Source organism: Streptomyces sp. NPDC006655, from assembly GCF_040703965.1.
GTDB lineage: Bacteria > Actinomycetota > Actinomycetes > Streptomycetales > Streptomycetaceae > Streptomyces.
Genome location: NZ_JBEYJU010000001.1, coordinates 55,515 through 111,109 on the forward strand (window position 1 = coordinate 55,515; position 55,595 = coordinate 111,109).

Genomic DNA, 55,595 nt, shown 5'->3' on the forward strand with positions numbered 1-55,595 from the left:
GGGGCGAGTAGCCGCGCGGCCCTTGCAGGAACTGGGTGAGCAGGAAGACCGAACCGAACATGCCGGCGAACATCAGCAGCCCGGCGGCGTTCATCGCGCTGAAGGTCCGGTGGCGGAACAGCTTCATCGGGAACATGGGGAGCGCGGTGCGCAGCTCCCAGAGGACGAAGCCGGTCAGGACGACCGCTCCGCCGGCCAGCGACAGCAGGACCCGGGCGCTGGTCCAGTGGTCCGCGTGGCCGTTGATGATGCCGAAGACGATGCCGAAGAGCCCGGCGCTGGCCAGGGCCGTCCCCACCAGGTCCAGCCGGGGGCTGGGGCCGTGGCTCTCGGTGAGCTTCCACCGGGCCACGGGCAGGACCACGGCACCGATCGGCACGTTGATCCAGAAGATCCACTGCCAGCTCAGGTGCTCCACCACCGCTCCGCCCAGCAGCGGGCCCATGGCGATGGCGACGCCCTCCACGGCACTCATCGCGCCCAGCAGGGCGCCCCGCCGCCGCGCGGGCGCCACCTCCGTGAGGATCGTCAGGTTCAGCGGCATCAACAGCGCGGCACCCAGACCCTGTACGGCGCGTGCCGCGATCAGGGCGCCGATGCCGGGGGCCAGCGCGGCGGCGGCCGACGCGACGACGAAGACCCCCATCCCGGAACCGAACATCCGTCGCCGCCCGAACCGGTCCCCGAGGGCCGCGCCGGTCAGCATGAGCACCGCGTAGGTGAGGGTGTAGGCGTTGACGGTCCACTCGAGTTGCCGGATGCTCCCGCCCAGATCCTCCCGGATCGAGGGCAGGGCCGTGATGACGACGAGGTTGTCGAGCGACACCATGGCCACACCCAGGCCACAGCAGAAGAAGGTCCACAGCACGTTCCGTTGCCGCACACTCATGTCCACCTCCGTGATCGGAATGCCTCAGCGTCGGGGGGCTCGGGACGCGTCGTGTTCCACCCCCGCCGTCGGTGGCCGGTCCGCGCCCGACTGCCGTACCAGCCGCAGGAGGTGCGGCAGCAGCAGCGCCAGCTCGACCGGCCGGCGCGCCCGGTCGCGCCACTGTTCGGTGCGCGGCCTGGTGGCCTGGTGCACGTCGAGACGGACTTCGGGCCGTACCCGCCGCCCGGCCAGCAGCCGCACCACCATGTGTGAACTGATCACCCCGAACGCCGTCGCGGTGTAGGCGACCTGGGGGAAGCTGTAGTCCGGCCGGGTGTGGTTGGCCCGGATCTCGGCCAGCATGTCGGTCGGCACGTGCCGCAACGGCACCGCCCGGCGCAGCAGTTCCCACATGTCGAGACGGTCCGCGTCGTGCGGGTCGACGGCTCCGGCGAAGGGGGCGCGGACGCGGCGGTAGTCGTAGCAGCGGACGTACTGGGTGCCCGCCATGTCCCAGCCGGTGATCAGGGGCAGCCGTCGCCGGACGGCGTGCCGGTGCAGCAGCAGCTTGGCCCGCCACCCGTCGGTGGTCGTGACGTCCACGCCGTCGATGATCACCTGGCAGGAGGCGGTCAGCTTCCCGACGGTCTGTTCGGTGACGCCGTCGGTGAAGACCTCGACGGAGGCGTAGGGGTTGATCGCGCGGACCCGCTGCCCGGCCAGCTCGGCCTTGTTCCGGTCGAGGTCGGCGGCGGTCGCCGACTGCCGGTTGAGGTTGTTCAGTTCGTAGGTCCCCGGGTCGGCGAGGACGAACCTCTGCAGACCGAGCCGGGCCAGCGGTTCGACGGCGGCGCCCCCGATCGATCCGCAGCCGGCCACCAGGACGGTGGCCGTGCGCAGGGCCCGCTGGTCGGCCGCGGCCACCACGCCCGCGTTGCGGGCGGTCAGCTCGGCGTAGAAGCCTGCCTTCGCCGCGGGCGTCGGTCGCGGCTCGGCCACCGGTTCCATGTCACCGTTCGTCACCTGCGGACCCCTTCCTGTGCTGGGCCGGAACGGCGTTCCGGGTGCCTGCTGTGCGCCGCCAGCTTGCTGATCACGGCCTGCCACGAACCCAGGTCGCGCGTCCCGTCCAGATGGGAGCGGACCACGTCCTGGTACCAGACGGCGTCCGCGGGCACCGGGGCGACGAACGGCTTGGCCATGACCCTCTGCCGGTAGATGGGAGCCATCGGGTCCGACTCGTCGAGACGGGGCGACGTGCCCTCGACGACGTGCAGGTCGAAGCCGACGAGACGCAGATGGCGCAGTGCGACGTGCTCCTTGGCGTCGCCCAGCACGATGCGCACGGCGCCGTCCAGGGCGAGCACCGCCTCGCCCATGCCGAGGATGAGATGCCAGGGGACGCGGACGTACTGCTCGCCCCGCGCCATCGTCTGGTCCCGCAGGAAGCGCTTGAACTCGTAGGCCTGATGGGTCCCCAGCCCCGGCCGGGCGTACCTGCCGAGCAGGTCGACGCCGTGGGCCGCCTCCGTCGGGAACGGGACCCGGCCCGCGGAGTCCAGGGGCAGGCTCTCCGGGTCCGCCGAGCAGGCCAGTCCGACGTAACCGCGGATCTTCCCGGAGCGGGTGCACAGGGTGACGGTGTGGATGTTCTGCACGGCGCGCGGGTGCGGCAGCGGTTCGTGGAAGACGGCGCTGCGGTGAACGGCGTCGGCGGAGATCCAGTTCAGCCGGAGGTACTGGGCGAGACGGAATCCCAGCAGCCCCCTGAGGTAGCGCGAGGGGAACTGACTGTCCCGGCCCGTGACGGTGACCAGTGCGGCGCCCGGGTCCTCGACGAGGGAGAGCGGGTCGCCCTCCATCTCCATGGGCAGCCGCCGGTAGCTGAGCCGCTCGTGGAGCCGGACGATGTCCCGGGCGTAGCGCCGGGCCCGGCCTGCGGCGCTCACCACTCGTCCTGCTCGGCGTAGAGGCTTTCCGTGACGGCCAGGGCCAGGACTTCGGGTGTGCCCTCGTAGATCCGGGTGCCGAGCGCGTCCCGCATCATCTTCTCCACGCCGTACGAGCGCAGGTAGCCGCGGGCGCCGAGCAGCGACAGGGCGGTCTCGGCCACGTCGATGGCGGTCCGGTCCGCGAAGAGTTTGGCCGCGGCCGGTTCGTAGGCCGGCGGCGGCAGTTCGTTGTCGACCTTGTCCGCCGCCCGCAGGTACAGCATGCGGGCGGCATCGACCTTGGCCGCCATCCCGGCCAGTTTCGCCGCCGTGAACTGCTGGTCCTTGAGGTGCCGGCCGCCCTGGACGCGCTCACCGCACCAGGCGACCGCCCGTTCCAGGGCGCTGCGGGCCACCCCGGTGGAGATGCCGGCCACCGCGGCGCGGGCCATGTTGCTCTGCGCCATGTTGATGGCCATGCCCTCGCCCTCTGAGCCGATCATGTACTCGGCGGGCACCCGGACGTCGTGGAACTCCAGTTCGCTGCCCAGGCACGCGCGGTACCCCATCTTGTCCGCCACCGGTCCCCGGACCACGCCGGGCAGATCGAGGGGGACGATGAAGGAGGTGAGCCCGGTCGCGCCGGGGCTGCCCGCCATGTTGGCGAACACCGAGGCGAACGCGGCGACCTTCGCGTTGGTGATGAACCGCTTGCGGCCGGTCAGCACGTAGTGGTCGCCGTCCCGGCGCGCGGTGGTGACGTTGCGGGCGTGCTCGGCGAGGGACGGCACGATCAGGTCGCAGCCGGCGTCCTCCTCGGTGACCGCGTTGCAGGCGAGGACCGGCTCGTCACCCGAGAACAGGGGCAGGAAGCGGGCCTGCAGCCGGGGATCGCCGGACAGCAGGATCGGCGCCTGGCCGAGCAGGGTGGCCCCGAAGACGAGTGCCGTCCCCGGGCAGACCGCGGCCACCTCTTCGAGCGCGGTGGCGACGCCGAGCATCCCCACCCCCAGGCCGCCGTACTCCTTCGGGACGGCCGCGCGGGTGAGGCCGATCCGGTGGCCGTGGCCGACGGTCTCCCAGTCGAAGTGCGCTGCCGGTGCCTGGTCCAATTCCTGGACACGGGGCCCGACGACGTTCCGGGCGAAGTTCCTCGCGGCGTCCCTGAACTGCTCGACGTCGTGCGGGAGCACGTCGAAGTTCAGCGCCGCCTCGGAAACGGATTCGGACAGAGCGGTGTTCACGGGAATGTCACTCCTCAAGCGATGGTTCCGTGGTCGGGACGATGCGCCACGGCAGATCACCCGCCGATGCCGGAGGCGGCGGCGATGTCCGGGTACCGGTCGAAGGCGGGCCGCAGCATCGGCACCAGTTCCAGCACCTTGGCGACCTTGCCGCGGATGCGGAGCCGGCCGGTGGCGATGGCGACGGGCACCAGCAGCCGCCCCATCCACAGCGCGTGGGCCGTGTCGCAGGACATCTTGAGGGTGATCGCCGCCGGTCGCTGCGGTTGCCCGCCGGCGAAGACGCCCTGGGGTGCGACGAAGATCTCGCAGTCGGGCCTGGTGTGCACGAGCCGGACGGACAGGTCCTCCTGCCGGGCCCTCGCCACGAATTCCTCGTCCTCGAGCAATACTCCGAACAAACCGCTGAAGACCTTTACGGCCATTTCACCGGACGGAAAAACAGGCATGTTCCCCCCTTCGGTCACTTTCGCGGAAAAGCGCCTGCGAAATGAACGGTAGAGGCCGGGCGCACCTGGCTTCCACCGCGCCAACACAAGCCCGAAGGGAAGCGAACAGGACGCGGAAAGAAGGAACGGGAATCGGCGGCCGGGAAACAGATGCCGGAAAGGAAATTCGCCCCGGGTCGCTAGGGCTGCGGTCGTCTGATCCAGCCCAGCGACCGCTCGACGGCGCGCTGCCAGTTGTCGTACTCCGCCTCCCGGTGACCGGGGTCCATCGCGGGCAGCCAGCGGGCGGCCGGGTGCCAGTTGCGGCGCAGCACCTCCAGGTCCGGCCAGTAGCCGGCGGCGAGCCCGGCGGCGTAGGCGGCTCCCAGGGAAACCGTCTCGGAGACCATGGGCCGTACCACCGGCACGTCGAGCACGTCGGCGACGAACTGCATGAGCAGGTTGTCCGCCGTCATTCCCCCGTCCACCTTCAGCTCCTTCAGCCGCACCGAGGAGTCGGCGTTCATGGCGTCGACGACCTCCCGCGTCTGCCAGCCGGTGGCCTCGAGGACCGCCCGGGCCAGGTGCCCGCTGGTGATGTAGGAGGTGAGGCCGACGATCACCCCGCGCGCGTCACTGCGCCAGCGCGGTGCGAACAGGCCCGAGAACGCGGGGACGATGTAGCAGCCGCCGTTGTCCTCGACGGTGCGGGCCAGCGTTTCGATCTCCGGGGCGCTGTTGATGAGTCCCAGCCGGTCACGGAACCACTGGACCAGGGAGCCGGTGACGGCGATGGACCCTTCCAGCGCGTAGACGGGCGGCCGGTCGCCGATCCGGTAGGCGACCGTGGTGAGCAGTCCGTGCCGGGACCGTACGACGTCGGTCCCGGTGTTGAGCAGCAGAAAGCTCCCCGTTCCGTAGGTGCACTTGGCTTCGCCCGGGGAGAAGCAGGTCTGGCCGAACAGGGCAGCCTGCTGGTCGCCGAGCGCGGCCGCGATGGGCACCCCGGCGAGCGGTGGGCCGGTCTCGCCGTAGATCTCCGCGGAGGGCCTGATCTCGGGGAGCATCGCGCGGGGGACGCCGAAGAAGGCCAGGAGTTCCTCGTCCCAGGTCAGCGTGTGGATGTTCATCAGCATGGTGCGGCTGGCGTTGGTGACGTCGGTGATGTGCAGGCCACCGTCCGCGCCGCCGGTCAGGTTCCAGATCAGCCAGCTCTCCACCGTGCCGAACAGCACCTCGCCGTCCTCGGCACGCTGGTGCAGGCCCTTGACGTTGTCGAACAGCCAGCGCAGCCGCAGCGCCGAGAAGTAGGTGGAGGGCGGCAGACCGCACCGGTCGAGGAAGAACTCCTCTCCGGGATGCTGCCTCAGGTCCTCGACCAGGGGCGCGGTGCGGGTGTCCTGCCAGACGATCGCCCGGCCCACCGGGGTGCCCGTGCGCCGGTCCCAGAGCACCGTCGTCTCCCGCTGGTTGGCCAGGCCGACGGCGGCGATCTGTCCGGTGTCGACGGCCGCCCCCGCCCCGGACAGCGCCTCGGACATCACACGGCGCAGGTTGTGCCAGATCTCGACGGCGTCGTGCTCGACCCAGCCGGGCTTCGGGAAGTGCTGCTGGTGCTCTCTCTGCGCGACGGACACCAGGCGCCCACCCCGGTCGAAGAGGATGCATCGGGTGGAGTTGGTGCCCTGATCGATGGACATCACATACCGTTCCACCATGATCGGGACCTCCTTCCGATGGTCGCAGGGGGTGCGCTGGGAGCGCTGGGGCCGGAGGTGTTCACCAGCGGGCGGCGCCCAGGTCTCGGGAGATCGCCCGTGCGGCCTCGCGGATCAGTGTGATCAGGTGCGGCCGCGGCCGGGCCTGACTGTCACAGACCCTCTCGACGGGCCCGGAGAGCCCGATGGCGCCGACGACGAGACCGCCGTGGCCGCGGATCGGCACGGCCAGTCCGGCCTCGCCCATGCTCATCTCCTGGGTCTCGGCGGCCCAGCCCACCTCCCTGACCTCGGCGAGGGCCCGGGTGAGCTGCTCCTGGGTGACCAGGGTGTGCCGGGTGTACGGCTCCAGGCCCGATTCCAGGGCGGCGTCGAGGGGCGCGGTCCCGTAGGCCAGCAGGACCTTGCCGAGCGAGGAGGCGTGCAGGGGGAGCAGCGCGCCCACGTCCAGGGTCTGCAGCGTGTCGTCCGGCCGGAACACGTGGTGGACGACGAGGACCCTGCCCTCCAGGGGGGTGCCCAGGCGTACCGCCTCCCCGCTGCGGGCGGCCAGGGCATCGGCCCAGTTGATGGAACGCGACCGCAGTTCGTTGACGTCGAGGTAACTCGTGCCGAGGTGCAGCAAGGCAGCTCCGAGCTGGTACTTTCCGGTCGCCGCGTCCTGCTCGACGAAGTCCACGTGCTGGAGTGTGCGCAGGATGCCGTGGGCGGTTCCCTTGGCCAGCCCTAGGGAGGCCGCCACCTCGCCGAGCCCGAGCCGCCGAGGCCCGGCGGCGAGCAGGCGCAGAATCGCGGCCGCCCGTTCGATCGACTGGACCGGACCGGCCATGAAGCGAGCTTATTACCGCCACGGCGGGTCTGCCGTGCGGGCGACGACCGGGCCACCGCGGCATCGTTCGGTAATGCCGACCGACGTTCATTGACCGACGCGGGATGGCTCCTTAGCGTGCTACGAGGTCCGGCACATGCGCCGAGGTGTGTGACGCGGGACCCGATGACCTCACCTCTGGAGACACAACATGGCGGTACAGCTCAATACCCTGGTGCGGGAGGCAAGCGAACACGTTTTCCCGACGCCTCCCGTTCCCGGTGCCGTCTCCGACGTGCGCCGACGGGCGGGTGCGGTCCTGACCGCCTGGAAGGTGTCCCCGGACGTCATCGAGGACGCGCTGCTGGTGGTGTCGGAACTGCTCACCAACGCGATCGTCCACGCCCTGCCCCCGGCGGTGCTGCGGCTCTCCTGGATCCGGGACGCCGGACTGGGCACCCTGCACATCGAAGTGACCGACGCGGGCCCCTCCCGGGCGGCGGGACAGGCGCCCGCGGGGATCGACCCGGACGAGCACGGGCGGGGCGAGGAGATAGTCCACGCGCTGGCCACCCGGTACGGCATGCGCACCTGCCGGCGCGGAGTGACCCGGTGGGCCGAACTGGTCGCGGTGTGAGGACGCGGGACGGCCGGCGGCGCGTCCGCCCGGTCCCGCCCGCCTGAAACGTCTCCTGGTCGCGGCTCGGTCCGGGCCCGCCCCGGACCCGCCTGTCAGCAGCCGAGGTGCGACGGCGAGGCGCAGCCCGTCCGCTCGGCCGGCCGGGGACCGCCGCCCGGCGTCCCCACCGACACCGACCCGGCGCACCGGGAGCGGTCCGCGGCCTGCATACGGAGCAGGAGCAGCGCCGCGTCGTCGTGCAGCCGGCCGCCCACGTGTGCCAGCAGTTCGTCGTGGACCGCGGTCAGGACGTGTTCCGGTTCGTCGGACACATGGCGTGCCACCCCTTCGGCCAGCGGGTAGAACGCACGCGCACGGTCGCGGGCCTCGGTGACGCCGTCGGTGTAGAGCAGCAGTTGGTCCCTCTCGGAGAAGGGCAGGATCTCCAGGCAGGGGGGCTCGTCGACGAGGGCGCGCAGGCCCAGGGGCGGGGCCGGCCGGGTGGACTCGGCCGCGACGACCTCCCCCGAGGCGGATATCAGCAGGGGAGGCGCGTGCCCGCAGTTCACCATCTCCAGCCGCCCCTGTCCCGGGTGCCCGACGACCACCGCGGTGACGAAGTCGTCGGGGCCCAGGTTGCGCGCCAGGCTCCGCTCGATCCTGCCGACGACGGCCAGGAGATCCGGCTCGTCGTAGGCGGCCTCGCGAAAGACCCCCAGCACCAGAGCGGCGGTGCCCACCGCGGGCAGTCCCTTGCCGCGCACGTCGCCCACGATCAGCCTGACCCCGTGCGGGGTGGACACCAGGGCGTAGAAGTCGCCGCCGATCCGGGCCTCCGCCGCCGCGGCGCTGTAGCGGACCGCCACCCGGAACGGGCCCACGCTCTGCGGAACGGGCTGGAGCACCGCGTGCTGCGCGGCCTCCGCGACCGAGCGGACGGCGTCGAGCACCCGCTCCCGACGGCCCCGCACCGCACTGGCCAGGGCGCTCGCCAGCGTGACGGCCAGCAGGGCCGACAGGACGACGGCCAGCTCACGCGCCGGCACCCCGTCCCGGGCGCCGAGCGTCCCGCCCAGCGCCGCGGCGAGGAAACCGACCCACAGCACGCCCCGGAAGCCGTTGGTGCTGGCCGCCAGCGCCGGACCGGCCGCGAGCAGCGGCAGCCAGAACAACCCCGAACCGCCGAGGACGTCCACGAACACGACCCCGCAGACGATCAGTACGGGCAGCACCGGGATTCCGGCGGCCAGCTGCGGGCCGGAGTCACGGGAGGCCGCCGCCCCCGGACGCGCCCCCCGCTTCCTGAACGGCCACCACGGCCCCGTGTGGTCGCCATGTACTCGCGCCTGCCTCATGTTCCGTCCGCAATCCTCACTGCACGCAGTGCACTACCGACTTGTCCGTTTCATCCAGGAAAGAGGTTCGGTCGGCACGCCACAAGGAGCGGATTTTCAGATAGTGAACGAGAGGCTTCTGGTCACCCGGTCGGCCGCCGGAAGCAGTCTGGCCCGCAGCTCGGGGAGCCGGGCGAGCCGCTCCGCCGGAAGGGAGACGCCGAGCGAGCCGAGCACGTCGCCGCGGTAGATCGGCACGGCGACGCACACCGTGCCGAGCGCGTACTCCTCCAGGTCCGTGACGGCCGGGGCGAGGGGCGAGGTGTCGAGCTTGCGGAGCAGTTCCGGGAGACTGGTGATGGTGCGGGGGGTCAGGTCGGCGAGATGGTGCCGGGAGAGGTAGTCGCGGCGCGCGTCGTCGTCCAGTTCACGCAGGACGGCCTTGCCCAGCGCGGTGGCGTGTCCGGCGTCCTCGAATCCCACCCAGAGGTCGGTCCGGGGCGCGCGGGGGCCGTCCACGATCTCGGCGACGCTGATCTCGCCCTCCTCGTAGAAGGTCAGGTAGGTGGCGGTGGCCAGCTCGTCGCGGAGGGCGGCCAGGGTCGGGCGTACGCGGCTGAGCAGCGTCTGCCCGTGGCTCGCGGTGTGCAGCGTCAGCAGTTTGTCACCGAGGATGAAGCCTCCGTCGTCCAGCTTGCGGAGGTATCCGTCGTGGACCAGGGTCCGCAGCAGGTGGTACGTGGTCGCCAGGGGCAGCCCCGTCTCACGCGCCAGTTGCTTCGCGGGCGCGCCGTTCTCGTGCGCGCTCACCGCCTCCAGCAGACGGAAGGCGCGCTGCACGGACATGATGAGCGTGGGGCTCTCGTGGACGCTCATGCCACCAGCGTGCGCCTGGCACCCGCCGCTAGCAAGGGGCGACCGTCCCGCGCGGAACCGGCCCGCCCCGTCAGCCGGGCGTCGCGGCGTCGAACCAGGTGGGCGCGTCCGACAGTGCCTGCTTGATCCGGAAGGTGCCGAACTCGTTCAGTTCGGGCAGGGCGTCCACGTCGAACCAGGCCACCTCCAGCGACTCGTCGTCGTTGACCCGGGCCTCGCCGCCGACGGCCCGGCAGCGGAAGGTGATGTCCATGTACTGGCAGACGTCGCCGTTGGGGTAGGTGACCGGGTCCAGCGCCTGGACGAGGACCACCCGCTCGGCGACGCAGCGCACCGCGGTCTCCTCGAAGACCTCCCGCACGGCGCAGACCGCCGGCTGCTCCCCCGGTTCCGGAATGCCGCCGATGACCGACCACTTGCCGGTGTCGGTACGGCGGCCCAGCAGCACTCTGCCGTCGTCGTCGAAGACGATGGCGGTGATCCCGGGCAGCCAGAGCAGCTGGTGGCCCGCGGAGGCCCGGACGGCGCGGATGAACTCAGGAGTAGCCATGGGCCGACCCTAGCCGCCCGATGAGCGCGGGCCGGCCGGGACCACGGGGCGTACAGCGGGTGTACGGCTACGCGTCACCGGCGCGACGACGGCGCAGACCGGACCCGATCGCCCAGCCCACACCGCCCGCGGCCGCCAGCACCAGGGCGATCTCGGGCAGGATGCCCAGCTCGGTCGCGGGCGTCCGGGAGGTGCGCAGCGGCACCTTCTGGACCAGGTAGGCGGGCACGAACATGCCGGTCCTCTGGGTGATCCTCCCGTCCGGCATGATGATCGCGCTGACCCCGCTGGTCACCGGTACGGTCACGGTCCGGCTGTGCTCGACCGCGCGGATGCGGGACATGGCGAGCTGCTGGTAGGTCATCTCGCTGCGGTCGAAGGTGGCGTTGTTGCTGGGCACGGAGATCATCTCCGCACCGCGCGTGACCGTGTCGCGCACGTCCCAGTCGAAGGCGGCCTCGTAGCAGGTGGCGAGGCCCACCTTGGTGCCGTCGATGTCGAACACGCCGGGCTTGGTGCCGCGGCTGAAGTCCTGGCGGACCATGCTGGTCCAGTTCTTGTTGACGGCGCCGACCAGACCGCGCAGCGGCAGGTACTCGCCGAAGGGCTGGATCTGCCGCTTGTCGTAGGTCGCCGTCGGGCCCTTGACCGGGTCCCACAGGATCTGCTCGTTGAGCAGCTTGCCGTCGCGTTCGACGACCCCGCCGACCGAGATGGGCACGCCCACCGCCTTCGAGGCCTCGTCGATCACGGCCGCCGCGTCGGCGTCGGCGTAGGGGTCGACGTCGGAGGAGTTCTCCGGCCACAGCACGAAGGCCGGCTTGGCGACCTTGCCCGCCTTGATGTCGGCGGCGAGCTTGAGGGTCTCCTTCACGTGGTAATCAAGCACGGCCTGCCGCTGGGAGGCGAAGTCGAGGCCGGCCCGTGGCACGTTGCCCTGGATGAGCGCGACGGTCACCGAGCCGTTCTCCGCCTCGTCGCTCACCAGGGTCCGCGCCGCGACCGCGCCCACCACGGGGACCGCCACGCTCAGCAGGGCCGCCGCCGCGGCACCGCGCCGGATCTCACGCGTGCGCCGCCCCTCGACGGCGAGCCGCCCCACCTCGTAGAGCCCGAACCCGCACAGCACAACGGCGAAGCCGAGCACCGGGGTGCCGCCCACCGCGGCGAGCGGCAGGAAGACGCCGTCCGCCTGGCCGAAGGCGATCTTGCCCCAGGGGAAGCCGCGGAAGGGCACGCGCGCGCGTGCCGCCTCGCCCGCGATCCAGAGGGCGGCCGCCCACACCGGCCACGCCGGCAGCGTGGAGACCGCGGCGACGCCCACCCCGACCAGGGCGACGAAGATCGCCTCGATCGCCACCAGCGCCAGCCACGGACCGGGGCCGACCTCGACGCCGGTCCACACCAGCAGGGGCAGCAGGAAGCCGAGGCCGAAGAGATAGCCGAGTCCGAGGGCCGCCTTCCAGGTGCGGCCGCGCAGGACCCAGCCGAATCCGGCGAAGGCGGGCAGGGCCAGCCACCACAGGGTGCGGGGCGGGAAGCTGACGTACAGCAGCACTCCGCTCAGGGCGGAGACTGCGGCCGGAACCAGTCGGCGGAGCAGCGCGAGCCCGCGCGCACCGGGTGCGGGGCGCGGCGTGAGCTGGTCCGATCGGTCCACGGAAGTTGCGGTGACGGTCACTCGGGGAGTGTACGGCCGGGACCGTACGGCCGACAGCGCGGTCTCGGGATGCAGGAATCGCACTCTTCCTGCCCAAGTCGTCCACAAAGCGGGCATCTGCGGTTACGGTGTGCGACGCGGCCTGCGCTGCTTGCCGCCGGGTTCGCGGCGAACGTCCTGCGCAGGTGCGGAACCGCACCGCCGCGGCCTGCTTCAGCGAGCGGTACCCGGGGTGATGGTCCGCAGGCGTTCCCTGATCACATGCACCGCGGACTCGGCGTTGTCCACGGTGATCGTGAAGGTGTGGCCGTCCCACAGGCGCAGGACGATGCCCTCGCCACGGCGCACGACGACGGCCGTGCCCTTCTCCGGGCGCCAGCGGTAACCCCAGCCGCCCCACTGGCGCGGGGTGATCTGCGGGGAGAAGTCGGCGCCGGCCACATGGGAGAGCGGGATGCGCCGGCGCGGTACCCCGATGTGACCGCAGCGGACTTCGAGGCACTCCCGGTCGAGTTTCAGGTCGACGTGCACGAAGGCGAGGGTGCCGAAGAGGACCAGCAGTCCGGCGGCGATGCAGCCGACGACGGACATCACCAGCGGTGCGCCCGAGGTCCACGCGGAGTCCACGGCCAGTTCGATGCCGAGCGCCATGCAGGCCGCGCCGGCCAGCGCCAGCAGCCACTGCACGCGGTTCGTGGCGCGGCCGGTCCAGATGTCGGGTCGCGGGCCGTCCTCGTGCGCGAGGTGGCCGTGGGGGTGGTCCCTCATGCCTACGAGACTACTCAGGTTTCGCTGCGCGGGCACCGCGTCGCGGAGGGTGACCGCTCACGGCGCCGGTGCCCGCGGCCCGCGCGGGGTCACCGGGACACCGCGGGGCCCGCCGGTGCGACCGTCTGAAGGAGGCGGCCCTCGGCGTAGCTCAGCGCGGCCGCGGGCAGTTCTCCCTCACGGCCGTTGAGCAGCACCGTGACCGTACCGGTGGCCGGTGCGTCGGGGGCCGGCCGGGCACCGATCCGGCGCAGCGCCTGGGCGGCCACGGCACCGGCGGAGCCGTGCAGGGCGAGCGGCGCGGCGCCGGGGCGCTGCACGGCCGTGCGGATGCGGTCCGCGACGAGTTCGTAGTGGGTGCAGCCCAGGACGACGGTGGTCACGTCGTCGGGGGTGAGCTCGGCCGCGGCGCGCACGGCGGTGTCGACGGCCGTCCGGTCGGCGTGCTCCACGGCCTCCGCCAGACCCCAGCAGGGCACCTCGGTGACCGGCACGCCGTCGGCGAAGTCCGCGATGAGACCACGCTGGTAGGCGCTGCCCGTGGTCGCGGGGGTCGCCCAGATCGCGACCGGGCCGCCGCCCGCCGCGGCCGGCTTGATCGCCGGGACGGTGCCCACGACGGGGATGCCGGGCTCCAGGCGGGCGCGCAGCGCGGTCAGGGAGTTCACGGTCGCCGTGTTGCAGCCGACGATCAGCACGTCCGGCCGACGTGCCGCCGCGGCCTCGGCGACGGCCAGCGCGCGTGCGGTGACGTCCTCGGGGGTGCGCGGCCCCCAGGGCATGCCCTCGGGGTCGAAGGAGAGTACGAGATCGGCGTCGGGGCGCAGCCGCCGTACCGCTGCGGTGGCCGCCAGCAGGCCGATTCCGGAGTCCATGAGCGCGATCTTCACCCGGTCACGATAGACGATGGGCCGTCGCGGACCGGTCCGGTGGGGCAGACTGCGCGCGTGAGCGCCATCGTGTGGACCGCCGCCGTATCCCTCGCCGCCTGGCTGTGGCTGCTGCTCTGCCAGGGCTTCTTCTGGCGCACCGACGTCCGGCTGCCGCCCCGGCGCGATCCCCGGGAATGGCCGGATGTGTGCGTGGTCGTCCCGGCCCGGGACGAGGCCGCCGTGCTGCCCCTGAGTCTGCCGTCCCTGCTCGGTCAGGACTATCCGGGCCGGGCCGAGGTGTTCCTGGTCGACGACGGCAGTACGGACGGCACCGGGAAGCTGGCCCGGGAACTGGCCGCGCGCCACGGCGGCCTGCCGCTCACCGTGGGCTCGCCCGGCGAGCCGCCCGCGGGCTGGACGGGCAAGCTGTGGGCGGTGCGGCACGGGATCGGCCTGGCGCGCGCGCGTGGCCCCGAGTACCTGCTGCTGACGGACGCGGACATCGCCCATGAACCGGACAGCCTGCGGCTGCTGGTCGCGGCGGCCCGTACCGGGGGCTTCGACGTGGTGTCGCAGATGGCCCGGCTCCGGGTGGAGAGCCGGTGGGAACGGCTGGTCGTCCCCGCCTTCGTCTACTTCTTCGCGCAGCTCTATCCGTTCCGCCGGATCGGCCGCGCGGGCTCGCGCACGGCGGCGGCGGCGGGCGGTTGCGTGCTGCTGCGCGCCGACGCGGCGGAGCGGGCGCGGATCCCGGACGCGATCCGGCACGCCGTGATCGACGACGTGGCGCTCGCCCGCGCGGTGAAGGGCACCGGCGGACACATCTGGCTGGGGCTCGCCGACCGGGTGGACAGTGTGCGCCCCTATCCGGGACTGCGCGACCTGTGGCGGATGGTCTCCCGCAGCGCGTACGCGCAACTGCGGCACAACCCGCTGCTGCTGCTCGGCACGGTCGCCGGTCTCGTCCTCGTGTACCTCGTCCCGCCGGCGGCGGTGCTGGCCGGTGCGGTCACCGGCAGCGCCACGGCGGCGCTGACGGGCGGTGCCGCCTGGCTGCTGATGACGGTGACCTACCTGCCGATGCTCCGCTACTACCGGCAGCCTCCCGGGCTCGCTCCCCTGCTGCCGTTCACCGCGTTCCTCTACCTCCTGATGACGGTGGACTCGGCGGTGCAGCACTGTCGGGGACGCGGGGCGGCCTGGAAGGGCCGCACCTACGCGCGCCCCGACGCGGTCGCCGACGAGGGCTGATCCGCGCCGGTCACTTGCGGCCGGGCGTCCAGTTCATCCCCCAGCCGTAGGCGCGGTCCACGGTGCGCTGCGGACTCACGCCGCGCTCCGGGACCAGGTAGCGCGCCTCGCGCTGGACGACGAGATCCCCTCCGGTGTTGCTGATCAGAGCGAGCGCGCAGACCGTCGAGGGAACCGTGCACTCGTCGAGGGAGAAGTCGATCGGGGCGCCGTACTGGGGCTGGAGGGTGACGGTGGCGTGCAGGTCGGCGAAGGACGTGGCGCCCTGGTAGATCGTCACGAAGACCAGGACGCGCCGGAAGTCCTGTCTGTGATCGAGGTTGAGGGTGAGGTTCTCCCCGCTCGACACGGCCCCCGTCCGGTCGTCGCCGTCGAGGTGGATGTACGGGGGCCGGTTCAGCGAGCCGAAGGCGTTGCCCAGCGCCTGTACGACCCCTTTGCGGCCGTCGGCGAGTTCGTAGAGGGCGCAGAGGTCGAGGTCCAGGTCCCCGCCCCGCCGGCCGCCCCAGCCGGAAGGTTCCTTGCGGACCTGCCAGTTGAGGTTGACGCGCAGGGCGCCCGCCGTGCCGCCCTGCTTGGCCAGCGACACGGCGGGCGCGGCCTTGGTGAGCGTCACCTTGGACAGGCGCACGGGCGCGGCCGAGGGGGGCGGCGGGGCCGGCAGGCCGGCGGAGGTGGGCGCGGGGTGCTGCGGCAAGGGCGGCCCGCTCGGTGATGGCGGGGACGCCGGGGCGGGGCTCGGAGGGACCGGGGGCGGGGGGAACGGGGTCGGGGGGAACGGGGTCGGGGCGGGTGCAGCGACGTGGGGAACGGGCGGTTGCGGCGCGTGCTGCGGCTCGTCCACCGTGATCCCGAAGTCGGTCGCGAGGCCTTCGAGTCCGCTGTCGTATCCCTGCCCCACCGCACGGAACTTCCAGCCGCCCTGACGGCGGTACAACTCGCCGAGCACAAAAGCGGTTTCCGTCGTGGCGCCGGTGCTGTCGAACCGTGCGGCCACATTCCCGTCCGCCGCGTCGCGGACCTCGATGTAGAGACCGGGGACCCGACCGAAGGTGCCGCCGTCGGCGGAGGCCGCGAGGACGATCTGCTCGATCGGGGCCTCCACGCGCGCGAGGTCGACGAAAAGCGTGTCGGTGACCAGGTCGCCGGAGCGCCGCTTGCCCTCGTGCCGGACCGCGCCGGAGGCGTGCAAGGGCTGGTTGTAGAAGACGAAGTCCTCGTCGGAGCGCACTTTCCCGGCGACCAGCAGCAGCGCGGAGGCGTCCGCGTCGGGCACGCCCGGACCGGAGCGCCAGCCCAATTCGACGCGCAGCGCCGCGGTCGGCACCGGCGTATTCGATCCTTTCGACATTGACATGTCCGCCCCCATCGCGTGTCGGCATGCCGGGCGCACCCCGGCGGTCCCAGGTCATCCCTACCCGCACAACCTATTCCCGGGGACAGGGAACGCCCACGAACGGCACAGCAAGATCCCTCGCCAACCGCCGGTAACCGCCCTGGAACTCGGCCTTTACACGATCACAACGCTGATTGCCGTCCTTTTTTGCCGAGTTCGCTCGGATTGGGGATCCAGCGTCACTGCCGACACGGAAAACAACCCTCTTATCGGTCTCCCCAACCAGCACATCGTGGGCTTACCTTATGTGCCATGACCTCCCCCCGCTCCACCTATGGCGGCGGCTACTACTCCGCCTCCTTCCCGGACACCCCGATCTACGACTCGCTCGTGGCCGAACGGGGCACCCCGCAGATCGCCCCGATCCGGGTCCCTCCCGCCTACGACACGGGCAGCAGCCTGAACCTGCCCGCCCTGCCGTCGGCACTCCCCGCCCTGCCGGCCGCTCCCTCCCAGCCGGCCCCGGGCTACGGCTACCCGCAGCAGATGCAGCAGCCCGCACCACTGCAGCAGGCGCCCACCGCGTACATCCCGCAGCAGGCGACGGCACCGCGCGGCTACCCCGGACAGCAGCCGCAGCAGCCGCGTCCGATGATGGGCGGCACCGGTTACGAGGCGATGCGCCCGGCGGCTCCGCGCCCCGCGCAGCCCGCCCCGTACCAGGACCCGTACAACAACCAGCAACAGCAGCAGTACCGCGGCTACTGATCCCTCAGTCGGTCCGCGTTCATCCGGTCGAGGCACTCCGGGGCCGCCCGCCCCGGCAGGCCGTCATGGGGCCCAGGGGGCTGACCGGCGCCGGCTTCTGATCGACGACGGGGGAAAGGTCGTCACCGGCGCCCCTCCCATGCCCTCACGCCCACCGCCACCGAGCTACTGCCCGGCGGCGGCGCGTCCATGCCCACGGCCCGGGGGCGTCCTCCCAACACGGCGGTGAGCACGGCCGAAGAGGCCCACTCCCAGCCCCTCTGCCGACCCAGGCCGGACCTGCGGAACCTGGCGTCCCGCTCGTCCGAAGCAACGTGTCCCCGCAACGAGGCGTGATAGGCGGCGCGACCGTCCCGCCCCCTCGCCCTCCTCGCCCCTCTCGGCCGACCGCCGGTCGTCGCACGACCGGGCCTCCCACCCGGCCGGTGCGAAACCCGCGCCGACAGCACGTCCCATGCCGAACCACCCGCTCCCGCGGATCCGCGCCCCGCGCGCCTACCCCAATCCGCCCGCACCCCCCATCTGTCCCAGTCCCTCCGCACCCCGCACATCCGCACCGAGTCCGCCTGCTCCCCTCGCACCAGCCCCAGCACACGTCTGCCCCAGACCGGGTGCCTCAATCCATCCGCACCCCGCGCATCTGCATCCCGACCGTTCCACCCGGTTCAACTCGGTGCGCCTGCCTCGTCCCCCCGCCGTCCCGCCCCCGCCTCCGGGTGCCGTGGCTGTGATCGCTCGGTTCCCGGTCCCGGGCGGGGTGATCTCCGGTCCGGCGGGAACCCGAGTGCGTGCTCCGGTCGTTGGCGTCGTGAGAAGTCGATGAAAGTGCCGGCCGGGGTGATTTCGCTCTCTCTTCGGCCGGAGCCTGCGGGTGAACGGTGCGGGTGGGGTTATCACGGAGCGGGAAGGGGGTGGTGCCCGGTGCGAGCGATCCGTGGTTTGTGGCGCTGGCGGCGCAATCCGCTGCGGCGCGCGACCGACCTGGTCGAGGCCTGGGTGGCCCTGGTGACGCTGGTGCTGATCGCGGTGGCCGCGCCCGTCCTCGGCTCGGTCGTCGGCGCGGCCGCCCAGGGCGCCCTCCAGCGGTCCGTCCGGCAGCAGCATCACGACCGGCACCTCGTCACGGCCACGGTGGTGCGCAGGCTGGGCGGCGGCACCCCGGTGGAGACCGACCCCGACGTCGCCGGCGTCCGTGACAGCCGCAGCCGCGTCCTCGCCGACTGGACGGCACCGGACGGCAGCCACCGGCACGGCCCGGTCCTGACGACCCTCAAGTCCCCGCACAGGGGCGACCACTTCGACGTCTGGACGGATCAGCACGGCCTCATGACGGCCCGCCCGCTGGACTCCGCGACGGCGTCGACCCACGCCGTACTGGCCGGGTTCGGCGCCGCGCTGCTCGCCGCCGGTCTGGTCGAGGGCGCGAGACGGATGATCGTCTGGCGTATGGTCCGCCGCAGGTACGCGCGGTGGGACCAGGCGTGGGAACGGGCGGGGCCGGACTGGGGCAAGGCCGGTACGGGCAGCTGAGGCCTTTCCCTCTCTGGTCAACCCACCGCCTCGGCGCACGCTACGGTGGAGCCGCCGAAGCGCATTCGGCATCGACCCGCGCGCGAGCGAACCACAGGGGCAGGGCACCGTCCGCGATGCCGCCCCGAGGCCGGTCAGCGATCTGTACGACGAGGTGGGGGCACGGCAACGCCATGGCACAGGGCACGGTCCAGGTGACGCACACCGGCACATCGCGGTGGCGACGCCGCACGGGTGAGTACGCTTCGCTCGCCGCCGCCCTGGAGGCCGCCGCCGACGGCGACGTCCTCACGGTCGCGCCCGGCACCTACCGGGAGAACCTCGTGGTGCAGCGCGCCGTGACCCTGCGCGGTCCGGAGGGGTCGCCCGGCTCCGTGCGGATCGCGCCCGTGGACGGGGTGCCGCTGACCGTGCGCGCCTCGGCGGTCGTACAGGACCTGCACGTCGAGGGGCAGGACGCGGCGGCGCCCGCGCTGCTGGTCGAGGAGGGCACGCCCGAACTGCTGGACGTACGGATCGTCACCCGGTCCGCGGCCGGGATCGAGGTGCGCGGCGGAGCCCGGCCCACCGTGCGGCGCTGCACCGTGGACAACCCGGCCGGCATCGGCATCGCCGTACTCGACGGCGGTGGTGGGGTGTTCGAGGAGTGCGAGGTCGTGGCGGCCGGCCAGGCGGGGGTGGCGGTGCGCGGCGGCGGCCACCCGCGGCTGGACCGCTGCCGGATCCACCACGCGTCGGGCACCGGGGTGACGGTGACCGGGGAGGGCTCCGCGCTGGAGTCGGTGGGGTGCGAGATCTACGAGGTGCGCGGCTCCGGGGTGCAGGTCACCGCGCGCGCCACGGCCCACTTCACCGACTGCGACGTGCACCGCACCACCGCCGACGGCGTCACGCTCGACACCGACGCGGTGCTCACTCTCGCCGACTGCCGGATCCACGACATCCCGGAGAACGCGGTCGATCTGCGTTCGCGCTCGGTGCTCACGCTGACCCGGACGACGGTGCGTCAGTTCGGGCGCAACGGACTGTCGGTGTGGGACCCCGGGACCCGGGTGGACGCCAACCAGTGCGAGATCTTCGACAGCACCGGCGACTACCCGGCGGTCTGGGTGAGCGACGGCGCCACCGCCGTGCTGGACTCCTGCCGGGTGCACGACGTGCCGGACGCGCTGTTCGTCCTGGACCGCGGCTCCCGTGCGGACGTCGTGGACAGCGACCTCTCCCAGGTGCGCAACACGGCGGTGTCCGTGAGCGACGGGGCGACCGCGCAGCTGGACGACTGCCGGATCCGGGACGCGGCCACCGGCGCCTGGTTCCGCGACCACGGCAGCGGCGGGACCCTGAACAACTGCACGGTGGACGGCACCCAGACCGGAGTGATCGTCACCAAGGGCGCCGATCCCACCATCGAGCGGTGCACGGTGGACGCCCCGGCGGAGGCGGGCTTCTACGTGTCGGCGGGCGGCCGGGGCTCCTTCCTGAACTGCCGGGTCACGGGCAGCGGCGGCTACGGCTTCCATGTGATCGACGGCTGCCGTACGACCCTGCGCAAGTGCCGCACGGAGCGGTGCGCGCGCGGTGGTTACGAGTTCGCGGAGGGCGGCCCGGACGCGGACCCGGGCACCGGCCCGGTGGTGGAGGACTGCACCAGCGACGAGAGCGGCAGCCTGCGCCGGCCGACGGAGCGCGAGACGGCCGTGCAGACGTCGTACCAGTCCCCTGGGCTGTTGGGTGCCATTCCCGGGCAGCGCAGCACCGAGCAGGAGCCCCTGCTTCCGCCGGCCGCGCCCGAGGAGCCGGCCCGCACCTCCCAGGCCGTGCTCGGTGAACTCGACGCGCTGGTGGGCCTGGACAGCGTCAAGCGCGAGGTGCGGGCGCTGACCGACATGATCGAGGTCGGCCGGCGCCGTCAGCAGGCCGGGCTGAAGGCCGCGTCGGTCAAGCGGCACCTGGTGTTCACGGGCTCCCCCGGCACCGGCAAGACCACGGTCGCCCGACTGTACGGCGAGATCCTGGCCTCCCTCGGGGTGCTGGAGAAGGGCCACTTGGTCGAGGTGTCCCGGGTCGACCTGGTCGGCGAGCACATCGGCTCCACGGCGATCCGCACCCAGGAGGCCTTCCAGCGGGCGCACGGCGGTGTGCTGTTCATCGACGAGGCGTACGCGCTGTCGCCGGAGGACGCCGGACGGGACTTCGGCAAGGAGGCCATCGACACGCTGGTGAAGCTGATGGAGGACCAGCGGGACGCCGTGGTGGTGATCGTCGCGGGCTACACCGAGGAGATGGAGCGCTTCCTTTCGGTCAACCCCGGTGTGGCGTCGCGTTTCTCCCGGACCATCACCTTCGGGGACTACGGCCCGCAGGAGCTGCTGCGGATCGTGGAGCAGCAGGCCGACGAGCACGAGTACCGGCTGGCACCGGGGGCGTCCGAGGGACTGCTGAAGTACTTCACGGAGATCCCGAAGGGCCCGGCGTTCGGCAACGGCCGTACCGCGCGGCAGACCTTCGAGGCGATGGTGGAGCGGCACGCGAGCCGGGTGGCCCAGGTGGCCGATCCGACCACCGACGACCTCACCCTGCTCTACGCCGAGGATCTGCCGGAACTCCCCTGATCAGTCGGTTCGTTGCGGGGCCCTGCGGGCGGGTCCTGACGCAGCCGCGTCAGCAGCCGTGCCCGTTCCGCGGCGAAGGCCGGGTCCGCCTGGTAGTCGGAGTGGCCCAGGACGGGGCCGGGCAGCGGGTGGTCCGGCGTGCGTCCGTAGGCGAGGGAGTCCTTCAGGGGCGGGTGGTCGACCTGCGGACCGTCGCCGTCGGCGATCCGGACGGGGCCGCCGATGGGGTCGGTGAGCCGGTAGAGATTGCGCCAGCAGGCGACCTCGCGGTGCAGGGAGCCGAGTTCGGCCGGGCCGAAGTGGGCCGGGAACCAGCGGCCGTACAGGCGTTCCAACGGCGAGCCGTACGTCAGCAGGGCGACCCGGCTGCGGACCGACGGGGTCAGCTGCCAGGCGGCCGCGGCCGCGAGGACGCTGCCCTGGGAGTGGCCGGAGAGGACCAGGCGGCCGCCGGTGCGGCGGGTCCAGGTGACCATCCGCCAGGTCAGGTCGGGCACCGCGCGCTCGGCGTAGCAGGGCGGGGCGAACGGGTGGGCGGCGCGCGGCCAGAAGGTGCCGACGTCCCAGAGGATGCCGACGGTGCGCCGGGCGGAGGCGTCCTTGTAGGCCCGCCGGCCCCAGGTGACGAAGAGGACGAAGCCGAGCCCCACCAGCCAGGAGCCGACGGCCTGCGAGGCCTCGGCCGCGCCGTGCAGGGCAGCGGGCGTCCGGCCGGCGGCCCCGTCCGGTGTCTTCCCCGTGGCCAGAGCTCCCACGAGGGCCCCGGCGCCCAGCGCCAGCGTGGTCGCGCACAGCACGGTGAGCACGAACGGCGTCCGGTCGGTGAGGGCGGCCATGGCACGGACCCGGGCGATCTCGCGGGTCCGGGCGACGTCCTCCGGCTCGCCGGGATGGTCCCGGTCCACGGCGCCGCGATCGGCGCGGCTGAGCCGTGCGGTGCGCCAGGAGAGCCGCGCGACGGCGGCCAGGAGCACCGCGAGCACGGGCGGGACCGTCGAGGCCTGCCAGGTCAGCAGCACCGGGGGGCCGGGGATGGAGGTGCCCGTGCCGTCCAGCCAGTCGGAGACCCGCTGGGTGACTCCGCCCGACATCACCCCGCCCAGCGCGCAGGCCAGCAGGGCTACCGCGGGCCCGCTCAGGCCGCGCATCGCGGCGCGCGGATCGGGGAGCCCGCGGCGCAGGTCGAGGGCGACGAGCCCGAGGACGATCACCAGCACGCCCTGTGCCAGGGCCAGGCCGCCGAAGGTGGTGTCCCCGGCGAGCCGCCCGGTCGACCGCCATCCGGGCCGGGACCAGCCCGCGTACAGGACGACGAGCGCCAGCAGGGCGAGCGCGACCAGGGGCAGGCGCCGTACGAGACACCGGTCCAGTTCCTGGTCGAGGTGGTTCTCGGTACGGCCCCGGCGGCACACCACCCACACCACGGCCACCGCGCCGGCGACGAGCGCGCCGGTCAGCAGCCGGCCGAGGACGTCCAGCAGGGCGGCTCCGCCCGGCCGGCGGTCGAAGGCGGCCGCCGGTGCGAGGACGGCGGCGGCGACGGTGAGCAGGCCCGCGGCGGTGTGGGCGGTGCGCAGCCGGGCGACGAGCCGGCGCCCGTACCAGAAGCCTGGGCCGGCCAGCGAGGTGTGGCCGGGCTCGGGGTCGACGGACAGGGGCCGGGTGGACTCGTACGCGCTCCAGGTGCGGTGCGAGAGGTACCAGAGCAGGGCGGTCAGCGCGGTGGGCACCAGGGCGGCCAGGGCGAGCCGGCGGCCCGGACCGCTCCACCAGCCGCCGTGTGCGCCGGCCGGGGAGAGGAAACCGAGCCAGGAGTGCCGGCGGGCGCAGGCCGTGACGCCCGCGCACTGCCAGGCGGTGAGGTCGAGGGCGACCTCGCAGGCGGCGGCGACGAACAGCACCGTGAGGGTGAGCCCGGCGAGGCGGACCAGCAGCCCGTAGAAGCGCACGGTGCGCGGCCGGTTCCGGGCGGCGGGGCGCATCCAGTGGGCGAGGTTGACCACCATGAAGGGCAGGAGCAGGAGCCACAGGGCGCGGGAGGCGTTGCCGGAGGTCAGGTTGCACCAGACGTACGCCTCCGGCACCGGGCGGTCGCGGTGGTCGGCGGGCCGGGACTCGGCGTCCACGTCGTCGGCGCGGCGGAAGAGGGCAGCGGTGTCGTCGCCGGTGATCCGGACTGTGTGCGGGTCGTCGAGCATCTTCTCGGGGGTGGCACCGCCGACACCGTGCACCAGCAGTTCCAGGTCGATCTCCGTCGGCCGTTCGGTCGGGTCGTCGCCGGTTCGTTCCTGCGCGCGTTCCACTGTGATCGCACTTCCCCCGTGCCACGCCGATGGTCCTGTCCGTGCGGGTCCCAGGATCTCCGATCGTGGTGTGACGTACACCACTTCTCACGGAATCTCCCCGTTATGTGTGACGCCTGGTGCAACAACAGGTGACCGAATGACATGTGCGCAGCGACACAGGCAGTGGCGCAACCGGTGCGGTCCCGTGAAAGGATGGGGCGCCCGCGCACCCGAACCGAACGGAATGTCCTGGTCGGAGCCGGTACGCGGGGCGTGTCGGACAGCTTGAGGCGAGAGGACCGGAGCGTACGTGAGTGAGAACCAGAACCTCCTCGCGGAGCAGCGCCGCGCCCTGATCCTGGACGAGGTCCGACGCCGGGGCGGCGTACGGGTCAACGAGCTGACCCGCAAGCTCGGCGTGTCGGACATGACCGTCCGCCGGGACCTGGACGCGCTGGCCAGGCAGGGCGTCCTGGAGAAGGTGCACGGCGGCGCGGTGCCGGTGGTGGAGGCGAGCACGCACGAGCCGGGGTTCGAGGCCAAGTCGGGCCTGGAGCTGACGGCCAAGGAGGACATCGCCCGGGCCGCCGCCGAGCTGGTCGTGCCGGGGGCGGCGATCGCGCTGTCCGGCGGTACGACGACGTACGCGCTGGCCCATCAGCTCCTGGAGGTTCCCGACCTGACCGTGGTGACGAACTCGGTGCGGGTCGCGGACGTCTTCCACGCGGCGCAGCGCGTCTCCGGGCAGCGGCAGGGCGCCGCGACCGTGGTCCTGACCGGCGGGGTGCGCACCCCGTCCGACTCGCTCGTGGGGCCGGTGGCCGACCAGGCGATCGCGGCGCTCCACTTCGACCTGCTGTTCCTCGGGGTGCACGGCATATCGGTGGAGGCCGGCCTCTCCACGCCGAACCTCGCGGAGGCGGAGACCAACCGCCGTCTGGTGCAGTCGGCCCGTCGGGTCGTGGTGGTCGCCGACCACACCAAGTGGGCCACGGTGGGCCTGAGTTCGTTCGCGAAGCTGGAGCAGGTCGACACCCTGGTCACGGACGCCGGGCTGCCGGCACAGGCGCGCGCGGAGATCTCCGAACACCTGCGGCGTCTGGTGGTGGCGGGCGAGACGGAGGACTGACCGCGGGGCGGGCGGGGCAGACACCTGATGGCATGTCAGCTATCGTGACGGGTCCGGCCAACGGCCCGGTCGGCCAAGGGGGTTCTCGCTCATGCCGCGTCAGCTGCGCCCCGTGGGGCTCGACTTCGTAGAGTCCGCACCCGTACGCCTGGTGTTCGCGCGGGAGATGGCCGCGCCGCCCGACCGGGTCTTCCACGCGCTCAACGACGACGTGCCCGGCTGGGCGCAGTGGTTCGCCGCGGTGACGCACGCCGAGTCCGTCGACGACGGCGCCGGGCGCGCCATCCGCCTCAAGGGCGGCGGGCGCTTCCGCGAGACGGTCATCGCGGCTCGGGAGGCGGAGGTCTACGCCTACCGGGTGGACCTGACCAACGCGCCGGGCGCCCGCGCCATCGCCGAGGAGTGGCGGCTCGTCCCGTCCGGCGCCGGGACCCTCGTGCGGTGGACCTTCGCCGTGGACGGCACGGCGCCCTTCCGGTTCGTGGTCCGGCTGGCCCGCGCCGGCCTGGGCCGGGCCTTCCGGGACGCGGTCGGCGCGCTGGACCGGCGTCTCGCGAGCCGCAGCTCAGTCGGGCCAGACGCCGGTGGCCAGCAGTGACTCGATCGCCGTTGTGTACGGCGTGAGGTCGAGCCCCTGCGCCGCCACCCACGAGTCCGAGTAGTACTTGTCCAGGTAGCGGTCCCCCGGGTCGCACAGCAGCGTCACGACGCTTCCCGTGCGCCCCTGCGCCACCATCTCGGAGACGATCTTCAGCGCGCTCCACAGACCGGTGCCGGTCGAACCGCCCGCCTTCCGCCCGATAGCCCGCTCCAGCGCCCGTACCGCCGCCACGCTCGCCGCGTCCGGCACCTTCATCATCCGGTCGACGGCGCCCGGTACGAAGCTCGGCTCCATGCGCGGCCGGCCGATGCCCTCGATGCGGGAGCCGCAGTCGCAGGTGACGTCCGGGTCGCCGGTGGTCCAGCCCTCGAAGAAACAGGAGTTCTCCGGGTCGGCGACACAGATCCGGGTGTCGCGCTGGGTGTAGTGGACGTAGCGCGCGAGCGTCGCCGACGTGCCGCCGGTGCCCGCCGTGGCGACGATCCACGCCGGTTCCGGGAACCGCTCCAACTCCAACTGACGGAAGATGGATTCGGCGATGTTGTTGTTGCCGCGCCAGTCCGTGGCCCGTTCGGCGTAGGTGAACTGGTCCATGTAGTGGCCGCCGGACTCCACCGCGAGACGTGCGGACTCCTCGTACATTCTGCGGGAGTCGTCCACGAAGTGGCATTGTCCGCCGTGGAATTCGATGAGCCGGCACTTCTCGGCGCTGGTGGTGCGCGGCATGACCGCGATGAAGGGCACGCCGATGAGTTTGGCGAAGTACGCCTCGGAGACGGCCGTCGAGCCGCTGGACGCCTCGATCACGGGGCGTCCGGGCCGGATCCAGCCGTTGCACAGGCCGTAGAGGAAGAGGGACCGGGCCAGCCGGTGCTTGAGACTGCCCGTGGGGTGGGTCGACTCGTCCTTGAGGTAGAGGTCGATGCCCCATGCCTCCGGCAAGGGGAAGCGCAGCAGGTGCGTGTCCGCCGAGCGGTTCGCGTCGGCCTGGACCTTGCGCACGGCCTCTTTGAGCCAGTCGCGGTAGGCGGTGTCGCTGCGGTCGACGTCGAGGGTGGCGCCGGTCCGGATCTGCGGGGTGGTGCTCACGACGGGGCTCCTTCACTTCGCGCCGACGGCGTCCGAACGCGGCCGACGCCTCGATCATAGGCATCTTCCGCACGCTTCTCACCTGCATAAACGTAACTTTGGGCGCCTCAAAGGCACCCCTGGGGAACAGCGAGGGAAGCAGCCGCGGGCAGTGGCGCGATCCCGTCGGGCGCACTGCGGCGAGTGCTCCGAGCGCCCCCGGTCCGGCCGTCCTGGCGCACTGGTGCTCCCCGCCGGAGGGGGGCAGACTGCCATCCGACGGGACGAACGTCCCGAACGGGGGCGCACACTGGATCACGACATGAACCGGAGCACGCCGGCCGGGACCACCACCTTCCGGGCCGGCGACCGAGGCAGTCGAAGGGGCGGGGCACGATGACGGAGCCGGAGTTCACGGCGACGGGCGTACGGATCGACAAGCGGCTGCGTTCGCTCACCCGGGCCGGGCAGGTCCGGATAAGGGACGGCAGGGTGCAGCTGCTGACGAGTTACGGCAGCGAGATCGACAGCGCGCCCGTACAGGCGGTACGGGCCTCCAAGCCGTGGTTCGCGTCGGACGACCGGGCCCTGGCCGACCTCAACGGCCAGCGCTACTCACTCACCCTGGGCGACCATGACCCGGCGCCCGGCGAGCCCGGTCCACCCGCCGCCCGCCGCTTCATCGAGGCGGTACGACGAGCCGCGGGGCGGGACGGCTGACCACCGCGAGTTGCGCGACCGTAGGCGCTGGGTCACGCTTGTCACACGTCACTCTGGGTTTACCGGCGATAACGCTGCGAACCAGCCCGCCGGCCACGACAGCAGGCGGCCCCATGGACGGCGGCGCCCTGCTGGATCCGTTCTCCCGTGTTCTTCCGGACCTCACGTCGGGGAGTCGCAGCCGTGATCAAACACCCAAGCAGACACTGCTCGGTGGAGCTTCAAGCCTTGCCCTCGCGGATCGGTCAGGTCCGCAGAATCGTATCTGCCCAGTTGCGCTACTGGCGTCTGGACCCGCTCATCGACCGGGCCGCACTCGGCGTGACCGAGTTGCTCACCAACGTCCACCGGCATGCCCAGCCGGACAAGAACTGCACCGTGGAGATCGAGCTCCAGCTCGACCGCCTCACGGTGTCGGTCCGCGACCACGATCCGCGCCTTCCCGTGGTCGAGGAAGGGACGACCGCCACTCCCATGGCCACCTGCGGCCGCGGCCTCGCGATGGTGGCCGCGGTCAGCGAGAGCTGGGGGGTGCGACCGCACGACGACGGCAAGGTCGTGTGGTTCACGCTGCCCGCGCCGACGGCCGCACCGCAACCGACCCGGCCGCCCCGCGGCACCGCCGAGCCGGCCCGCCGACTCACGGAACCGCAACCAGCGCCGGCAGCCATGCCGACGCCGTCCCACGCAGGCGCCGAGGCACCGATGCCCGCACACGCGGGCACCGGACCACCCGTGCCGGCACACGCGACCACCGGGACCCCCATGCCCGCCCACGCAACTGCCGGGACGCCCGCGCCCGCACACGCAAGTGCCGGGACACCCTTGCCCGCCCATGCGACCGCAGGATCACCCGCGCTCGCACACGCGACCGCGGCAACCACCACCCCCGCACACGCGACCGCGGCAACCACCACCCCCGCACACGCGAGCGCCGGGTCACCCGCCCCCGCACATGCGAGCGCCGGCGGTGTCACCCCCGCGCATGTGACCGCGGGAGCCGTCACGCCCGCGCACGCGGCCGGCGGTGGGGCCGTCGGCACGCACGCTCCCGCCCGCTCGGCTGTCGCCAGTTGAGCGGGCGGTGAGGCTTCCCGCCGGGCCGCCGCGGGGGGCGCGCGCACGATCGTGCAGCCGGTCCGGCTCGCGCCATCGCCGAGCAGGCCGGGCATCTCGACGCCGGAGCGGAAGCCGGGGCGAGCCGGTCGGCGAAGCCGCAGGCTGATCAGGGCGGCCGAGTACGCGCCCGCAATGCACGGCCACCGGGTGGTCTACCGGAGGGCTGCCAGGGGGTCGTCCAGCACCGGCTGCCAGGCCAACTCCGCGGCCCCGACGAGGCTGTTGTGGCTGAGCGTGCACGGCAGGATCGGCACGCCGCCGCTCTGCCCCCACAGGCTGCGGTCGGCGACCACCGCGCGCAGCCGCTCCGGGTCGGCGTCCAGCAGGGTGCGGTGCAGACCGCCGAGGATGATGCGGTCGGGGTTGAGGATGTTGACCAGCCCCGCCAGGCCGAGACCGAGCCGGTCGATCAGCGCCTCGGCGGCCCCGCGGACTGTCGGGTCGGCGTAGTGGTCGCGGACCAGGTCCTCGGCCTGCCGGAGCAGCGACACCTCGGGCCCGGGCTCGCGGCCGGCCTCGATGAGCAGGGCGAGGGGATCCGCCTCGACGTCCAGGCAGCCCCGGCTGCCGCAGTGGCAGGAGCGGCCCTCCGGGTTGACGGTGAGGTGGCCGACCTCCAGGGCCAGACCCGAACTGCCGGTGTGCAGGCGGCCGTCCAGGACCAGCGCACCGCCGACGCCGCGGTGACCGGTGGCCACGCACAGCAGGTCCCGGGCGCCGCGTCCCGCGCCGTGCCGGTGCTCGGCGAGCGCGGCGAGGTTCACGTCGTTGCCGGCGAACGCCGGCCCGGTGATGCCGGCCGCGCGCACGCACTCCGCGAAGATCCGGCGCACCGGGGCGCCCACCGGCCAGGCCAGGTGCAGGGGATTGAGGGCGAGGCCCTCCGGTTCGGCGACGGCGGACGGCACGGCGAGTCCGGCGCCGACACAGCGCAGGCCCGTGGCGCGGAGCAGGTCGGCGCCCGCCTCGACGACCGAGCCGAGCACCTTCGCCGGGTCGGCGTCGACCGTCTCGCAGCCGGGGGCCGTGGCGACGATACGGCCGCCGAGGCCGACGAGTGCGGCGCGGTAACCGTCGGCGTGCACCTGGGCGGCGAGTGCGACGGGGCCGTACTCGGCGACCTCCAGCCGGTGCGAGGGGCGGCCCTGCGAACCGGCGGCGGCACCGGGGTGCGCGTCGACCCTGATCAGGCCGAGCGACTCCAGTTCGGCGGCGACGGCGCCTGCGGTGGCGCGGGTGACACCGAGTTCCGCGGTGAGGACGGCGCGGGTGGGGGCGCGGCCGGTGTGCACGAGTTCCAGGGCGGGACCGAGTGCGCCACGTCCTCTGTCCAACCGGGGTTTCGGGGTTCCGTTCCCCGTCGGGTCGGGGGCGACCTTTCCGCTCATGAGAGGGAGTCTGCCATGATCCGCAGAAGCGGCCGTAGCGACGGTGCGGCGCCGTGGGGGCCGGTCCGCGGTTCAGAAGCCGCTCACTCTCAGCGTGAGGTTGAGACGGCCGGTCAGGCCCAGCTCCGCCGGCGCCGTGCCCGGACAGACCTTCGGCACCCCGTGATACGCGAGCCGCGACTCTCCTCCGAACACGAACAGGTCCCCCGATCTCAGTTCCACGTCCGTGTACGGCTTGCCCCGGCTCTCCGTGTTCCCGAAGCGGAACACGCACGTGTCCCCGAGGCTCAGCGACACCACCGGCGCGTCCGACCTCTCGTCGGCGTCGCGGTGCATGCCCATGCGTGCGTCGGCGTCATAGAAATTGATCAACGCGATGTCGTACGACAATCCGCCGACCGCTGCCGGCCCCAGCGCGTCGGTCACCGCGCGGCGGCCCAGTTCGTCGAGCCAGGCCGGGAAGGGCTTGACGGGACTGCCGTCGCCGTCGACGATCCTGCGGGCGTAGGCGTACGGGTACCAGTGCCAGCCCAGGCAGACCTGGCGGGCGGTCATGGTGCCGCCTCCGGGAGTGCGGACCGTGCGCAGTCCGGCGGGCGGCCGCGCCCACTCCCGGCAGGCCCTCAGCAGCTCGCGCTGCCGCTCCGCGCTCAGCCAGTCCGGGACGTGCACGGCGCCCGGCGCGACCTGGGCGCACGCCCTCGGGAACAGCTCGTCCTCCATGCCCCCATCCTGCCCGACGGGGTCTGAGCTGGGGCTCGGCTAGCCTGGACGCACGATGAGCGACCGTATGACGACTCCGTGGGGCGAGGTCGAACTGTCCCGCTTCCCCGACGACCCGCGCGACCGGCTGCGTGCCTGGGACGCCTCCGACGCGTATCTGCTCCGGTATCTGGACCGGGAGCGGATCGGGCCGGCCGGCCGGGTCGTGGTGCTCGGCGACCGCTGGGGCGCGCTGGTCACGGCGCTGGCCGAGCACCGGCCGGTGCAGATCACCGACTCGTACCTGAGCCAGGAGGCGACCCGCCTGAACCTGGCGCGGGCGGGTGTCGAACCGGGTGCCGTGCAGCTGCTCACCACGCAGGACCCGCCGCCGGACCGGGTGGACGTGCTGCTGGTGCGGGTGCCGAAGAGCCTGGCGCTGCTGGAGGACCAACTGCTGAGGCTGGCGCCCGCCGTGCACGCGGAGACGGTGGTCGTCGGCACCGGCATGGTGAAGGAGATCCGCACCTCGACCCTCCGGCTCTTCGAGCGGATCCTCGGGCCGACCCGGACCTCGCTCGCCGAGCAGAAGGCCCGGCTGATCCACTGCACCCCGGACCCGTCACTGGAACGCCCGGAGAACCCGTGGCCGTACGGCTACGCGCTCCCGGACGGCATCGGCGCGGTCTCCGGGCGTACGGTCGTCAACCACGCCGGTGTGTTCTGCGCCGACCGGCTCGACATCGGTACCCGGTTCTTCCTGGGGCATCTGCCGCGGGGCGGGCGGCGCGTCGTGGACCTGGGGTGCGGCAACGGGGTGATCGGTACGGCGGTGGCGCTGGCCGATCCGACGGCCGAGGTGCTGTTCGTCGACGAGTCGTTCCAGGCGGTGGCCTCGGCGGAGGCCACCTACAAGGCCAACGGGGTACCCGGACATGCCGAGTTCCGGGTGGGCGACGGGCTCGCCGGGGTCGCGGCCGGCAGTGTGGACGTGGTGCTGAACAACCCGCCGTTCCACTCCCACCAGGCGACCAGCGACGCGACGGCGTGGCGGATGTTCACGGGGGCCGAGCGGGCGCTGCGGCCGGGCGGTGAGCTGTGGGTGGTCGGCAACCGGCACCTGGGTTACCACGTGAAGCTGCGCCGGCTGTTCGGCAATTGTGAACTGGTGGCCGGCGACCCGAAGTTCGTGGTGCTGAAGGCGGTCAAGCGGGGCTCCCGTCCGTCAGCACCCCGATGATCCGGGTGACCTCCCGGGCCATCGCCTCCCTGCCGGCGCTCAGGTACGTGCGGGAGTCGACCGCCTCGGGGTGGTCCCCGAGGAAGCGGCGGATCGAGCCGGTCATCGCCATGTTGAGCGCCGTACCGACGTTGACCTTGGCGATGCCGCCGGCGACCGCGGCGACCAGGGCGTCGTCCGGGACTCCGGAGGAGCCGTGCAGGACGAGCGGCACGGACACGGCGGCCGACAGCCGTGCGAGCAGGCCGTGGTCGAGGTCGGCGGTGCGGGTGGTCATGGCGTGCGCGCTGCCGATCGCCACGGCCAGCGCGTCGATCCCGGTGCCGGTGACGAAGGCCCGGGCCTCGTCGGGGTCGGTGCGCGCACCGGGTGCGTGCGCGTCCAGCGGCGGTCGGCCGTCCTTGCCGCCGACCTGCCCCAACTCCGCCTCGATCCAGAGGCCTCGGGCGTGCGCCCAGGTGACGGCCGCCGCGGTGGCGGCGAGGTTGCCGGCGTACGGCAGCCGGGACGCGTCGTACATCACGGAGCTGAAGCCTGCGGTGGGCGCCTGCCGGAGCAGGTCGTCGCTCTGGACGTGGTCGAGGTGCAACGCGACGGGAACCGTGGCGCGTTCGGCGGCCGCGGCGGCCGCTCGGGCCAGCGGGAGCAGCCGACCGTGGCGGAACCGCACGGCGTTCTCGCTGACCTGGAGGACCACGGGCGAACCGGCCGCCTCGGCGCCGGTGACGACGGCCTCCACGTGTTCCAGGGTGATGACGTTGAACGCGGCGACGGCCGTCCGGGCCCGGGCGGCCCTGGTCATCAGTTCGCCGGTGGCTGCGAGGGGCACCGTCATTCCTCCCCGGCCGGGGCGAGGATCACCGAGCGGGTGAGGTGGCGCGGCCGGTCGGGGTCGAGGCCCCGGGCGGCGGCGACCGCGACCGCGAGGCGCTGGGCGCGGACCAGTTCGGCGAGCGGGTCGAGGGTGCCCTCGATCCAGGAGCCGCCGGTGGCACCGACCTGTTCGGCGAGTCCGGCCGGGGCCGGGCCGAACATCCAGGTCGCCGTGGACCGGGTGGTGACGCTGATCGGGCCGTGCCGGTACTCCATCGCCGGGTAGGCCTCGGTCCAGGACAGCGAGGCCTCGCGCATCTTGAGCGCGGCCTCGCTCGCCAGCCCGACGGTCCAGCCCCGCCCGAGGAACGTGAACTGCGTGCACTCGACCAGCCCTGGCGGCAGGGGGGTCGACAGCGCCGTGCGGGCGTCGGTGACCACGGCGTCAGTGTGCAGGCCGAGGTGGGCGCGGACGAGGGTGAGCGCGCTGGTCGCGAACCGTGTCTGCACGACGGAGCGTTCGTCCGCGAAGTCCAGGGCCACGATGTCGTCGGCGGCCTCCGCCACGGGGGTGTCCGGGTCGGCGGTGACCGCGACCGTGCGGATCCGCCCCCTCACCTCGCCGAGCAGGTCCAGCACTTCGGTGGTGGTGCCGGACCGGGTGAGCGCGAGCACCCGGTCGTACCGGCGCCCGTACGGGAACTCGGAGGCGGCGAAGGCGTCCGTCTCGCCGTGTCCGGCCGACTCGCGCAGTACGGCCGCGGCCTGCGCCATGAAGTACGAGGTGCCGCAGCCGACGATCGCGACCCGCTCGCCCGCCGGCGGCAGTGCCGCCCGGTGCGGTCCGGCCGCCCGGGCCGCGCGCGTCCAGCACTCGGGCTGGCTGTTCAGTTCCTCGGTGACATGTGACATATCACTGCCTCTCCCCTGCCTGCCGTCTCTCGTGATTGTTATTGCAAGATAGAAGCAGTTTTCGAGCACAATCAAGCATTTCCAGGAAAGCCGGATGCGCTAGGGTCACCCGGAACCCGAGGAACGGAGGGGCGGATGTCGCGCGACGCCCGCTGGAAGGCGCTGCTCGAGCTGCTGGTCGAGCGCGGGCGCCTGGAGGTCGAGGAGGCGGCGGCCGAACTGGCGGTCTCGGCGGCCACGATCCGCCGGGACCTCGACCAGCTGGCCGAACAGCAGATGCTGGTGCGCACCCGGGGCGGCGCGGTGGTGCACGGGGTGTCGTACGAACTGCCGTTGCGCTACAAGACGGCGCGGCGGGCCCCCGAGAAGCAGCGGATCGCCAAGGCGGTGGCGGAACTGGTCGCGCCCGGCGAGGCGGTGGGGCTGACCGGCGGCACGACCACCACGGAGGTGGCCCGCGCCCTGGCCGTGCGCGGCGATCTCACCACGGGGACACCGGCGCTGACGATCGTCACGAACGCGCTCAACATCGCCAACGAGCTCGCGGTACGGCCCCAGTTCAAGATCGTACTGACCGGAGGGGTGGCCCGCCCCCAGTCGTACGAACTCGTCGGCCCGCTCGCGGACGGGGTGTTGGGCCAGATCTCCCTGGACGTGACGGTGCTCGGAGTGGTCGCCTTCGACGCCGTCCACGGGGCCGCGGCCCATGACGAGGCGGAGGCCGCGATCAACCGGTTGCTGTGCGAGCGTGCGACGCGCGTGGTCGTCGCCGCCGACTCCAGCAAGCTGGGCGGGCGGGCGTTCGCCCATATTTGTGCGGCGGAACTGGTGGACACGCTGGTGACGGACAGGGCGGCGGCCCCGGAGGCGGTGGGCCGGTTCGAGGAGGCCGGGATCCGGGTCGTCACCGTGTGAGCCGGCCGCGCACCCCGGTCACATGCCGCTGGTGTCCGCGCTGACGAACCCCGCGCCCCGCTGATCGTTGCAGCCGAACACGGGCCGGTCGGCCGGGTCGGGCCAGCTCTGCTGGGCCTGGAGGGCGACGCTCACCAGGGTCAGCAGCAGGTCGACGTCGCTCGCGGCGTCGAGCCGTATCGTCACCCACTGCGAGCCGGGGACGATCCGGATCGCCCCCGTGTTCTTGAGGTTCTTGGCGAAATGCCGGATGGCACAGGCGGTCAGACGCAGGTCCACGTCGCGGTCGGAGTGGAAGTGCGCGATCTCGCCCTGCGCCGAACTCACCGCCTGGCCAAGGCCGCAGCTCGGTAGGGCCTGGCTCAGGTCGGGCCAGGCCGCCAGTTGCGCGAGAGCGCGCGAGGCCAACGTCATGGGGTCATCATGACCCGCTCACTCTCCGGTAACCAACCAGCGAGCCGTTATTAACCGAGCTGTTGCCGGACTCTGTCCGAACACAGGCTCAGGGGGCGAGTGGGCGTCCGCAGGATTTCATCGGTTCGAGGGACAGTTCGAGGGACAGAAGGTACTACGCCCGCCTGGCGGCCGCAGCCGCGAACGCGTCGGCGGCCGCGAGGTCGAAGTCGCCGTGGTCACTGCCGAGGCCCTGGGCGACCAACGCGGCCACCGCGTTGCCGAGTACGGCCGCCTCGAGCGGGGTGCGGCCCAGGCCGATGCCGTAGACGAACCCGGCCGAGAAGGCGTCACCGCAGCCGGTGGTGTCGACGACGTCGATCTCGAACGCGGGGACCGTCTCGGTGCCGTCGGCGGTGACCAGCAGGGCCCCGTCCGCGCCACGGGTGACGGCGACCAGCCCGGCCCCGGCGCCGACCAGTTTCTTCGCGCCCGCCACCAGGTCGTCCTCCTCGGAGAAGCCCAGCACCTGGTCGTCGTTGGGGAGCAGGTGGTCGATGTGGGGCAGGGCCGGCGCGAGCTGCTCGAAGCTGCCGAACACGCCGGGCGCGAGCAGGTCGACGGAGGTGGTCACGCCGTGCTCCTTGGCGAAGTGCAGGATTCTGGCGGCGACCTCGACACCGATCAACTCCGGTCCGCCGAGGTGCAGATGGCTGGCCTCGGCGAGGGCTTCCCAGGGCACGTCGTCGAGGCCGTAGGTGACGTTGGCGCCGAGCAGATGAAGGGAGGGGCGGCTCCCGTCGGACCGGATGGGCAGCACGCTGGCCGATGTGCCGGTGTCGACCCGGCGGACCAGGAACTCGGTGTCGATCCCGGCCCCGCGCAGCAGTCGCACCAGCATGTCACCGGTGGCGTCGGCGCCGATCGCCCCGGTGGTCCGCACCGTGGCGCCGAGCTTGGCGAGGCTGAGGGCGGTGCCGGCGGCCGTCCCGGCGGCGGTCATCCTGATGTCCTCGACCAGGGTCGCGCCCTGCCCCTCGGGTATCGCGTCCACCGGCCGCACCAGCACGTCCAGCACGTGCACGCCCATCGTGACGACTCTCATGACTTGCCCTCCTGCAAGGATTGAGTGGTGCCGTAGTTCCGTGCGATCGCGGCCTCGATCACCGCGAGTTGCTGCTGCTCGTCCAGGACCCGCGGCGTGCCGAGCGCCGCCGCGTACTGGTAGACCCCACAGGCCCATTCGAGCAACAGGGCGTTCTCGACGGCCTTGTCGAGGGTCGGACCGACGGTGACCGAGCCGTGGTTCGCCATCAGGGCGGCGCTGCGGCCGGCCAGCGCGGTCAGCACCGACTCGGCCAGGTCCGGGGTACCGAAGGTGGCGTACGGCGCCACCCGCACGGCGCCACCGAGGGCAAGCAACTGGTAGTGGATGCACGGCAGTTCGTCGAGGACGCAAGAGAGGGCGGTGGCCATCGGGGCGTGGGTGTGGACCACCGCGCCCGCGCCGTAACGCCGGTAGACCCCTAGGTGCAGGTCGAGTTCGGAGGTCGGCTGGAGCGTCCCGGCGACGACCTTCCCCGACAGGTCGACCACCGTCACCTGGCCCGCGGTGAGATGGGCGAGCACCGCACCGGTCGCGGTGACCGCGACCCGGTCCCCCACCCGCACGCTGACGTTTCCCGCCGTTCCGACGAGCAGTCCCGCGGCTCCCAGACGGCGGCATACGTCCGCCACCGCGGCCCGCTCCTGCACCAGTGCGGAGCTTGAGTCCGTCATGGCCGCGACGCTAACGTAAACCTGAAACAAAGTCACGTTCAGATTCAGGAGCCGTCCGTGTCCGAGCCGACCACCGACGAGACCGGGGTCGTGCTGCGCCGCACTCCCCAACAGGCGCGCAGCAAAGCCCGGTTGGCGCGAGTGCTGGAGGCGGCGGAGCAGGTGCTGGTCGCCGAGGGCGTCCAGGCGCTCACCACGACCAGGGTCGCCGCGGCGGCCGGGGTGTCGGTCGGCTCGCTGTACCAGTACCTGCCGGACCGGGACGCCATCGTCGACGCGCTGGCGGCCGGTTACTTCGCGCAACTGGAGGCCGTCATGGACGACTTCGTCCGCGCGGCGGCCGTCGAGCGGTGGCCCGACCCGGTCGGCGTGCTCATCGACACGTACGCCGCGCTCTACCGCAGCGAACACGGCTTCCGGGCCCTGTGGTTCGGCAGCGGGCTGACCGACCGGACCAGGGAGGCGGACCGCGAGCACAAGCGCCGGATGGCCGAAGGGGTCCGCCGGGTACTCCTCGCCCTCGGCGTCGCCGACGACACTCAGACGCTCGGCCGGGCCTGCCACGCCGCCGTCCTCACCGCCGACGCCCTCGCCCAGGAGGCCTTCCGCCGCGACGCCGAGGGCGACACGGCCCTCCTCGACGAGGCCAAGGTGATGCTGCGCGGCTATCTCACGGCCATCGCCCGGCGCCGGGAGCACGGGCCGGCCTGAGGGTCCCCGAGCGGCACCTGGAGCAACCCGGCACCGCGCCGCGCATGCGAGACTCGGCGCGCACGGCGGCCCTGCGGCAGGCGGCCACACCCGGCGCCCCGCCTCGCGACGGGGCAGGTGGACGCCATCGGCGGTGAGCGGGGTTCGCCCGGACTCGTCCGATGGCGCGGTGCGCCCATCGCGTGCCGCGGTGGGTTCCCGCGGCACCGGCGTCACCGTGCGCGACACGAGCGACGCGGGCGACGGCGCCGGGCGGGGGCCGTACGCCCGTGGTCGGGAGGTGGGGTGGGTTTGGCGGGGCGGCGGGCCGGATACCTTCGGCACCGCCAGGACCGTTCCCCTCGCGGCAGCGGCCCGCGGTAAGCGGGGGACCGACGCAGTCGCCGTGGTGGACGCAGGCCACGGCTCGCAGCCGTTCGAGGAGGCACGTCACCGATGGCCCGTCCGACCCGCCCCGCACCCCTTCGTCGCACGTCCGCGAACGCGCTGCTCCCCCTCGTCACCCTGGCGGCGGCCCACATCGGTCCCGCCGCCACCTGGCTCCCCGGGCTGCGGCACCGGTGCTTCCCGGGCCTCGCCGGGCAGGGGCGCCCCGACCACATCGCCCTGACCTTCGACGACGGCCCCGATCCCGGATCCACCCCGTACTTCCTCGAAGCCCTGGACGATCTGGGCGTCCGGGCGACCTTCTTCCTGCTGGGCGAGAGCGCGGTGCGGTATCCGGCGCTCGTCCGCGAGATGGCCGAGCGCGGCCACGAGCTCGCGGTCCACGGCTGGACGCACGACCGGCCCTGGCTGCCCGCGCCCGCCCGCGACCGGTCGGAGGTCCTGCGCTCCGTGGCGGCGCTGACCGATCTCGCGGGCCGGCGTCCGCGCTGGTACCGGCCCCCCTACGGGATTCTGACGTCCGGACGATGGGCGGCCGCGCACCGGGCGGGACTGCGAACGGTGCTGTGGACCGCATGGGGCGAGGACTGGACGGCCGACGCCACGGCCGTCTCGGTGCGGGCGCGGATCGGAGCCGACCTGCGGCCCGGCGGTACGGTCCTCCTGCACGACTCCGACCGGGTGGCGGCGGCGGGCTGCTGGCGCTCCGCTTTGGGAGCCCTGCCGGAGATCGTGCGGGGGTGCCGCACGGCCGGGATGTCGGTCGGGCCGCTCGCCGAGCACCGCCCGGTGCGGCACCGCGGCCGCCGCCACGCCGGGACGCCGGCCGGTGGTCAGGACGGCGAAGGTCCCTGACCCGGCCGGGCGAGCACGCGCGCCAGCAGGTCGTCCCGGAACAGCGCACGTCCCGCCGCGACGCGCCGGTCCCGCCGCGGCCCCGGTCCGGTCAGCCGGTCGAGCGAGTCGACCAGGCCGGTCGCGTCGGCCGCGAGGTCGCACAGTCCGAGGGCGGCCATCCGCCGGACCCCCTGCTCACCGTGGCCGGGCAGCGGCCGGTAGGCGACGACGGGCACGCCGGCGGCCAGCGCCTGGACGGCGGTCTGTCCCGCCGCGTTGTCCACCATCGCGGCGCAGCCGCGCAGCAGTCGTGGCATGTCCGTCACCCAGCCGGGCGCGGCCACTCCCGGGATCCCGGCCAGCGTCCGTCGCAGCCGCTCGTTGCGTCCGCTGAGCACGACCGGGCGGAAACCGCGCTCGACGAGCAGCCCGGCCGTGGCCGACAGGTCCGAGCCCACCCCCCAGGCGCCGGCCGACACCAGCACCGCGGGACGTCCGGTCCCGGGGCGTTCCGCGCGGTCACGCGGGGCGCGCGCCCCGGTTCCCGTCCCGTCGCCGAAGAAGCGCGGATCCACCACCGGGCCGACCGCCTCCGCCGGTCCGCCGAGCCATCGGCGCACCTGACGGGCGGCGTCGTCGGAGACACACAGATGGCGGTCGTTGCCGGGGTGCAGCCACTGCCGGTGCACGGCGAAGTCGACGATCATGACGGTGCTGGGCACCCGCAGCACGCCGGTGGCCCGCAGTTCCCCGGTGAGCTGCGCCGCCAGGTGGAAGACCGGCACGACCAGGTCGCAACGGGACCGGCGCACGGACGTCATGAAGGCGCCGGCGGCCAGCCGGGCCAACGGAGCACCGTTCGGGCGGCGGCCACGTCCGGGCCGGAAGAGCAGGTGGTAGAGGGCGCCGTACGCCCGTGGCGCGCGCCGGACACAGGTCTCGTAGCACCCGCGCAGGCCCGCGCCGAGGCCGCGGGGCAGCAGTTCGAGCACGTCGACGACCTGTGCCTCCCGGCCGGCCGCCCGGGCCCGGCGGGCCAGTTCGGCGGCGACGCTGTCGTGCCCGGCGCCCATACTGGCGCTGACCAGCAGCAGCCGTCGGGTTTCCGGCGCGGGTCCCGTCTCGCGGCGAGCGGATGCGTGGGCGGCCATGGGTCCTCGGTCGTCAGCGGCGACGTCGCCACAGTGTGGCCGACACCGCGATGAGTGACCCGCGGCGGGCGGCGCCAAACGCGCTCGGGTGGTCCCCGCCGACCTCATCGACCATGGTGGACATGGTCGTGGTTGCTGTCGCGCTGGGGACGGCTCCGTCGGTTCCGCCGTTCGGCCGTTTCGAAGTCCTGCGCGGCGGTTACCCCGCAAAGCGACCAGCCCGCCCGGAGCAGGAGCGGTTCCCCTTCCCACCTGTCCACCAGCGCTGCGAGGCCGTCCATGTCCCACGCCGCCTTCCGAGCCGACACCACAGCGACGGCCGCGTCCGGACGGAGCCCGCTGCCGGGCAAGCGGGCGGGCGCCGTGCGCAGGTCCGCGGCGTTCCGGGGTTCCGCCCTCGTCACGGGTGCGTCTTCCGGTATCGGCGCGGCGGTCGCGCGCCGTCTGGCGGCGGAGGGCGGCTGGCACATGGTCCTCAACGGCCGCGACGCGACCCGGCTGGATCGGGTGGCCGCGCAGGCGTCGGCCGTGGCCTTCGCCGCGGACCTCACCCGCCCGCACACCGACCGGGAGCTGTGCGACTTCGTCCTCGACCGGGTCGGCAGGCCCGATCTGCTGGTGGCCTGCGCCGGCGTGGGCTGGGCCGGGGACTTCACGGCCATGCCGCGTTCGGCGATCGAGGAGGTCGTCGCGGTGGATCTGCTGGCCACCCTGCACGTCGTACGGCGGCTCGCCCCGCACATGGCCGAGGCGGGCTCCGGACGCATCGTGCTGATCGGCTCCGTGGCGGGCTGTGTCGGAGTGCGCGGGGAGGCCGTGTACTCCGCGGTCAAAGCGGCACTGGGCGTCTTCGCCGACGCCCTGCGGTACGAACTGCGCACCACCGGTGTGGGGGTCAGCCATGTCATCCCCGGCGTGGTGGACACCCCGTTCTTCACCCGCCGCGGAGTGCCCTACCTGCGCTCGTCACCCCGGCCCGTGGCACCCGAACGGGTGGCCGACGCCGTCTGGAGCAGTGTGCGACGCGGCCGGGACGAGGTGTTCGTGCCGGCCTGGCTCCGCCTGCCCGCCCGGGTGCGGGGCCTGTCCCCCGGGCTGTACCGCTCGCTCGCCGCCAGATTCGGATGAGGGGCCGGTGGGAGCGCTCACGGTCGTCCTCGCCCTGCTCGCGGCGTTGTGCAACGCCTCGGCGTCGGTGCTGCAACGGCGGGCCGCGGCGGAGGACGAGTCCGACAGCCGACTCGGCGCCCGGCAGGCCGTGCGCTGGCTGGGGCGTCTGCTGCGGCGGCCGTACTGGCTCGCGGGCGCCGGTCTGCTGGCCCTGGCCAGTGTGTTCCAGGGTTCGGCGCTCGCCACCGGCAGCCTGTCCGTCGTCCAGCCGCTGCTGACCAGCGAGCTGCTGTTCACCCTGGTGGTGGGCAGTGTGGTGTTCCGTCGCCGCCCGGACCGGCGGACGTGGTTCGCGTTCGTCTCCCTCGGGGCGGGGCTGGCTCTCTTCCTCGTCGCGGCCTCGCCGACGGCCGGCCGGACCGCGGCGAGCGGCGGCGCCTGGCTCGTGGTCGGCGCAGTGGTGCTCGCCGCGGTGACGGCGTTGGTGCTGGCCGGCCGGCTGGCCCGCGGCGGCCCGCGGGCCGCGCTGTACGGCCTCGCCTCGGCCATGTCGTTCGCCGTGACAGCCGCGCTGATCAAGGAGGTCGTGGGGAGGTTCGGACAGGGTCCGGCGGCGGTTCTCGGGCATTGGTCGCTGTGGGCACTGGCCGTCGCGGGGCTGATCGGTTTCACGCTGCTGCAGGCGGCGTTCCGCGCCGGATCGCTGACGGCGTCCCAGCCCGCCCTCACCCTCGGCGACGCCCTCACCAGTGTCGCCCTGGGCTGGGCGCTGTTCGGGGAACGCATCGGGCTCGGGGTGCGGCTGGTGCCCGAGATCATCGGCGTCCTGCTCATCGGGGCGGGCAGCCTGGGCCTGGCGGGCGCGCCGTCGGTCAGCGGCACGTGGGACACGGTCCCCGACGACCCGGCCGAGCCCGCCGACGGACAGCGGCGGTACGGAGAGCAGAGGCAGGGGTGGTGGGGTGAGGAGCGGCAGGACGACCCTCGCGAGTGACGGGTCGGGCCGCGTGGGACGTGGGTGACGTCCGCCGGGCGGGGCACGGACCGCTCGGCACCGACGTACCGGTTCAGCGCGGGACGCGTGCGCCCGGACGGGGAGGGCGCACACCGGGTGTACCTCCCCGATTGCGGGCCGAGTCCTCACCCCGGCCGCTCCTCTCCCCCCGGCCGCTCCTCTCCCCCCGGCCGCTCCTCGCCCCCCGTGCCCTGTCCCGGCATGGCCGGATGGCGGGCGAGCACGAAGACACCCGTGACGACGGCGGCCAGGCCCGCCACCTGCCAGGCGAGGGAGGCGCTGTCGGTGTGCAGGCGGTCGCCGAGGAACGCGATGCCGCAGGCGATGCCCACGAGGGGTTCGGCGGCCGTGAGAGCCGGCAGGGACATCCGCAGCGGTCCGGCTTCGAAGGCACTCTGCACCAGCATCAGACCGGTCACGGCCAGGGCCACCACCGCGTACGGCTCCCAGCGCAGGAGCAGGGCGACCACCCCGCGGCTACCGGCGATGCCGGTGGACACCCGGGTCAGGGCGTCCTGCAGGCCGTAGAGCATGCCCGCCGCCGTGGCCAGCAGCGGCGGTTCCTCGAAGAGCGGCAGGTGACGTGCGAAGCCGATCAGGGCGAGGGCCACGCCGATCACCAGGCCGATGACCAGCCACTGCCGGAAGACCCCCGCGGCGGCCGGACCCGGGGCGGGGCGGCCGGCCAGGGTGAACGCGGCCACTCCCCCGCCGAGCAGCAGGACCCCGGCCCAGCCGGCGGCGCCGAGCCGCTGGCCGCTCAGCCAGCGCGCCAGGGCGAACGCGAAGAGCAGGTTGGTGACCAGCAGGGGCTCCACCTGGGACAGGTTGCCCCGGGCGAGCGCGACGGTGCTCAGCAACTGTCCGGCCACCATGCATCCGATGCCGCCCAGCCAGAGGCCGCTGTGCGCGAGGTCCCACAGGAGCCGGAAGCGCAGGACGTCGGCGGCGGGCGCCCGTTCGGCGGCGTGCTGCTGGAGCACGAATCCGACACCGAGCAGACATGCGGCGGAGATGCCCAGGACGTAGATCATGAGCGTTACCCGTCAGGTCCCCGTCCGCGTGCCGGACCGGTGCTCGTTCCATGGAGGACGATGGCTCGCCCGCGGCGGGCTCGTCCACGACGACCCGCCGGATCGACCATACGTGACCTCCGACCGGTGTGCCCGCCCGCGACACGGGGAGACGGCCGCGCCGGACGCACCCTCACCCGCCGGCCCCCGCCCGTAGCCCGCCGCCCTGCCCTCAGGAGGTGTCCTCGGGCGGTTCTCCGTCCCGCGGCTCGGCATCAGGAGATGGGCCGGGGCGTACGTGGGGCGGGGTGTCGAAGCGCACCTGGATCTTCTGGAAGCCCTTGAAGGCCTCGGTGGTGGCGTACGACCGGTAGGCGCGGCGATCCGCCGGGCTCAGGTGCACCCGGTCCGTGAAGGGGGTCAGCAGACTCCGCGGCCACAGCCGCATGACGCGTACGGCGCCGGTCTCGGCCGCCAGCACGAAGATCAGCGCACCCGCGTAGAGCCAGGCGAGCAGCCCGAGGACGATGCCGAACATGCCGTAGGTGGCGGTCGCGCCGCGCAGCACGTGGCTGACGTAGTACGTGCCCGCCCACTGCAGTCCCTGCCAGGCGAAGGCGGCGCCCAGCGCGACGCCGAGCAACTGGCGTAGTGGAAGGGCCCGGTGGGTCAGCAGCCGGTAACTCAGTACGAGCAGCACGGTGTTGAGGAGCACGGAGCCGACCGTGGCGGCGATCCAGGTGCCGCCGCGCAGCCGCGCCCCGAGCAGGAACGTCTGGGAGCCCGCCACCGAGAGCAGGGTGAACGCGCAGAGCCCGAGCGCCAGGACGAGCAGGAACAGCAGGCCCTTGAGCCGCGAGCGGAAGGGGTCCGGGCGGGCGTGCCGCGGCACCGCCCAGATCTTGTTGAGGGTGTACTGCGCGGCCTGTGCGACGCCCAGCGAGCCGTAGACGGTGCCCGCGATACCCACGGCGAGTGCGGCTCCGCTGCCGTGGAAGGAGTGGATGTTCCTCTCCAACTGGTCGCCGATGACCGGGAACTCGCGCAGCGCCGAGTCGAGGACCCGCTGCCGCAGGGCCGGGTCGCCGCCGAGGAAGGTGCTGAGGACGGCGACGAGGATCAGGAGCAGTGGGAAGAGGGAGAGGAAGCCGTAGTAGGTGAGCAGGGCGGCGAGGTAGGCGGCCTGGTCGTCGTAGAACTTGTACAGGACGGCGAGCGGCAGTCCCACCCAGCGGTGACGTCTCTGGAAGCGGTCAGCACGCTCGAGAAGTCTCATGGCCCGTCATGCCCACGCGGCATCTGTCCTTCCCGGAGTCCCGCCGTTCGCCCGCGGGCCCGTCGGGTACCCGCGCCGACCGGCCCCACGCGGCCCGAATCGGGCAACCTTGCCGCGGTGTCCCGTCCTCGCCTAGCCTGAATTTGTGCCGCTGATAAACAAAACCCGATCGCACACCGTCGTGCCGGGTGGCCCCCTCGCCCTCACCCGCCTGCGGATCGCCCTCACCGCCTTCTTCGCCATGGACGGCTTCGTCTTCGCCGGCTGGGTGGTCCGGATCCCCGACATCAAGCACCAGACCCACGCCTCGGTCGGCGCGCTGGGGCTCGCGCTGCTCGGCGTCTCGGCCGGTGCGGTGATCACCATGACGCTCACGGGCCGGCTGTGCCGCCGGTACGGGAGCCGGCCGGTGACGATCGTCTGCGCCGTCCTGCTCTGCCTCAGTGTCGCGCTGCCCCCGCTGACCCACTCGGTAGCGGCCCTCGGCGCGGTCCTGCTCGTCTTCGGCGCCGCTTACGGCGGACTGAACGTCGCCTTCAACAGCGCCGCGGTCGACCTCGTCGCGGCCCTGCGCCGCCCGATCATGCCCACCTTCCACGCGGCGTTCAGCCTCGGCGGCATGATCGGCGCCGGACTCGGCGGCCTGGTCGCCGGCTCCCTGAGTCCCACGCGCCATCTCCTCGCCCTCACCGTGATCGGCCTGCTGGTCACGGCGGTCGCCGGCCGCACGCTGCTCCGTCACGACATCCCCGTCCCCCACAGCGAGGACCGTCCCGGCGCCGCCCCGCGCCGCCGGGACGGCCGGACGCGCCGGATGGTCCTCGTCTTCGGCCTGATCGCCCTGTGCACGGCCTACGGGGAGGGCGCGATGGCCGACTGGGGCGCCCTGCACCTGCGGCAGGACCTGGGCGCGTCCGCGGGGGTCGCCGCCGCCGGTTACACGTGCTTCGCGCTGGCCATGACCGTAGGGCGGGCGACCGGGACGACGCTGCTCGAGCGGCTCGGGCGGTCCAGGACCGTGGTGTTCGGGGGCAGTACGGCGGCGGCCGGCATGCTCCTCGGCTCCCTCGCGCCGTGGGTGTGGGCCGCCCTGCTCGGCTTCGCGATCACGGGTCTGGGTCTGGCCAACCTGTTCCCGGTGGCGGTGGAGCGGGCCGGTGCCCTGGCGGGCCCGTCGGGCGTGGCGACGGCGTCCACGCTGGGCTACGGCGGCATGCTCCTCGGCCCGCCGGCGATCGGTTTCGTGGCGGACTGGACCTCCCTGCCGACGGCCCTGACGAGCGTGGCGGCGCTGGCGGCGGTGGCGACGCTGATCGGCGCGACATCCAGGTGAACGGAGCCTCCGCTCGCCCGAAGCTCTCCGCTCGACCAGCACTCCGCTCGCCCGAAGCACTCGGCTCGAGCAGCACTCCGCTCGCCCGAAGCACTCGGCTCGAGCAGCACTCCGCTCGCCCGAAGCACTCGGCTCGACCGAAGCACTTCGCTCGGCCCGAGCACCATGCTCAGTCCGGCGGCTCCGGCTCCCGTACCCGGTGGACGTGTCGGGGCGGTGCCGTTCACGGCCGTGGCGGGAGGCGGCCCGCCGGGTGTGCGCCGGCGGTGGAATCCTGTTGCGTCGGCGCCCGCGTCGTCGTGCAGACTCACGGCATGGAGACTGCCGAGTTCCTTGAGACCCTGGACCGGGAAGGCCGTTCGCTGGCCGCGGCCGCCGAGGCGGCGGGGCCCGACGCCAAGGTGCCGACCTGCCCGGACTGGCAGGTGCGCGACCTGCTGCGGCACACGGGTACGGTCCACCGGTGGGCCGCCGGTGTCGTCGCCGACGCGCACCTCGAGCCCCGCCCCATACCAAGCCCGCCCGACCTCGACGGCGCTGAGCTGATCGCCTGGTACCGGGACGGCCATCGCAGGCTCGTCGGAACCCTGGCCGACGCGCCGGCCGACCTGACCTGCTGGACCTTCCACCCGGCCCCCGTCCCCTCACCGCTGGCCTTCTGGACCCGCAGGCAGGCCCACGAGACCACCGTCCACCGGTACGACGCCGAGTCCGCGCTCGGCGGCCCGGTGTCCCCCGTCGCCACCGGCTTCGCGGTCGACGGCATCGACGAACTGCTGCGCGGCTTCCATGCCCGTCCGCGCAGCCGCGTCCGCACCGAGACCCCGCGGGTGCTGCGGGTGCGCGCCGTGGACGCGGACGCGGTGTGGACCGTACGGCTGACGGCCGAGCCCCCGGTGGCGGAGCCCGGTGAGTCCGGCCCGGCGGAGGCCGAACTGGCGGGTCCGGCAGACGAGTTGTACCTGGCGTTGTGGAACCGGGTACCGGTGCCGCACGTGACCGGCGACCCCGGACTGGCCCGCCTGTGGCGGACGAACTCCGGTATCTGACCGCCGGGTTCAGCCGGTCAGCAGCCGGCTGAGCACCGCGCGCTGCATGGGCAGCACCTCACCGTGCAGCGCGCGCCCCTTCCCCGTGAGCGCCACCCGCACCCCCCGCCGGTCCTCCGGGCACATGGCCCGCTCGACCAGGCCGTCCTTCTCCAGCCGGGCGACCAACCGGGACAGCGCGCTCTGACTGAGATGCACCCGCTCGGCGATCTCCTGGACCCGGTAGCTGCAGCCCCCGTCGGCCGCGGAACCGTCGGAGAGCAGATCGAGGACCTCGAAGTCGCTGGCGCACAGTCCGTGGCCGTGCAGCGCGCGGTCGAGTTCGCACTGGATACGGGCGTGCAGGGCCAGGATGTCCCGCCATTGCTCCACGAGCGCCTGCTCGGGCTTCTTCGCCGACATCTCGGCACCGTAGCAGAGAACCAGATTTATTGCACCGTAATTAAATGCGCTTGCAGTCAATGCATATGCATGTAGTCTCCGGTGTCATGACCTCTCCGCTCACAGCCCCTGCCGCCGCGCCCTCGGCGGTGCGCTGGACCCCCCGGCTCTGGGGCACCCTGCTGGTGCTCTGCGCCGCGATGTTCCTGGACGCCCTGGACGTGTCCATGGTCGGCGTCGCCCTGCCGCCGATCGGCTCCGACCTGCACCTGTCGACCTCGACCCTGCAATGGATCGTCAGCGGCTACATCCTGGGATACGGCGGCCTGCTGCTGCTCGGCGGCCGCACCGCGGACCTGCTCGGGCGGCGCCAGGTGTTCCTCGTGGCGCTCGGCGTGTTCGCGCTCGCCTCCCTGCTCGGCGGCCTCGTCGACTCGGGCCCGCTGCTGATCGCCAGCCGCTTCGTCAAGGGCCTCAGCGCGGCCTTCACCGCCCCGGCCGGCCTCTCGATCATCACGACCACCTTCCCGGAGGGCCCGCTGCGCAACCGCGCCCTCTCCATCTACACCACCTGCGCGGCCACCGGTTTCTCCATGGGCCTGGTGCTCTCCGGCCTGCTCACCGAGGCCAGTTGGCGCTTCACCATGCTGCTGCCCGCGCCCATCGCCCTGATCGCGCTGCTCGCCGGCCTGAGGCTGCTGCCGCGCAGCTCCCGCGAGCGCGACCACAACGGCTACGACATCCCGGGCGCGATCCTCGGCACCGCCTCGATGCTGCTGCTGGTGTTCACCGTGGTGGAGGCCCCGCAGGCGGGCTGGGCTTCGGCCCGCACCCTGCTCTCGTTCCTCGCCGTCGCCGTCCTGCTGACCGTGTTCGTCCAGGTCGAACGTCGCTCCCCCGGCCCGCTCGTCCGCCTCGGCGTGCTGCGCGCCGGCAACCAGGTCCGCGCCCAACTCGGCGCCGTCGCCTTCTTCGGCTCGTACGTGGGCTTCCAGTTCCTGACCACCCTGTACATGCAGTCCTTGCTGGGCTGGTCCGCGCTCCACACGGCGCTGGCCTTCCTGCCGGCCGGCGCCCTGGTGGCGGTCTCCTCGACCAGGGTCGGCGCGATCGTGGACCGCTTCGGCACCCCGCGACTGATCGCGGCGGGCTTCGCGTTCATGGTCCTCGGCTACGCCCTGTTCCTGCGCATCGACCTGGACCCGGGCTACGCGGCGGTGATCCTGCCGTCGATGCTGCTGATCGGAGCGGCCTGCGCCCTGGTCTTCCCCTCGCTCAACATCCAGGCCACCAACGGCGTCGACGACCACGAGCAGGGCATGGTCTCCGGGCTCCTCAACACCTCCGTCCAGGTGGGCGGTGCGATCTTCCTGGCGATCGTGACCGCCGTGGTCACCGCCGGTGCCCCCGCCCACGCCACCCCGCAGGCGGTGCTCGACAGCTACCGGCCGGGGTTCGTGGTGGTCGCCTGCGTGGCCCTCGCCGGGCTGCTGATCGCACTCACGGGGCTGCGCACCAAGCGCCCGCAGCAGACCGTCGTGATCGCCAAGTCCACCTCCTCGGAGGCGGCGCGCGTGCCCGCCGCCCGCGACTGACCGGGGACCGCCCCCAAGTCGACGCCCGGCGGGGCCTGTTGCCCCGCCGGGCGCACGGCTGCGAGACTGACGGGATGACGAGTCACGGCGTACGACGCGGCCAGGCGGAACGGGACGCGATCACCGTCGAGATCGGATACGCCTTGTTCAGCGGGATGTTCGTGGCGGCGCCCACCTTCGGGGTGGTGGCCGGCCCGGCCCTGCTGTTCGATCTGCCCGCCGGCGTCGAGCAGGCGCTGCGGCCCGCGGGCACGGCGGCGGCCGTGCTGCTCTTCGTCGCCCGGGTGGTGAGCGTGCTCGTGCGTTTCCGGCGGGCCGGTCAGCCCGTCCGGCCCCGCCGCACCAGGCCCGACGGCGCATAGGCCGGGAACACGGGTCGGGGCCGGGCCCGGGCGGCCCCGGCGAGAGAGTCGGTCCGGGGTGAGCGTCGGCCCGGTGAGGTGATCAGGCGTACCCGCCGGGAGTTGGCCGAGGCCCGCGGCCGACGGCCGGGTCACCGGCGGTGGGGCGACCGGCGTCAGGGGCACGGGGTCAAGGTGCCCGGGGGTCAGCGGCCGGGCGTCAGCTCCGCCAGCTCCGCCTCGAACAGCCGCTCCGCGTCGAAGCCCATGCCCGTGAAGTGCCCGGCGAGTTCCAGCGAGAGCACCCCGTGCAGCCGGGTCCAGAAGGCCAGCGCCCTGCGCAGCACTCCCGGCGGGGCGGGATGACCCTCGGCCCACTGGCGGTGCTGGCTGAGATGCGCGGTGAAACCCGCGGAGGCCGGCGACGGCGCCTCCAGCCCGGCCGCCGCGCAGACGTCGAGCAGGGCCGCCATGATCTCGCGGGCGATGGCGGTGGTGTCGTCGGGCGCGTGGTATCCGGGAACCGGTGTGCCGTACACGAGGAAGTACCGCTGGGGGTCGTCCAGCGCCCACCGGCGCACCGCGTGCGCGAGCCCGGCGAGGCCGGCTCCGGAGTCGGCGGCGGCGCACAAGGTGTCGGCCAGACTGCGGTACGCGTCCCGGATCAGCTCGGTGATCAGTTCGTCGCGACTGCCGAAGTAGCGGTAGAGGGCGGGGCCGCTCATGCCGAGGTCCTTGGCGATGGCGTTCAGGGACAGGCCTGAGGCGCCGGACCTGGCCATCTGCTCCCAGGCGCGCCCCTTGATGTCCGATCGCACCTGAGCCCGGTAGCGCTCCCGTGGGCTCACCGCGTCCGCGCCCGCGTCTGCACCAGTCGCCATGTCCGTCTCTCTCCGTCCTCGTCCGGCGGGTTCAAGCGCTCAGTTTTGTTTCAACCTATCACTTTCAGCATGGCCTCTAGCGTTCGCGATGGCCACCCCGAATGCGAGAGCTTGACACTGGCGAGAGCAGCGGTCACTTTAGTTATAGCTTCTAACGCAAGCGCCAAGGTCTCACGAGATCGTGTCGACACGGAGGATCGTCATGGCAACCACAGCAACTCCCGGAGCCGCCGGCACCGCCCGCAGCACCACCCGGCTCGTCGAGGTCGTCCTGCCCGGCACGGTGGAGCCCGAGCAGCTCCAGCTCCGGCACCGCGAGATCCCGGCTCCGGGCCCCGGCCAGATCGTCGTCCGCGTGGAGGCCACCGGCGTCTCCTTCGCCGAGCAGCAGATGCGCCGCGGCCGCTACTACGACCAGCCCCCCTTCCCCTTCGTCCCCGGCTACGACCTGGTCGGCACGGTGGAAACGACCGGCGCGGGAGTCGCGCCGGGGCTTGTCGGCGCGCGGGTGGCGGCGCTGGTCAAGGTCGGCGGCTGGGCCAGCCACGTGCTGCTCGACGCGGCCGACGCCGTGGCGGTGCCGCCCGGGGTCGACGCGGCGGAGGCGGAGACGCTGGTCGTCAACGGCATCACCGCCTGGCAGATGCTCCACCGCAAGGCCCGCGTGCGCAGCGGCGGGACGATCCTGGTGCACGGAGCCAACGGCGGGGTCGGCACCGTACTCGTCCAGCTCGCCCGCGCGGCGGGTCTCCGGGTGATCGGAACGGCTTCGCCCCGCCACCACGACGCGCTGCGCGACCTGGGGGTGACGCCGGTCGACTACCGCGACGAGGACGTCCCGGCCCGGGTGCGCGAACTGGCCCCCGGCGGTGTCGACGCCGTCTTCGACCACCTCGGTGGCCGTAGCGTCGTCGACTCCTGGGGGCTCCTCGCGCCGGGCGGCACCCTCGTCTCCTACGGCAGTGCCACCACCAGGGACGACACCGGCTCCAAGCAGTGGCCGGTCCTGAAGATCCTCGGCCGGGTGTGGCTGTGGAACGCGCTGCCCAACGGCCGGCACGCCTACTTCTTCAATGTCTGGGCGGGCCGGGCGTTCGGCAAGGGCCGCTTCCGGGCCCGGCTGGGCGCGGACCTCACCGAGGTGTTCCAGGCTTTCCGGCGTGGCGAGGTCAGCGCGCACATCGCGGCCAGGCTGCCCCTGACCAGGGCCGCCGAGGCGCTGCGGCTCGCCGAGTCGGGGACGGTCACGGGCAAGGTGGTCCTGGTCCCGGACACCGGCGACGGCCAGGCCACCGGCGAGGTCCCGGACACCGGCGACGGCCCGACAGCCGACCTGGTTCGGTGAACCCCGCCGGTACGGTGACTGTGGTCGGCCTGGCGAACGTCGGGTCAGTGGCCGTCCGCGAAGGCGCCCGAGTCCGCGAAGGCCAGGGCGGCGAAGCGTTCGCCGATGAGGCGGTGGGTGGCCGCGTCGGGGTGGAGGCGGTCGGGCAGCGGCAGTGCGGTGGAGTCGGCCTCGCCGTAGAGGGCGCGGCCGTCGAGGTAGTGGATACCGGGGTCGTCGGCCGCGCGCTGGGCCACGATCCGGGCCAGCTCGTCCCGGATGACCTTCAGGGTGAGCTTGCCGGCGGCCCGCTCGGCCGGGTCGCCGACGGCCGTGAAGGTGAGCCGGCCCTCGCCGAAGGCGCTCAGGTCCATGGCGGTGGGGCCGGGGGTGTCCTCGTGAAGGGGGCACAGGATCGGCGAGACCACGAGCAGTGGGGTGGTGGGGTGCCCCTCGCGGACGGTGTCGAGGAAGCCGTGCACGGCGGGACCGAAGGCCCGCAGCCGCATCAGGTCGGCGTTGACGACGTTGATGCCGAGTTTCAGGCTGATCAGGTCGGCCGGGGTGTCCCGGATGGCGCGGGCGGTGAACGGGTCGAGCAGTGCGCTGCCGCCCAGTCCCAGGTTCACCAGCTCCACTCCGCCGAGCGCGGCGGCGAGCGCCGGCCAGATGGCGGTGGGGCTCGCCGCGTCGGAGCCGTGGCTGATGGAGCTCCCGTGGTGCAGCCAGGTTCTGCGCCCGCGGTCGGGTACGGCGGCGATCGGGGCGTCGGTGCGCAGCGCGACCAGTTCGGTGGTCTCGTTGTGCGGCAGCCAGATCTCCACGTCCTTCGCCCGGCCGGGCAGGCCCGTGAAACGGAGGGTGCCGACCGGGCCGGGGCGCACCTCCATCGTTCCGGCGGCCATGTCGACGAGCTGGACCTTGCCGCCGGTCACCACGCCCTGACCGGCCAGGGTGCCGTCGACGAGGAGGTCGTACACACCGTCCGGGCGGGGCGGGGCACCGGCGTAGCGGCGCTTGGTGGGGAGCGTGTCCAGTTCCACCGCGGTGGCGCGGGTGCGGAACACCAGTCGCACGCCGGAGGGCTGGGCCTCGACCATGGCGAGCTGCGGGTCGGCGCACTGGGCGCGGGCCCGGGCCGGGAGTCGGTGGGGCAGGACGCCGTGCTCGGTGCGTTCCAGGTCGAGGGCGCCGCGCAGCAGGTCGGGGGTGATGGGGGTGGTGATCCAGGACTGGTCGTGGTCGGTGTTCATTGCCTCTGCTTGCCTGTCGGAAGGGGGCGGGTCGGTCAGGTCGGAGCGGGCCAGTTGCGCAGCAGGGCGTCCAGGGCGTCGAGGATGCGGGCCCAGGACTGCTGGCTGTCGGGGGCGCTGTGGCTGAAACCGCCGGCGAGTTCGAGGTCGACGTAGCCGTGGAAGACGCTGCCGAGCATGCGGACGGCGTGGGTCTGGTCCGGTTCGGTCAGGTCGTAGCCGCGCAGGATCGCCCGGGTCATCTGGGCGTGCCGGACACCGGCGCTGCCGGCCGCCGTCTGCGCGTCGAGGCGCAGCCGGGCCGCCGCGTAGCGGCCGGGGTGGGCGCGGGCGTAGTCGCGGTAGACGTCGGCGAACGCGACGAGGGCGTCCTTCCCGGCCCGTCCGGCGAGCGCCTCGGCGGCCAGGTCGGCCATTTCCTCCAGTGCCAGCAGGGCGATCCTCGTCCGGAGGTCCTGGGAGCTCTTGACGTGCGAATACAGGCTGGCGACCTTCACATCGAACCGTCTGGCCAGCGCCGACACGGTCACCTGGTCGAAGCCGACCTCGTCGGCCAGTTCGGCTCCGGCCCGGACCAGTCGTTCCGGAGTCAGTCCCGCTCGCGCCACCGCCGCTCCTCCACTTCACCACCTGAGCCGATTATGCATTTGCCTAAGACCTTTAGGCAATTTAGCGTGCGGTGTATGAGACAGCTGAGAGAGCAAGAGATCCGCGGCGCCTTCGTGAACTGCACCAAGGGCGCCGCGAAGCGCCTGAGTGTCCCGCACGACCTGGACGGGCAGCCGTGGGACGACCTGGACTACTTCGGCTGGCGGGATCCGCAGGCACCCGACCGCGCCTACCTGGTGACCGAACTGGACGGCCGCACGCTGGCCGTGGCCCTGCGCTGCCCGAGCCCGTCCTCCTGGACGACCCGGCGCAGCATGTGCAGGATCTGCCTGACGACGCACACCGGGGGCGTCTCGCTGATGGTCGCCGCCAAGGCGGGGAAGGCCGGGCAGCAGGGCAACTCCGTGGGCGCCTACCTCTGCTCCGACCTCGCCTGTTCGCTGTACGTGCGGGGCAAGCGGGACGCGGGTGTCGGCGGACGCATACCGGAGTCGCTCACCCTGGAGGAGAAGATCGAGCGGACCGTGACGAACCTCGCCGCGTTCCTCGCCAAGGTGACGGCCTGAGCCGGGACACGCAGGGCCTGCACCCGCAAGCGTGACGCCCGAGCCAGGGCGTCCGCTACGGGAAGACCAGCCCCACCCCGTGGGCCAGTTGGGCGGCCGCATGCCGGAAGAAGCGGTCCCGGTCCTCCACGACCCCCTTGAACTGCCCGAACACTTCGAACCCCACCAACCCGAACAACTGCGCCCAAGCCGCGGCCATCGCGACGGCCACCTCCGGCGGGAGGCCGGGCACCAGCTCGTCGGCCATCCGCCGGGCCTCCGGGGCGAGTTCGGCCGGTACGGGCGTACGGGCCAGACCGCGTCGCTCGAACGCCTCCCGCAGGATTCCGATCAGCACCAGGGCGACCCGGGCGGCGGGCGTGATCGTCGTCTCCGGCGCCGAGTAGCCGGGCACCGGCGAGCCGTAGATCAGCGCGTACTCGTGCGGATGCGCCAGCGCCCAGCGGCGCACCGCCTCGCAGACGGCGACCCAGCGCTGCGCCGGAGCGACGTCGGCGGCGGTGGCGCGCGCGGCTTCCGCGGCCTCGCCCAGGGAGTCGTAGGCGTCGATGATCAGAGCGGTGAGCAGGTCGTCGCGACTGGGGAAGTAGCGGTAGAGCGCGGAGGAGACCATGCCGAGCTCGCGCGCGACGGCCCGCAGGGACAGCTTCGCCGCACCCTCGGCCGCGAGTTGTCTGCGCGCCTCGTCCTTGATGGCCGCGGTGACTTCCATCCTGGCTCGCGCACGGGCGCCCTGTGGGGTGGTCATGGGGAGCAGTTTGCCATGAAGCAGAGCACTGCACACGTTTTGGAGCAGCGATCGCGCGCCAGTGCACCGTCCGCGGAAGAGAGCAGCGCTCACAAAACAGAGCATCGCTCATAAACGGTGCACCGCTCACGGGACAGAGCGCCGCTCACAAGTCGGTGCGCCGCTCAAAGAAGAGAGCACTGCTCTTGCCAAGGAGCACCACTCACCCCCACACTGATGTCAAGCGAGAGCACCGCTCTCTCCACCAAATGGGGGTCACGATGTCGTCGTCGCAGTCGCAGCCGTCGTCCGAGCCGTACTACGCGAAGGCCAACCCGATGGCCGTCCGGATGAACAGCCTCGTCGGCTGGCTGGCCCGGCACGGAATCAGCTTCGCCGGCAGCGCGGAGCTGTCCGTGCGCGGCCGCAAGAGCGGCCGGATGCAGCGCGTCCCGGTCAACCCGCACACCTACGACGGCACCCAGTACCTGGTCTCGGCACGCGGCAACTCCCAGTGGGTGCGGAACATGCGCGTGGCCGGCGGTGGGGAGCTCCGGGTCGGCCGGAAGGCGCGCGAGTTCACCGTGGCGGAGCTTCCCGACGCCGAGAAGCTGCCGGTGCTGCGCACCTACCTGGAGAAGTGGGGCTGGGAGGTCAAGCAGTACTTTCCCGGCGTGACGGCCGGATCCTCCGACGCCGAACTCCTCGCGGCCGGTGCCGACCACCCCGTCTTCCGGATCAGCGTCACGAAGTGACGGCGTCCTCGTCGGCCGTGCGCTCCGCCGCCTGCTGGTCCTCGGACGTGGCCTTGGCGGCCGACGACGGGTCGAAGGCCGTGAGAGCGCGCTGGGCCAGCGGATGGGAGCGGACGAGTTCCCCCAGGGAGGTCCGGCCCTGGGTGATCTCCTTGAACGCCCGCCAGGCCGGCCGGAACCCGGTCAGCGCCGCGTGGAACAGGCCGGGACGGCGCTCGAACGCGGCGAGCATGCTCTTGCCGACGCTCATCTCGACGCCCAGACTCGCCTTGATGGCGAAGGCGTAGTTCAGCGCCTGGCGGCGGGTGTCCACGGCGTCATGGGCCTCGGCGATCCGCACCGCCCACTCCCCCGCGAGCCGCCCCGAGCGCAGTGCGAAGGAGATGCCCTCGCGGGTCCACGGCTCCAGGAGCCCCGCCGCGTCACCGCACACGAGCACCCGGCCCCGGGACAACGGCGAGTCGTCGGCGCGGCAGCGGGTCAAGTGGCCCGAGGAGATGCTCGGTTCGAAGCCGGCCAGGCCGAGCCGGGCGATGAAGTCCTCCAAGTAGCGCTTGGTGGCCGCGCCTTCGCCGCGCGCCGAGATCACCCCGACGGTCAGCGTGTCGTCCTTGGGGAAGACCCAGCCGTAACTGCCGGGCATCGGGCCCCAGTCGATGAGGACCCGGCCCCGCCAGTCCTCGGCGACCGTCTCCGGCACCGGGATCTCCGCCTCCAGGCCGAGGTCCACCTGGTCGACCTTCACCCCGACGTGCGCCCCTATCCTGCTGGCGCTGCCGTCGGCGCCGACCACCGCGCGGGCCAGCAGGGTCTCGCCGCCCTGGAGGACGACGGCGACCGTGCGCCGGTCCGGTACGGCCGAGCCGTGCTGCTCGACCCGCTGCACGGCGGCCCCGGTGCGCAGTTCGGCGCCCGCCTTCTGGGCGTGCTCGACCAGTTGCTGGTCGAACTCGGGCCGGTTGATCAGCCCGAACATCATCTGCTTGGAGCGGCGGGTGCGGGTGAACCGTCCGTTGTTGGAGAAGGTGACCGCGTGCACCC

At 72.9% G+C, this 55,595-nt stretch carries 53 protein-coding genes and 1 pseudogene (2 of these 54 cut by a window edge); 22 read left to right on the plus strand and 32 right to left on the minus strand.

Going from position 1 to position 55,595, the window contains the following annotated elements; translation table 11 throughout:
- From AB0958_RS00275 to AB0958_RS00305, 7 genes are all read right to left on the minus strand, one after another.
- Nucleotides 1-889, minus strand: partial view of an MFS transporter gene (locus tag AB0958_RS00275; RefSeq protein WP_366888009.1) — the 5' portion only. Its footprint begins 539 nt before the window's first position; the window shows 889 of its 1,428 coding nt (coding positions 1-889); it begins with the start codon at nt 887-889; its stop codon lies beyond the left edge, outside the window.
- A gap of 24 nt (nt 890-913) precedes the next feature.
- Nucleotides 914-1,894, minus strand: a complete 981-nt coding sequence (locus AB0958_RS00280) for a ThiF family adenylyltransferase (protein ID WP_366888010.1) — start codon at nt 1,892-1,894, stop codon at nt 914-916.
- Nucleotides 1,891-2,820: a hypothetical protein gene (locus AB0958_RS00285; RefSeq protein WP_366888011.1), complete on the minus strand. Its 930-nt coding sequence runs from the start codon at nt 2,818-2,820 to the stop codon at nt 1,891-1,893. Before AB0958_RS00285 ends, AB0958_RS00280 begins: the two co-directional genes overlap by 4 nt.
- Nucleotides 2,817-4,046 carry an acyl-CoA dehydrogenase family protein gene (locus tag AB0958_RS00290; RefSeq protein WP_366888013.1) on the minus strand — a complete coding sequence of 410 codons (1,230 nt, stop codon included), beginning with the start codon at nt 4,044-4,046 and terminating at the stop codon, nt 2,817-2,819. Before AB0958_RS00290 ends, AB0958_RS00285 begins: the two co-directional genes overlap by 4 nt.
- Before the next feature lie 56 nt (nt 4,047-4,102).
- Complete coding sequence (locus tag AB0958_RS00295; protein WP_366888014.1) at nt 4,103-4,471, minus strand: hypothetical protein; 369 nt, start codon at nt 4,469-4,471, stop codon at nt 4,103-4,105.
- Nucleotides 4,472-4,674: 203 nt separating this feature from the next.
- On the minus strand, nt 4,675-6,192 hold the full coding sequence (gene glpK, locus AB0958_RS00300; protein WP_366888015.1) for a glycerol kinase GlpK: 1,518 nt from the start codon (nt 6,190-6,192) through the stop codon (nt 4,675-4,677).
- Between the two features lie 61 nt (nt 6,193-6,253).
- A complete protein-coding gene (locus AB0958_RS00305) occupies nt 6,254-7,021 on the minus strand; it encodes an IclR family transcriptional regulator (RefSeq protein WP_366888016.1) in 768 nt (255 codons plus the stop codon).
- 190 nt (nt 7,022-7,211) lie between these two features.
- Between AB0958_RS00305 and AB0958_RS00310 the strand changes: the two genes are divergently transcribed.
- Entirely contained in the window at nt 7,212-7,637 is a 426-nt protein-coding gene (locus AB0958_RS00310; protein ID WP_366888017.1) for an ATP-binding protein, read from the plus strand.
- A 95-nt stretch (nt 7,638-7,732) separates the two neighbouring features.
- On the opposite strand, the gene AB0958_RS00315 is transcribed toward AB0958_RS00310, so the two are convergent.
- From AB0958_RS00315 to AB0958_RS00340, 6 genes are all read right to left on the minus strand, one after another.
- On the minus strand, nt 7,733-8,974 hold the full coding sequence (locus AB0958_RS00315) for a PP2C family protein-serine/threonine phosphatase (RefSeq protein WP_366888018.1): 1,242 nt from the start codon (nt 8,972-8,974) through the stop codon (nt 7,733-7,735).
- A gap of 96 nt (nt 8,975-9,070) precedes the next feature.
- Nucleotides 9,071-9,829, minus strand: a complete 759-nt coding sequence (locus AB0958_RS00320; protein WP_366888019.1) for an IclR family transcriptional regulator — start codon at nt 9,827-9,829, stop codon at nt 9,071-9,073.
- A 70-nt stretch (nt 9,830-9,899) separates the two neighbouring features.
- On the minus strand, nt 9,900-10,379 hold the full coding sequence (locus AB0958_RS00325; protein WP_366888020.1) for an NUDIX domain-containing protein: 480 nt from the start codon (nt 10,377-10,379) through the stop codon (nt 9,900-9,902).
- A gap of 67 nt (nt 10,380-10,446) precedes the next feature.
- Complete coding sequence (lnt, locus tag AB0958_RS00330) at nt 10,447-12,060, minus strand: apolipoprotein N-acyltransferase (RefSeq protein ID WP_366888021.1); 1,614 nt, start codon at nt 12,058-12,060, stop codon at nt 10,447-10,449.
- A 192-nt stretch (nt 12,061-12,252) separates the two neighbouring features.
- Entirely contained in the window at nt 12,253-12,807 is a 555-nt protein-coding gene (locus tag AB0958_RS00335; protein ID WP_366888022.1) for a hypothetical protein, read from the minus strand.
- Between the two features lie 89 nt (nt 12,808-12,896).
- Nucleotides 12,897-13,697, minus strand: a complete 801-nt coding sequence (locus AB0958_RS00340; RefSeq protein ID WP_366888023.1) for an aspartate/glutamate racemase family protein — start codon at nt 13,695-13,697, stop codon at nt 12,897-12,899.
- A gap of 39 nt (nt 13,698-13,736) precedes the next feature.
- Between AB0958_RS00340 and AB0958_RS00345 the strand changes: the two genes are divergently transcribed.
- Complete coding sequence (locus AB0958_RS00345) at nt 13,737-14,930, plus strand: glycosyltransferase (RefSeq protein WP_366888025.1); 1,194 nt, start codon at nt 13,737-13,739, stop codon at nt 14,928-14,930.
- A gap of 10 nt (nt 14,931-14,940) precedes the next feature.
- On the opposite strand, the gene AB0958_RS00350 is transcribed toward AB0958_RS00345, so the two are convergent.
- Nucleotides 14,941-16,299, minus strand: a complete 1,359-nt coding sequence (locus AB0958_RS00350; protein ID WP_366888026.1) for a TerD family protein — start codon at nt 16,297-16,299, stop codon at nt 14,941-14,943.
- 279 nt (nt 16,300-16,578) lie between these two features.
- On the opposite strand from AB0958_RS00350, the gene AB0958_RS00355 reads away from it, so the two are divergent.
- The 3 genes from AB0958_RS00355 (at nt 16,579) to AB0958_RS00365 (ending at nt 21,176) form a co-directional block, all read left to right on the plus strand.
- Nucleotides 16,579-17,034 carry a DUF6643 family protein gene (locus AB0958_RS00355; RefSeq protein ID WP_358973576.1) on the plus strand — a complete coding sequence of 152 codons (456 nt, stop codon included), beginning with the start codon at nt 16,579-16,581 and terminating at the stop codon, nt 17,032-17,034.
- A gap of 921 nt (nt 17,035-17,955) precedes the next feature.
- Nucleotides 17,956-18,564, plus strand: a complete 609-nt coding sequence (locus tag AB0958_RS00360) for a hypothetical protein (RefSeq protein WP_366888027.1) — start codon at nt 17,956-17,958, stop codon at nt 18,562-18,564.
- Between the two features lie 173 nt (nt 18,565-18,737).
- The gene (locus AB0958_RS00365) at nt 18,738-21,176 is read left to right on the plus strand and encodes a right-handed parallel beta-helix repeat-containing protein (RefSeq protein WP_366888028.1); all 2,439 of its coding nucleotides are present in this window, start codon (nt 18,738-18,740) and stop codon (nt 21,174-21,176) included.
- Here the strand turns inward: AB0958_RS00365 and AB0958_RS00370 are convergent.
- A complete protein-coding gene (locus tag AB0958_RS00370; RefSeq protein ID WP_366888029.1) occupies nt 21,146-23,479 on the minus strand; it encodes a hypothetical protein in 2,334 nt (777 codons plus the stop codon). The genes AB0958_RS00365 and AB0958_RS00370 overlap by 31 nt on opposite strands.
- Before the next feature lie 292 nt (nt 23,480-23,771).
- Here AB0958_RS00370 and AB0958_RS00375 point away from each other — a divergent pair, with 292 nt between their 5' ends.
- Together AB0958_RS00375 and AB0958_RS00380 are read left to right on the plus strand one after the other, a co-directional pair.
- Nucleotides 23,772-24,590: a DeoR/GlpR family DNA-binding transcription regulator gene (locus tag AB0958_RS00375; RefSeq protein ID WP_366888030.1), complete on the plus strand. Its 819-nt coding sequence runs from the start codon at nt 23,772-23,774 to the stop codon at nt 24,588-24,590.
- A 91-nt stretch (nt 24,591-24,681) separates the two neighbouring features.
- Entirely contained in the window at nt 24,682-25,188 is a 507-nt protein-coding gene (locus AB0958_RS00380) for an SRPBCC family protein (protein WP_366888031.1), read from the plus strand.
- Here the strand turns inward: AB0958_RS00380 and AB0958_RS00385 are convergent.
- On the minus strand, nt 25,156-26,280 hold the full coding sequence (locus AB0958_RS00385; RefSeq protein WP_366888032.1) for a PLP-dependent cysteine synthase family protein: 1,125 nt from the start codon (nt 26,278-26,280) through the stop codon (nt 25,156-25,158). The genes AB0958_RS00380 and AB0958_RS00385 overlap by 33 nt on opposite strands.
- 375 nt (nt 26,281-26,655) lie before the next feature.
- On the opposite strand from AB0958_RS00385, the gene AB0958_RS00390 reads away from it, so the two are divergent.
- Both AB0958_RS00390 and AB0958_RS00395 read left to right on the plus strand, forming a co-directional pair.
- On the plus strand, nt 26,656-26,979 hold the full coding sequence (locus AB0958_RS00390) for a hypothetical protein (RefSeq protein WP_132887483.1): 324 nt from the start codon (nt 26,656-26,658) through the stop codon (nt 26,977-26,979).
- A 183-nt stretch (nt 26,980-27,162) separates the two neighbouring features.
- Nucleotides 27,163-27,561: pseudogene (locus AB0958_RS00395) on the plus strand (ATP-binding protein); the annotation flags it as partial.
- A gap of 689 nt (nt 27,562-28,250) precedes the next feature.
- On the opposite strand, the gene AB0958_RS00400 reads toward AB0958_RS00395, so the two are convergent.
- Both AB0958_RS00400 and AB0958_RS00405 read right to left on the minus strand, forming a co-directional pair.
- Complete coding sequence (locus tag AB0958_RS00400; protein WP_366888033.1) at nt 28,251-29,486, minus strand: ROK family protein; 1,236 nt, start codon at nt 29,484-29,486, stop codon at nt 28,251-28,253.
- 72 nt (nt 29,487-29,558) lie between these two features.
- Nucleotides 29,559-30,209, minus strand: a complete 651-nt coding sequence (locus AB0958_RS00405; protein WP_366888034.1) for an alpha-ketoglutarate-dependent dioxygenase AlkB — start codon at nt 30,207-30,209, stop codon at nt 29,559-29,561.
- 67 nt (nt 30,210-30,276) lie between these two features.
- Here AB0958_RS00405 and AB0958_RS00410 point away from each other — a divergent pair, with 67 nt between their 5' ends.
- Nucleotides 30,277-31,428: a methyltransferase gene (locus AB0958_RS00410; RefSeq protein WP_366888035.1), complete on the plus strand. Its 1,152-nt coding sequence runs from the start codon at nt 30,277-30,279 to the stop codon at nt 31,426-31,428.
- Here AB0958_RS00410 and AB0958_RS00415 read toward each other — a convergent pair.
- Together AB0958_RS00415 and AB0958_RS00420 are read right to left on the minus strand one after the other, a co-directional pair.
- Entirely contained in the window at nt 31,394-32,257 is an 864-nt protein-coding gene (locus AB0958_RS00415; protein WP_366888036.1) for a class II fructose-bisphosphate aldolase, read from the minus strand. The genes AB0958_RS00410 and AB0958_RS00415 overlap by 35 nt on opposite strands.
- Before the next feature lie 2 nt (nt 32,258-32,259).
- The gene (locus AB0958_RS00420) at nt 32,260-33,153 is read right to left on the minus strand and encodes an SIS domain-containing protein (RefSeq protein ID WP_366888037.1); all 894 of its coding nucleotides are present in this window, start codon (nt 33,151-33,153) and stop codon (nt 32,260-32,262) included.
- Between the two features lie 135 nt (nt 33,154-33,288).
- Between AB0958_RS00420 and AB0958_RS00425 the strand changes: the two genes are divergently transcribed.
- On the plus strand, nt 33,289-34,068 hold the full coding sequence (locus AB0958_RS00425) for a DeoR/GlpR family DNA-binding transcription regulator (protein ID WP_366888038.1): 780 nt from the start codon (nt 33,289-33,291) through the stop codon (nt 34,066-34,068).
- An 18-nt stretch (nt 34,069-34,086) separates the two neighbouring features.
- Here AB0958_RS00425 and AB0958_RS00430 read toward each other — a convergent pair whose 3' ends face one another.
- The 3 genes from AB0958_RS00430 to AB0958_RS00440 form a co-directional block, all read right to left on the minus strand.
- Complete coding sequence (locus AB0958_RS00430) at nt 34,087-34,482, minus strand: luciferase family protein (protein ID WP_366888039.1); 396 nt, start codon at nt 34,480-34,482, stop codon at nt 34,087-34,089.
- Nucleotides 34,483-34,636: 154 nt separating this feature from the next.
- Nucleotides 34,637-35,566 (minus strand): carbohydrate kinase family protein, encoded by a 930-nt coding sequence (locus AB0958_RS00435; RefSeq protein WP_366888040.1) that lies wholly within the window; start codon nt 35,564-35,566, stop codon nt 34,637-34,639.
- A complete protein-coding gene (locus tag AB0958_RS00440; RefSeq protein WP_366888041.1) occupies nt 35,563-36,240 on the minus strand; it encodes a class II aldolase/adducin family protein in 678 nt (225 codons plus the stop codon). The genes AB0958_RS00435 and AB0958_RS00440 overlap by 4 nt, the downstream gene beginning before the upstream one ends.
- A gap of 57 nt (nt 36,241-36,297) precedes the next feature.
- On the opposite strand from AB0958_RS00440, the gene AB0958_RS00445 reads away from it, so the two are divergent.
- Entirely contained in the window at nt 36,298-36,951 is a 654-nt protein-coding gene (locus tag AB0958_RS00445; RefSeq protein WP_366888042.1) for a TetR/AcrR family transcriptional regulator, read from the plus strand.
- 435 nt (nt 36,952-37,386) lie between these two features.
- Entirely contained in the window at nt 37,387-38,193 is an 807-nt protein-coding gene (locus tag AB0958_RS00450) for a polysaccharide deacetylase family protein (RefSeq protein WP_366888043.1), read from the plus strand.
- Here AB0958_RS00450 and AB0958_RS00455 read toward each other — a convergent pair.
- Nucleotides 38,172-39,326 carry a galactosyldiacylglycerol synthase gene (locus AB0958_RS00455; RefSeq protein ID WP_366888044.1) on the minus strand — a complete coding sequence of 385 codons (1,155 nt, stop codon included), beginning with the start codon at nt 39,324-39,326 and terminating at the stop codon, nt 38,172-38,174. The genes AB0958_RS00450 and AB0958_RS00455 overlap by 22 nt on opposite strands.
- Nucleotides 39,327-39,605: 279 nt before the next feature.
- Here AB0958_RS00455 and AB0958_RS00460 point away from each other — a divergent pair, with 279 nt between their 5' ends.
- Both AB0958_RS00460 and AB0958_RS00465 read left to right on the plus strand, forming a co-directional pair.
- The gene (locus tag AB0958_RS00460; RefSeq protein ID WP_366888045.1) at nt 39,606-40,454 is read left to right on the plus strand and encodes an SDR family NAD(P)-dependent oxidoreductase; all 849 of its coding nucleotides are present in this window, start codon (nt 39,606-39,608) and stop codon (nt 40,452-40,454) included.
- A 7-nt stretch (nt 40,455-40,461) separates the two neighbouring features.
- Entirely contained in the window at nt 40,462-41,430 is a 969-nt protein-coding gene (locus tag AB0958_RS00465) for a DMT family transporter (protein ID WP_366888046.1), read from the plus strand.
- A 146-nt stretch (nt 41,431-41,576) separates the two neighbouring features.
- On the opposite strand, the gene AB0958_RS00470 is transcribed toward AB0958_RS00465, so the two are convergent.
- Both AB0958_RS00470 and AB0958_RS00475 read right to left on the minus strand, forming a co-directional pair.
- Nucleotides 41,577-42,485, minus strand: a complete 909-nt coding sequence (locus AB0958_RS00470) for a DMT family transporter (protein ID WP_366888047.1) — start codon at nt 42,483-42,485, stop codon at nt 41,577-41,579.
- A 211-nt stretch (nt 42,486-42,696) separates the two neighbouring features.
- Nucleotides 42,697-43,740, minus strand: coding sequence for a YihY/virulence factor BrkB family protein (locus tag AB0958_RS00475; protein WP_366888048.1), 1,044 nt, complete (start codon nt 43,738-43,740; stop codon nt 42,697-42,699).
- Nucleotides 43,741-43,921: 181 nt separating this feature from the next.
- Between AB0958_RS00475 and AB0958_RS00480 the strand changes: the two genes are divergently transcribed.
- Nucleotides 43,922-45,073 (plus strand): MFS transporter, encoded by a 1,152-nt coding sequence (locus AB0958_RS00480; RefSeq protein WP_366888049.1) that lies wholly within the window; start codon nt 43,922-43,924, stop codon nt 45,071-45,073.
- Between the two features lie 314 nt (nt 45,074-45,387).
- Complete coding sequence (locus AB0958_RS00485) at nt 45,388-46,122, plus strand: maleylpyruvate isomerase family mycothiol-dependent enzyme (RefSeq protein WP_366888050.1); 735 nt, start codon at nt 45,388-45,390, stop codon at nt 46,120-46,122.
- 9 nt (nt 46,123-46,131) lie between these two features.
- Here AB0958_RS00485 and AB0958_RS00490 read toward each other — a convergent pair whose 3' ends face one another.
- Nucleotides 46,132-46,524: a MarR family transcriptional regulator gene (locus tag AB0958_RS00490; protein WP_366888051.1), complete on the minus strand. Its 393-nt coding sequence runs from the start codon at nt 46,522-46,524 to the stop codon at nt 46,132-46,134.
- A gap of 86 nt (nt 46,525-46,610) precedes the next feature.
- Between AB0958_RS00490 and AB0958_RS00495 the strand changes: the two genes are divergently transcribed.
- Both AB0958_RS00495 and AB0958_RS00500 read left to right on the plus strand, forming a co-directional pair.
- Complete coding sequence (locus tag AB0958_RS00495; RefSeq protein WP_366888052.1) at nt 46,611-48,098, plus strand: MFS transporter; 1,488 nt, start codon at nt 46,611-46,613, stop codon at nt 48,096-48,098.
- Between the two features lie 74 nt (nt 48,099-48,172).
- Complete coding sequence (locus tag AB0958_RS00500) at nt 48,173-48,460, plus strand: DUF6332 family protein (protein WP_366888053.1); 288 nt, start codon at nt 48,173-48,175, stop codon at nt 48,458-48,460.
- A gap of 185 nt (nt 48,461-48,645) precedes the next feature.
- Here the strand turns inward: AB0958_RS00500 and AB0958_RS00505 are convergent, their stop codons facing one another.
- Nucleotides 48,646-49,320, minus strand: coding sequence for a TetR/AcrR family transcriptional regulator (locus tag AB0958_RS00505; protein WP_366888054.1), 675 nt, complete (start codon nt 49,318-49,320; stop codon nt 48,646-48,648).
- A 202-nt stretch (nt 49,321-49,522) separates the two neighbouring features.
- Between AB0958_RS00505 and AB0958_RS00510 the strand changes: the two genes are divergently transcribed.
- Nucleotides 49,523-50,665, plus strand: coding sequence for a medium chain dehydrogenase/reductase family protein (locus AB0958_RS00510; RefSeq protein ID WP_366888055.1), 1,143 nt, complete (start codon nt 49,523-49,525; stop codon nt 50,663-50,665).
- A 44-nt stretch (nt 50,666-50,709) separates the two neighbouring features.
- Here the strand turns inward: AB0958_RS00510 and AB0958_RS00515 are convergent, their stop codons facing one another.
- The gene (locus tag AB0958_RS00515; protein ID WP_366888056.1) at nt 50,710-51,897 is read right to left on the minus strand and encodes a GDSL-type esterase/lipase family protein; all 1,188 of its coding nucleotides are present in this window, start codon (nt 51,895-51,897) and stop codon (nt 50,710-50,712) included.
- A 35-nt stretch (nt 51,898-51,932) separates the two neighbouring features.
- On the minus strand, nt 51,933-52,505 hold the full coding sequence (locus tag AB0958_RS00520) for a WHG domain-containing protein (protein ID WP_366888057.1): 573 nt from the start codon (nt 52,503-52,505) through the stop codon (nt 51,933-51,935).
- Nucleotides 52,506-52,580: 75 nt separating this feature from the next.
- Here AB0958_RS00520 and AB0958_RS00525 point away from each other — a divergent pair, with 75 nt between their 5' ends.
- Nucleotides 52,581-53,072, plus strand: a complete 492-nt coding sequence (locus AB0958_RS00525; RefSeq protein ID WP_366888058.1) for an FBP domain-containing protein — start codon at nt 52,581-52,583, stop codon at nt 53,070-53,072.
- Nucleotides 53,073-53,127: 55 nt separating this feature from the next.
- On the opposite strand, the gene AB0958_RS00530 is transcribed toward AB0958_RS00525, so the two are convergent.
- On the minus strand, nt 53,128-53,820 hold the full coding sequence (locus AB0958_RS00530) for a TetR/AcrR family transcriptional regulator (RefSeq protein WP_366888059.1): 693 nt from the start codon (nt 53,818-53,820) through the stop codon (nt 53,128-53,130).
- A gap of 260 nt (nt 53,821-54,080) precedes the next feature.
- Here AB0958_RS00530 and AB0958_RS00535 point away from each other — a divergent pair, with 260 nt between their 5' ends.
- Complete coding sequence (locus AB0958_RS00535; RefSeq protein WP_366888060.1) at nt 54,081-54,554, plus strand: nitroreductase/quinone reductase family protein; 474 nt, start codon at nt 54,081-54,083, stop codon at nt 54,552-54,554.
- Here the strand turns inward: AB0958_RS00535 and AB0958_RS00540 are convergent.
- Nucleotides 54,544-55,595, minus strand: partial view of a geranylgeranyl reductase family protein gene (locus AB0958_RS00540; RefSeq protein WP_366888061.1) — the 3' portion only. 244 nt of this gene lie beyond the right edge of the window; 1,052 of the gene's 1,296 nt are visible here — the last part of the coding sequence; its start codon lies off the right edge, out of view; its stop codon occupies nt 54,544-54,546. The two genes, AB0958_RS00535 and AB0958_RS00540, sit on opposite strands and share 11 nt — an antisense overlap.

What these genes read in the sequence shown, in the direction of transcription:
- AB0958_RS00495 (WP_366888052.1), top strand. Translation starts at nt 46,611, where the DNA reads ATGACCTCTCCGCTCACAGCCCCTGCCGCCGCGCCCTCGGCGGTGCGC.
- AB0958_RS00305 (WP_366888016.1), bottom strand. Translation starts at nt 7,021, where the DNA reads ATGGCCGGTCCGGTCCAGTCGATCGAACGGGCGGCCGCGATTCTGCGC.
- AB0958_RS00420 (WP_366888037.1), bottom strand. Translation starts at nt 33,153, where the DNA reads ATGTCACATGTCACCGAGGAACTGAACAGCCAGCCCGAGTGCTGGACG.
- AB0958_RS00295 (WP_366888014.1), bottom strand. Translation starts at nt 4,471, where the DNA reads ATGGCCGTAAAGGTCTTCAGCGGTTTGTTCGGAGTATTGCTCGAGGAC.
- AB0958_RS00400 (WP_366888033.1), bottom strand. Translation starts at nt 29,486, where the DNA reads ATGAGCGGAAAGGTCGCCCCCGACCCGACGGGGAACGGAACCCCGAAA.
- glpK (WP_366888015.1), bottom strand. Translation starts at nt 6,192, where the DNA reads ATGGTGGAACGGTATGTGATGTCCATCGATCAGGGCACCAACTCCACC.
- AB0958_RS00310 (WP_366888017.1), top strand. Translation starts at nt 7,212, where the DNA reads ATGGCGGTACAGCTCAATACCCTGGTGCGGGAGGCAAGCGAACACGTT.
- AB0958_RS00380 (WP_366888031.1), top strand. Translation starts at nt 24,682, where the DNA reads ATGCCGCGTCAGCTGCGCCCCGTGGGGCTCGACTTCGTAGAGTCCGCA.
- AB0958_RS00320 (WP_366888019.1), bottom strand. Translation starts at nt 9,829, where the DNA reads ATGAGCGTCCACGAGAGCCCCACGCTCATCATGTCCGTGCAGCGCGCC.
- AB0958_RS00490 (WP_366888051.1), bottom strand. Translation starts at nt 46,524, where the DNA reads ATGTCGGCGAAGAAGCCCGAGCAGGCGCTCGTGGAGCAATGGCGGGAC.
- AB0958_RS00315 (WP_366888018.1), bottom strand. Translation starts at nt 8,974, where the DNA reads ATGAGGCAGGCGCGAGTACATGGCGACCACACGGGGCCGTGGTGGCCG.
- AB0958_RS00440 (WP_366888041.1), bottom strand. Translation starts at nt 36,240, where the DNA reads ATGACGGACTCAAGCTCCGCACTGGTGCAGGAGCGGGCCGCGGTGGCG.
- AB0958_RS00460 (WP_366888045.1), top strand. Translation starts at nt 39,606, where the DNA reads ATGTCCCACGCCGCCTTCCGAGCCGACACCACAGCGACGGCCGCGTCC.
- AB0958_RS00475 (WP_366888048.1), bottom strand. Translation starts at nt 43,740, where the DNA reads ATGAGACTTCTCGAGCGTGCTGACCGCTTCCAGAGACGTCACCGCTGG.
- AB0958_RS00430 (WP_366888039.1), bottom strand. Translation starts at nt 34,482, where the DNA reads ATGACGTTGGCCTCGCGCGCTCTCGCGCAACTGGCGGCCTGGCCCGAC.
- AB0958_RS00485 (WP_366888050.1), top strand. Translation starts at nt 45,388, where the DNA reads ATGGAGACTGCCGAGTTCCTTGAGACCCTGGACCGGGAAGGCCGTTCG.
- AB0958_RS00410 (WP_366888035.1), top strand. Translation starts at nt 30,277, where the DNA reads ATGACGACTCCGTGGGGCGAGGTCGAACTGTCCCGCTTCCCCGACGAC.
- AB0958_RS00535 (WP_366888060.1), top strand. Translation starts at nt 54,081, where the DNA reads ATGTCGTCGTCGCAGTCGCAGCCGTCGTCCGAGCCGTACTACGCGAAG.
- AB0958_RS00350 (WP_366888026.1), bottom strand. Translation starts at nt 16,299, where the DNA reads ATGGGGGCGGACATGTCAATGTCGAAAGGATCGAATACGCCGGTGCCG.
- AB0958_RS00510 (WP_366888055.1), top strand. Translation starts at nt 49,523, where the DNA reads ATGGCAACCACAGCAACTCCCGGAGCCGCCGGCACCGCCCGCAGCACC.
- AB0958_RS00325 (WP_366888020.1), bottom strand. Translation starts at nt 10,379, where the DNA reads ATGGCTACTCCTGAGTTCATCCGCGCCGTCCGGGCCTCCGCGGGCCAC.
- AB0958_RS00355 (WP_358973576.1), top strand. Translation starts at nt 16,579, where the DNA reads ATGACCTCCCCCCGCTCCACCTATGGCGGCGGCTACTACTCCGCCTCC.
- AB0958_RS00390 (WP_132887483.1), top strand. Translation starts at nt 26,656, where the DNA reads ATGACGGAGCCGGAGTTCACGGCGACGGGCGTACGGATCGACAAGCGG.
- AB0958_RS00450 (WP_366888043.1), top strand. Translation starts at nt 37,387, where the DNA reads ATGGCCCGTCCGACCCGCCCCGCACCCCTTCGTCGCACGTCCGCGAAC.
- AB0958_RS00515 (WP_366888056.1), bottom strand. Translation starts at nt 51,897, where the DNA reads ATGAACACCGACCACGACCAGTCCTGGATCACCACCCCCATCACCCCC.
- AB0958_RS00530 (WP_366888059.1), bottom strand. Translation starts at nt 53,820, where the DNA reads ATGACCACCCCACAGGGCGCCCGTGCGCGAGCCAGGATGGAAGTCACC.
- AB0958_RS00525 (WP_366888058.1), top strand. Translation starts at nt 52,581, where the DNA reads ATGAGACAGCTGAGAGAGCAAGAGATCCGCGGCGCCTTCGTGAACTGC.
- AB0958_RS00470 (WP_366888047.1), bottom strand. Translation starts at nt 42,485, where the DNA reads ATGATCTACGTCCTGGGCATCTCCGCCGCATGTCTGCTCGGTGTCGGA.
- AB0958_RS00435 (WP_366888040.1), bottom strand. Translation starts at nt 35,566, where the DNA reads ATGAGAGTCGTCACGATGGGCGTGCACGTGCTGGACGTGCTGGTGCGG.
- AB0958_RS00425 (WP_366888038.1), top strand. Translation starts at nt 33,289, where the DNA reads ATGTCGCGCGACGCCCGCTGGAAGGCGCTGCTCGAGCTGCTGGTCGAG.
- AB0958_RS00505 (WP_366888054.1), bottom strand. Translation starts at nt 49,320, where the DNA reads ATGGCGACTGGTGCAGACGCGGGCGCGGACGCGGTGAGCCCACGGGAG.
- AB0958_RS00405 (WP_366888034.1), bottom strand. Translation starts at nt 30,209, where the DNA reads ATGGAGGACGAGCTGTTCCCGAGGGCGTGCGCCCAGGTCGCGCCGGGC.
- AB0958_RS00365 (WP_366888028.1), top strand. Translation starts at nt 18,738, where the DNA reads ATGGCACAGGGCACGGTCCAGGTGACGCACACCGGCACATCGCGGTGG.
- AB0958_RS00500 (WP_366888053.1), top strand. Translation starts at nt 48,173, where the DNA reads ATGACGAGTCACGGCGTACGACGCGGCCAGGCGGAACGGGACGCGATC.
- AB0958_RS00335 (WP_366888022.1), bottom strand. Translation starts at nt 12,807, where the DNA reads ATGAGGGACCACCCCCACGGCCACCTCGCGCACGAGGACGGCCCGCGA.
- AB0958_RS00455 (WP_366888044.1), bottom strand. Translation starts at nt 39,326, where the DNA reads ATGGCCGCCCACGCATCCGCTCGCCGCGAGACGGGACCCGCGCCGGAA.